Origin of the sequence: Sunxiuqinia elliptica, assembly GCF_900113005.1 — a bacterium.
GTDB classification, from domain to species: Bacteria; Bacteroidota; Bacteroidia; order Bacteroidales; family Prolixibacteraceae; genus Sunxiuqinia; species Sunxiuqinia elliptica.
Genome location: NZ_FONW01000003.1, coordinates 1 through 57,671, shown reverse-complemented (window position 1 = coordinate 57,671; position 57,671 = coordinate 1). Strand labels below are relative to the sequence as shown.

The 57,671-nt window shown below is 42.7% G+C and carries 39 protein-coding genes (1 of these 39 running past the window's edge); 6 read left to right on the top strand and 33 right to left on the bottom strand.

Going from position 1 to position 57,671, the window contains the following annotated elements; all coding sequences use genetic code 11:
- From BM156_RS08695 to BM156_RS08680, 4 genes are all read left to right on the top strand, one after another.
- Positions 1-267, top strand: the end of a protein-coding gene (locus tag BM156_RS08695) for a tetratricopeptide repeat protein (RefSeq protein WP_139218242.1). Its footprint begins 561 nt before the window's first position; only the last 267 of its 828 coding nucleotides appear in the window; its start codon lies beyond the left edge, outside the window; it ends in the stop codon at positions 265-267.
- 52 nt (positions 268-319) lie between these two features.
- Positions 320-2,131 (top strand): BatD family protein, encoded by a 1,812-nt coding sequence (locus BM156_RS08690; RefSeq protein WP_093919474.1) that lies wholly within the window; start codon positions 320-322, stop codon positions 2,129-2,131.
- Positions 2,132-2,142: 11 nt separating this feature from the next.
- Complete coding sequence (locus tag BM156_RS08685) at positions 2,143-2,892, top strand: tetratricopeptide repeat protein (protein WP_093919473.1); 750 nt, start codon at positions 2,143-2,145, stop codon at positions 2,890-2,892.
- Positions 2,893-2,982: 90 nt separating this feature from the next.
- Complete coding sequence (locus BM156_RS08680) at positions 2,983-3,852, top strand: enoyl-ACP reductase FabI (protein ID WP_093919472.1); 870 nt, start codon at positions 2,983-2,985, stop codon at positions 3,850-3,852.
- Positions 3,853-3,908: 56 nt separating this feature from the next.
- Here the strand turns inward: BM156_RS08680 and BM156_RS08675 are convergent, their stop codons facing one another.
- The 23 genes from BM156_RS08675 to BM156_RS08565 form a co-directional block, all read right to left on the bottom strand.
- A complete protein-coding gene (locus BM156_RS08675; RefSeq protein ID WP_093919471.1) occupies positions 3,909-4,385 on the bottom strand; it encodes a hypothetical protein in 477 nt (158 codons plus the stop codon).
- A gap of 210 nt (positions 4,386-4,595) precedes the next feature.
- Complete coding sequence (locus BM156_RS08670) at positions 4,596-6,200, bottom strand: RagB/SusD family nutrient uptake outer membrane protein (RefSeq protein ID WP_093919679.1); 1,605 nt, start codon at positions 6,198-6,200, stop codon at positions 4,596-4,598.
- Between the two features lie 19 nt (positions 6,201-6,219).
- Complete coding sequence (locus BM156_RS08665; RefSeq protein WP_212733466.1) at positions 6,220-9,429, bottom strand: TonB-dependent receptor; 3,210 nt, start codon at positions 9,427-9,429, stop codon at positions 6,220-6,222.
- Between the two features lie 146 nt (positions 9,430-9,575).
- Positions 9,576-10,808 (bottom strand): FecR family protein, encoded by a 1,233-nt coding sequence (locus BM156_RS08660; protein ID WP_093919470.1) that lies wholly within the window; start codon positions 10,806-10,808, stop codon positions 9,576-9,578.
- Positions 10,809-10,890: 82 nt separating this feature from the next.
- Positions 10,891-11,481 (bottom strand): RNA polymerase sigma factor, encoded by a 591-nt coding sequence (locus BM156_RS08655; RefSeq protein ID WP_093919469.1) that lies wholly within the window; start codon positions 11,479-11,481, stop codon positions 10,891-10,893.
- 93 nt (positions 11,482-11,574) lie between these two features.
- Positions 11,575-13,167, bottom strand: a complete 1,593-nt coding sequence (locus BM156_RS08650) for a beta-N-acetylhexosaminidase (RefSeq protein WP_212733465.1) — start codon at positions 13,165-13,167, stop codon at positions 11,575-11,577.
- Between the two features lie 78 nt (positions 13,168-13,245).
- Positions 13,246-14,361, bottom strand: a complete 1,116-nt coding sequence (locus tag BM156_RS08645; RefSeq protein ID WP_093919468.1) for an acyltransferase family protein — start codon at positions 14,359-14,361, stop codon at positions 13,246-13,248.
- A 38-nt stretch (positions 14,362-14,399) separates the two neighbouring features.
- Complete coding sequence (locus tag BM156_RS08640) at positions 14,400-15,467, bottom strand: dihydrodipicolinate synthase family protein (RefSeq protein WP_093919467.1); 1,068 nt, start codon at positions 15,465-15,467, stop codon at positions 14,400-14,402.
- Between the two features lie 11 nt (positions 15,468-15,478).
- Entirely contained in the window at positions 15,479-16,516 is a 1,038-nt protein-coding gene (locus tag BM156_RS08635; protein WP_093919466.1) for an NAD-dependent epimerase/dehydratase family protein, read from the bottom strand.
- An 83-nt stretch (positions 16,517-16,599) separates the two neighbouring features.
- Complete coding sequence (locus BM156_RS08630; protein WP_093919465.1) at positions 16,600-17,763, bottom strand: M20 family metallopeptidase; 1,164 nt, start codon at positions 17,761-17,763, stop codon at positions 16,600-16,602.
- Complete coding sequence (locus BM156_RS08625; protein WP_093919464.1) at positions 17,753-18,976, bottom strand: Nramp family divalent metal transporter; 1,224 nt, start codon at positions 18,974-18,976, stop codon at positions 17,753-17,755. The genes BM156_RS08630 and BM156_RS08625 overlap by 11 nt, the downstream gene beginning before the upstream one ends.
- Positions 18,977-18,985: 9 nt before the next feature.
- Positions 18,986-20,581 carry a Gfo/Idh/MocA family protein gene (locus BM156_RS08620; protein ID WP_093919463.1) on the bottom strand — a complete coding sequence of 532 codons (1,596 nt, stop codon included), beginning with the start codon at positions 20,579-20,581 and terminating at the stop codon, positions 18,986-18,988.
- A 10-nt stretch (positions 20,582-20,591) separates the two neighbouring features.
- Positions 20,592-21,086, bottom strand: a complete 495-nt coding sequence (locus tag BM156_RS08615; protein WP_093919462.1) for a DoxX family membrane protein — start codon at positions 21,084-21,086, stop codon at positions 20,592-20,594.
- Positions 21,087-21,098: 12 nt separating this feature from the next.
- Positions 21,099-24,218 carry a DUF5107 domain-containing protein gene (locus BM156_RS08610; protein ID WP_093919461.1) on the bottom strand — a complete coding sequence of 1,040 codons (3,120 nt, stop codon included), beginning with the start codon at positions 24,216-24,218 and terminating at the stop codon, positions 21,099-21,101.
- 3 nt (positions 24,219-24,221) lie between these two features.
- Positions 24,222-25,388 carry a M14 family zinc carboxypeptidase gene (locus BM156_RS08605; protein WP_170846909.1) on the bottom strand — a complete coding sequence of 389 codons (1,167 nt, stop codon included), beginning with the start codon at positions 25,386-25,388 and terminating at the stop codon, positions 24,222-24,224.
- Between the two features lie 43 nt (positions 25,389-25,431).
- The gene (locus tag BM156_RS08600) at positions 25,432-27,864 is read right to left on the bottom strand and encodes a WD40/YVTN/BNR-like repeat-containing protein (RefSeq protein WP_093919459.1); all 2,433 of its coding nucleotides are present in this window, start codon (positions 27,862-27,864) and stop codon (positions 25,432-25,434) included.
- A gap of 12 nt (positions 27,865-27,876) precedes the next feature.
- A complete protein-coding gene (locus BM156_RS08595) occupies positions 27,877-30,291 on the bottom strand; it encodes a sialidase family protein (protein ID WP_139218241.1) in 2,415 nt (804 codons plus the stop codon).
- A gap of 103 nt (positions 30,292-30,394) precedes the next feature.
- Positions 30,395-31,840 carry a RagB/SusD family nutrient uptake outer membrane protein gene (locus BM156_RS08590; RefSeq protein ID WP_170846908.1) on the bottom strand — a complete coding sequence of 482 codons (1,446 nt, stop codon included), beginning with the start codon at positions 31,838-31,840 and terminating at the stop codon, positions 30,395-30,397.
- A gap of 13 nt (positions 31,841-31,853) precedes the next feature.
- A complete protein-coding gene (locus BM156_RS08585) occupies positions 31,854-35,219 on the bottom strand; it encodes a TonB-dependent receptor (RefSeq protein ID WP_170846907.1) in 3,366 nt (1,121 codons plus the stop codon).
- Positions 35,220-35,389: 170 nt separating this feature from the next.
- Positions 35,390-36,349, bottom strand: coding sequence for a FecR family protein (locus tag BM156_RS08580; RefSeq protein ID WP_093919455.1), 960 nt, complete (start codon positions 36,347-36,349; stop codon positions 35,390-35,392).
- Positions 36,350-36,455: 106 nt separating this feature from the next.
- Positions 36,456-36,989: an RNA polymerase sigma-70 factor gene (locus BM156_RS08575; protein ID WP_262987306.1), complete on the bottom strand. Its 534-nt coding sequence runs from the start codon at positions 36,987-36,989 to the stop codon at positions 36,456-36,458.
- A gap of 141 nt (positions 36,990-37,130) precedes the next feature.
- The gene (locus tag BM156_RS08570; RefSeq protein WP_093919453.1) at positions 37,131-39,875 is read right to left on the bottom strand and encodes a family 78 glycoside hydrolase catalytic domain; all 2,745 of its coding nucleotides are present in this window, start codon (positions 39,873-39,875) and stop codon (positions 37,131-37,133) included.
- Between the two features lie 75 nt (positions 39,876-39,950).
- Positions 39,951-41,426 (bottom strand): hypothetical protein, encoded by a 1,476-nt coding sequence (locus BM156_RS08565; protein ID WP_093919452.1) that lies wholly within the window; start codon positions 41,424-41,426, stop codon positions 39,951-39,953.
- A 249-nt stretch (positions 41,427-41,675) separates the two neighbouring features.
- Here BM156_RS08565 and rbsK point away from each other — a divergent pair, with 249 nt between their 5' ends.
- Complete coding sequence (rbsK, locus tag BM156_RS08560; protein ID WP_093919451.1) at positions 41,676-42,596, top strand: ribokinase; 921 nt, start codon at positions 41,676-41,678, stop codon at positions 42,594-42,596.
- 45 nt (positions 42,597-42,641) lie between these two features.
- On the top strand, positions 42,642-43,637 hold the full coding sequence (locus tag BM156_RS08555) for a GRP family sugar transporter (protein ID WP_093919450.1): 996 nt from the start codon (positions 42,642-42,644) through the stop codon (positions 43,635-43,637).
- 112 nt (positions 43,638-43,749) lie between these two features.
- Here BM156_RS08555 and BM156_RS08550 read toward each other — a convergent pair whose 3' ends face one another.
- From BM156_RS08550 to BM156_RS08505, 10 genes are all read right to left on the bottom strand, one after another.
- Entirely contained in the window at positions 43,750-44,901 is a 1,152-nt protein-coding gene (locus tag BM156_RS08550; protein ID WP_093919449.1) for an acyloxyacyl hydrolase, read from the bottom strand.
- 183 nt (positions 44,902-45,084) lie between these two features.
- Complete coding sequence (locus BM156_RS08545) at positions 45,085-46,143, bottom strand: alpha-L-fucosidase (protein WP_093919448.1); 1,059 nt, start codon at positions 46,141-46,143, stop codon at positions 45,085-45,087.
- An 11-nt stretch (positions 46,144-46,154) separates the two neighbouring features.
- Positions 46,155-48,548: a glycoside hydrolase family 95 protein gene (locus BM156_RS08540; RefSeq protein ID WP_212733464.1), complete on the bottom strand. Its 2,394-nt coding sequence runs from the start codon at positions 48,546-48,548 to the stop codon at positions 46,155-46,157.
- 221 nt (positions 48,549-48,769) lie between these two features.
- Positions 48,770-49,471 carry a DUF6994 family protein gene (locus BM156_RS08535; protein WP_093919446.1) on the bottom strand — a complete coding sequence of 234 codons (702 nt, stop codon included), beginning with the start codon at positions 49,469-49,471 and terminating at the stop codon, positions 48,770-48,772.
- A 162-nt stretch (positions 49,472-49,633) separates the two neighbouring features.
- Positions 49,634-50,518, bottom strand: coding sequence for a hypothetical protein (locus tag BM156_RS08530; RefSeq protein WP_093919445.1), 885 nt, complete (start codon positions 50,516-50,518; stop codon positions 49,634-49,636).
- Between the two features lie 337 nt (positions 50,519-50,855).
- Positions 50,856-51,242, bottom strand: a complete 387-nt coding sequence (locus BM156_RS20685) for a hypothetical protein (protein ID WP_170846906.1) — start codon at positions 51,240-51,242, stop codon at positions 50,856-50,858.
- A gap of 791 nt (positions 51,243-52,033) precedes the next feature.
- Positions 52,034-52,219: a hypothetical protein gene (locus BM156_RS20765; RefSeq protein ID WP_093919443.1), complete on the bottom strand. Its 186-nt coding sequence runs from the start codon at positions 52,217-52,219 to the stop codon at positions 52,034-52,036.
- Positions 52,182-54,239: an SGNH/GDSL hydrolase family protein gene (locus BM156_RS08515; RefSeq protein ID WP_093919442.1), complete on the bottom strand. Its 2,058-nt coding sequence runs from the start codon at positions 54,237-54,239 to the stop codon at positions 52,182-52,184. The genes BM156_RS20765 and BM156_RS08515 overlap by 38 nt, the downstream gene beginning before the upstream one ends.
- A 10-nt stretch (positions 54,240-54,249) precedes the next feature.
- The gene (locus BM156_RS20760; RefSeq protein ID WP_212733463.1) at positions 54,250-56,628 is read right to left on the bottom strand and encodes an alpha-L-fucosidase; all 2,379 of its coding nucleotides are present in this window, start codon (positions 56,626-56,628) and stop codon (positions 54,250-54,252) included.
- A gap of 63 nt (positions 56,629-56,691) precedes the next feature.
- Positions 56,692-57,671: alpha-L-fucosidase (locus tag BM156_RS08505; RefSeq protein WP_170846905.1), on the bottom strand; the 980-nt coding region annotated here is incomplete at its 5' end.

The window sequence follows — 57,671 nt, the reverse complement described above, 5'->3', positions numbered from 1 at the left end:
GACCAGAATAAAAACCAAGATCAAAATAAAGATCAACAAAACAAGGATCAGCAAGACCAGAATAAGCAACAGCAGAATCAGGACAAACAACAACAAAATCAAGATAAACAACAACAGCAGCAACAACCACAACAGCAAAAAATATCTAAGGAAAATGCGGAACGGTTATTGCAAGCTCTGCAAAATGACGAAGAAAAAATTCAGGAGAAAGTGAAGAAAGCCAAGGCTGCAAAAGCCCAACAGCGAAAAACAGACAAAGACTGGTAGTTGATTATTTCTTACTTTTGCAAAAATTTTAATCAAAGCATAAATCAGCACAATGATTAAAAAAATATTAGTTACACTCATGCTTCTCATTCCGGCATTTTATGCCGGAGCCGACAGTGTTCGGTTTAACATGTCGGGCCCCAATGTGGTGACCGTAGGCGAACAGTTTCGTTTATCCTTTACCTTAAACGAGCGCGGTTCGGACCTACAAATGCCCGAAATACCAAATTTCGATATTCTGATGGGACCATCCACCTCGCAAAGTTCCAGCATTCAGATTATCAATGGAAAAACCACCCAGACAGTTAGTTTTTCCTACATTTTTATTTTACGAGCCAAAGAGGAAGGAACGTTTACTATTCGCCCGGCATCCATAAAAGTAGATGGAAAGATTTACGAGTCCAACGAACTGAAGATTCAGGTTGTAAAAGGGCAAAAGCCAGTGACCTCACAAGGAGGCCAACAAGAGCAAGCGGCGGCGGCCAGCGGCTCAATCAATAAGGAAGACCTTTTTGTTAGGGTTGAGCTTGACAAACGGCGGGTATTTAAAAGCGAACAGATTTTGGCGACCGTTAAAATTTATGTGGCTCCGAATGTCCCAATAACCAGTTTTAACGATGTAAAGCTCCCTTCCTACGCAGGGTTCTGGACCCAAGAAATCGACATTCCGAATCAAATTAGTTTTACGCGCGAGGTTTATAACAACAAGATTTACCAGGTGGGCATCTTAAAAAAGACCCTTCTTTTTCCACAACAGACAGGCAAGATCACCATCGATCCATTCGAAATTACTTGCCTTGTAAGGCAGCGGGTCCGCCAGCAACGAAGCTTCTTCGATGATTTCTTCGACAATTATCGTACGATTGAAGCTAAAGTCGTTAGCGATCCGGTGAATATTCAGGTGAAAGATTTGCCGAATCCTCCTGCCAGTTTCTCTGGAGCTGTTGGAAATTTGAAATTCTCAGCCTCGCTAGATAAAGAACAGCTGAAATCAAACGAAGCAGCAACCTTGAAAGTTACTATTTCGGGGAATGGCAACCTCCGCTTGATCGATGCGCCAAAGGTTGAATTTCCGGCAGACTTTGAGGTTTATGATCCGAAGACCAATGAAAGCCTGAATGCAACCAGCAACGGACTAACAGGCAGCAAAACTTTTGAATACCTTTTCATTCCACGTTTTGCCAGTGAATACACCATTCCGGCCATTCAATTTGCCAGTTTTGATCCGGCTTCAGGAAAATACAAATATGATCAGTCAAAAGCCTTCAACCTGCAAGTTGAAAAAGGCAGTGATGATCAAAGTACGACCGTTACCAGCGCCTATTCGAAAGAAGATGTCCGGTTTATTGGGAAGGACATTCGCTTCATCAAACAAGGACAGTATAAGCTAAAACCAAAAGAATCTTCGTTCTTTGGTAGTTTAAGCTTTTATTTGATCTACCTGGGAGCTTTATTGGTATTTGCTATTGTAGCTTTAGTGTATCGCAAAAAGCTGAAGGAAAACGCCAACATTCAATTGATTAGAAATAAGAAAGCAAACAAAGTTGCCCGCAAACGTCTGAAGGCTGCCGCAGGACACTTGAAGCAAAACCAAGACGAAGCATTCTACGAAGCCGTTTTGAAAGCTTTCTGGGGTTACCTTAGCGATAAGTTGAGCATCCCGGTAGCCGACCTGAATCGTGAAAATGCAACTGAATCGCTTAAAAAGCGTCAGGTTTCTTCTGATACGATTAATGAATTTATTCAAATTGTGGATACCTGTGAATTTGCCCGTTACGCCCCAAGTGCTGTTGGAGGAACCAAAGATGAACTTTTCCAACAAGCTGCCAGCCTAATGGGAAAACTTGAAAAACAAATTCGTTAATACCTGAGACAATGAAAATAATCTTTCAAATTCTAATTATATCACTTTGGGCTGTTTCAGCAACCGCACAGGATAGTTTGCTGGAAAAAGCCAATGCCCATTACTCAAATCAAGAATATCAGGAAGCAATTGCTGCTTATCAGGAAATACTAAACAGCAACCAGGAATCAGCTGAGGTGTATTATAACTTGGGCAATGCCTTGTATAAAGATGGGCAGGTAACACAAGCCATTATTCAATACGAACGGGCAAAATTACTCGCCCCAAATGATGAAGATGTCCAGTTTAACCTGGAATTGGCCAACCAACATGTTGTTGATGCGATTGATCCCTTACCACAAGTCTTCTTTGTGCGTTGGTGGCATAATTTAGCCAATAAAAAATCGGCTGATGGATGGGCTAAAATTAGCGTCGGAGCGTTTATTCTCTTGCTAGTTTTGGCTGGAGTATTTGTTTTTACTAGGACTGTAGCCATAAAACGGTTCTCATTTTGGTTTGGAATATTAATTCTAGCCATTTCCATTTTTAGTTTTAACTTTGCCGCCCGGCAGAAAAATCGGATGACAAACCACAACTTTGCGATCATTACCCAGCCAAGTGTTACGGTAAAAAGTTCGCCATCGGAAAGTGGAACCGACTTATTCCTGATTCATGAAGGATTAAAAGTCGAAATAAAAGACAGCTTGGGAAGCTGGAGAGAAATCCGATTAGCTGATGGCAACCAGGGATGGTTGCCTGTCAACAGCATCGAAAAGATCTAGAAAATGCCGGCAGAAGCCGGTTTTTTTATTGTTTGAAAAATTTTTACAACCATTTTAAACGAGAGTTGTTTTACTCATAAATTTAAAATCATGGCTTATAATTTACTTAAAGGTAAAAAAGGAATCATTTTCGGAGCTCTAAATGCAGACTCTATTGCATGGAAAGTTGCCGAAAGGGCTCATGAAGAAGGAGCAAGCTTTACATTAACCAATACTGCCATTGCCTTGCGCATGGGAGACACAGCAAAACTTGCTGAAAAATGTGGTGCAGAGCTCATTGCAGCTGATGCCACCAATGTTGAAGACCTGGAAAACCTGGTTAAAAAATCAATGGAAGTGTTAGGAGGTAAAATCGATTTCATCCTTCACTCAATTGGCATGTCGCCAAACGTTCGGAAAGGACGTCACTACAGTGATTTGGACTACAACTTCCTAAGCAAAACACTGGATATTTCAGCTGTTTCATTCCACAAAGTATTGCAAGTATCCCGTCAGTTGGATGCCATTAACGAATGGGGTTCAGTTGTTGCCTTATCCTACGTTGCTGCCCAGCGTACATTCTACGGCTACAACGACATGGCTGATGCCAAAGCTTTACTGGAGTCAATTGCCCGTAGCTTCGGATACATTTATGGTCGTGAGCGTCGTGTTCGAATCAATACCGTTTCTCAATCTCCTACGGTAACTACTGCAGGAAGTGGAGTAAAAGGAATTGGCAAGTTGCTTGATTTCGGAGAACGTATGTCTCCACTGGGTAATGCTTCAGGCGATGAATGTGCTGATTACTGTATCACGCTCTTCTCAGACTTAACCCGCAAAGTAACCATGCAAAACCTTTTCCACGACGGCGGATTCTCTTCTATGGGAATGAGTTTACGTGCATTGGAACAGTATGAAAAAGGTTTGGGTTGCGATTGCGAATGTGGTGATGCTGAAAACAGCGACCATCAATACGATTAAATACTTCAACAAAACCATACAAAAAAAACGGAGTTGGGCAACTAGCTTCGTTTTTTTTATGCCTTTAAGAAAGTGATATCATCTTCGTAGTCAAACTGAATATCTTCGTGCATTTTGGCTAAAAGCTTTTCAATTTTAGCCACCTGCCTTGCATAGAGGTTCCGCAACACCAGGCTTTTTGACAAAGGGATTTTAGAGGTTCTCACCTTCCTGCAAAAGTAGATTAGTAGATCAATCTCCGTCGTTTTAACTGCTGAATAACGAATATACTTGTTTGTGTCGCGTAAAATCTTGCGCAAACTCTTTTTGACCAAATAAATACTTCGAAAATTGATTGCAGCAAATCCGGCATCTATTTCTTCCTGGACTCCATGAATATAAGCCTGCTCATCGCCAGCTTCAAATAGTAAGTAGGTCAGCAATTCTTTATTTTCCTTTTTAAAACGTGCCAAACGAAGACATAACTCCTGCAATTGCTCAGGCGTGTATATTTTCAGCTCATCACGGATTTCTTTTACTGAAGCGGCTTTCATAGACAAATATTAAACGATCAACAACATGAATCAGCCCTAAAAGTAAGGCTTATTTCAAGGATTGCCGAATCCATAAGCCCAAACTTATTGACAATAAAAAATCCCCGCCAATAGAATGACGGGGATATGAAAAAAAATAGCAATTACTCTAATTCAAAACGGGAAAATAATATTCAATTTCTATTAGCTAAATCTCTCGATCAAGCAATTTTAGTAGCCAGGATTTTGTTTCAGCCCCGGATTTACCCGCAAACTATTTTCGTGGAACGGCCACAGGTAATTGTTTGATTTAAATGAGCGATCTTCGATTTTTAAAGATTCTAATTGTCCATTTACTTCACGCGTGTGTCCGAGTGCTGGCTGGTTCAAAGTTTGTTCTGCAATTCGCCACCGAATAAGATCATTGTAACGCAGTCCCTCTCCCGCTAATTCAATTCGGCGTTCATTACGAATTAAGTCAATCCACTGCTGTTGCGTATAAGAATCGTACTCTGGCAAAGTAACATCAGCAACGGTCATGTCTAAACCAGCACGTTCTCTAATTTGATTGATACAGCTTTTAGCAAGAGCATCTACCTGGTTCTGCATGATCTTGGCTTCTGCATATGTCAGCAATACTTCTGCATAACGTAAAAATGCAAACTCCATATTTCCTGTTCCTCCAGACTTAAATGCATCTGCTTCCGAAACAAATTTGCGGAACCAATAACCGGAGCTACTTGCCCGTTGGTTCTCATAAAACATCGGATTATTTGAATTGTAGATGTCAATCGCTTCGCCATAAAACTCATCTCCGTGTCCCATGATACTAACAGCGTAACGAGGATCCCGGTTTAAAGTGGGATCAAGCTCATACTCCTTTTTCGTGTGCAAAGGACATTGAGCAATTGGCCGCCCTTGTAGCGTCCAATACGAATCGACCAAAGCTTTTAAAGGCACCAAGTAGGACTGACCTCCTCCTGTGCGGTAGTGAGGGCCCATATCCCGGAAAGTATAAGTTGATCTATTCCCATTACTCTCCCGGTCTAAATGCATGATAAACTCGTTATTATCAGAACAAGCTTCATATTGAAACAAGTCAGAATAAACCGGATGTAACGCATAATTACCACTATCCATGATCTCCTTAGCCAATTTCGCAGCTAAATCATACCGCTCGTTGTACAGTGCATAACGCATGGTTATTGCTTTTAACGAATACCTATTGAACATGTATTTATCCGTGGTATATTCTTCTGCTGGTAATCTGGAGGCAATCTGCTCAGCCAAAGGAAACAATTGTTCCAAAATCTCTTCTTTTTCTGTTGCAGGTTGCTTGGCATCCGTCAAATCAGCAGGCTGCAAATGAAAAGGTACATTTCCCCAGCGGAAAGTTAAACGAAAGTAGTGCCACACACGCAATGCTTCAAGTACACTCTTGTATTTCTGCCGAACAGCTTCATCTTCGACATAAGGGATATCAGCATTATCAATAAACGTATTCAATCGTCCCAAGTGTTTCATCTGCAATTCATAGTAATACAAAAATGCGTCTGTGTTACTATTAAAATTACCATTAGCAATGCGTTGATGATTGTCGCCCTCAAGTCGACTATAGGCATTGTCAGACTTCCCTTCGTCCATATAAAACATGGTTCGCCTATTTGATGTAAGAGTAAAGACATCTAAGTAACTACTATAAATTACCCGCCTTAAATCTTCTTCGTCGTTAAAAAATTCAACAAACGAAGTTGCTGTAGGATCCTCTTTTAAAAGAAATTCGTCGCAACTTACCAAAGTTAGTGCCGCGAAAATAAGATATATCGTCTTTTTCATTTTTAAATCCGTTTGCTTATTAAAAAATTGTTGCTTTAACACCAAAACTATAGGTTGCCATTCGAGGGTAATTTCCATTTCCTCCATTGCGCTCAGGTTCCAAACCGTCCCAACTAGTGAGAGTAATCGCATCTTGGGCATTTATATAAAAACGTACATTCCGAATACTCTTGCCTACCTTAGGAATAGAATATCCCAACTGAATTGTTTTAAACCTAAAGAAGGATGCATCGCTAAGCCACACGTCACTCAATACTGCATTTGTACTGGAGCCCGTCCATACACGAGGGAAACGACTATTGGGCGTCTCAGGCGTCCAACGATTATCCATATAGTACTGTCGTGGAGCTCCTAAACTATTACTGGATCCATCCATTAACACAGGGTATCCTTCCTGTCCATTCAAGCGCCCAGTTCGTTTTCCAACCCCTTGTCCTAAAATCGAGAAATCCCAACGTTTATAGCGTAAGTCAATATTAATCGAATAATTATAGTGAGGGAAAGGATCTCCTAAATTGACTTTATCTTTATCGTTAATAATTCCATCTCCATTTTGATCGACATACTTGATATCACCAGGAAGGGTATTGGGTAGTTTTGCCTCTGTCGCTTCAATCTCTTCCGGGCTATTAAAGTATCCATCACTTTCATAACCATAGTAGTTATCCACTGAAATACCTCGATACCAAATTTTATCATCGTTATTCTTAAAAATCAAGGTGTCCGATTCTGTGTAACCAGCTTTCAACACCTTATTGCTATTATCAAAAACCATAGCACCTACACTGTAGGAAAAATCATTAATTTGATCAGACCACCTTGCAGACAACTCCCAACCTTTATTCTCCACTTCTCCAATATTAACAGAGGAAGTTAAATAGTATGATCCCGTAAGTGGAGGAACCGGAAAATCTGAGTAAATTAGATCATAAGAATGCTTTTTGTAAGCATCAAAAGTCAGGTTCAACTTTTTCTTTAAAATCGTTAGATCTACACCAATGTTTGTTTGCTTTTGTTTTTCCCAAGTAAAATCTGGATTAGGAACACGCATGGTCCACCCCCATCTATTGACAATTTCTTGCCACAAATAGGGTGACACATTCTCATTTCCAATTAATCCATAAGAAGCTCTTATTTTGAGTTGATCTACAATATCACTTGTTTTTAGAAACTCCATAAAACTTTCGTTATGGACATTCCATCCTAACGATGCCGAAGGGAAAAATCCCCATTGGTTTCCAGGAGCAAACTTACTACTACCATCCGTTCTAAATGTGGTTTCCAGTAGGTAACGATTATCGAATGAATAATTCAATTTTGTAAAGAAAGATGATTTTGAGATCTCCCGATAATCTGTATAGATGTAATTCATCATCTCCGATCCCAATACGAGATATATTTTGTCTTTCTTCTGACGCAGATCATTCTCATAGTTCACTAGTCCCCTGGCAGTTACCTGGCTGACACTTACTCCTTGAGAAGCACCTACTTCATTATCCCAAACATCAACAGGCTTACCGTCACCATCGTAAAACTTAAATGTTTCGCGCTTATGTTTATCGGCCGACTTGTTAATCATATACGAAACATTTCCAGAGATATGAAGATTTTTATTGATGTAATAACGAGGACGCAAGTTTATGGTACTTCTGTCGTGTAGGTAATTTTTTGTTCCTCCGTGGGTAATTGATGCTACCGGGTTCCTGTTATTGTGTAAGATATAATGATCCTCAAGATCGGAATCATAAAAAATATCTAACGTTGGATTCATTCTCCAAGCTACTTTGTAAAGGCCATGTCCATCGTCGTTGGCATACAATCGGTTTACTTGTAGCCTGTGGGCGTAAAAATCGGCAAGAAGGACAAACCGATCAGCAATATTAATATTGGTATTGAAACGCGCACTAAACTTATTGGTTCCTTCAATATCATTCAATCCATTTTCTTCAACATAGCCTAGCATCAAGTTAAACGTACCAACACCACCTCCACCTGAAATATTAGCTGCTGTGTTATGAGAATAAGCAGTGCGTTGCATGATCTCATCCAACCAGTCGGTATTTGTATATTCCCCTTTGTCTGCTAACACTATTTCTTCTTCTGTGAATAGCTTTGTTTGACCCTGCAATTCCTTTGCCTCATTGTTCAACCGCATGTAATCTGCTGAATTGACAAAATCTGGTAAATCAATAGGTTGTTGAATGGCTATCCAGCTGTGCAAGTCCACTTTAAACTCTCCAGTAGAGCCACGCTTGGTTTCAATGATGATAACGCCGTTTGCTCCTCTTGAGCCATACATTGATGCCGATGCAGCATCTTTTAATATATTAATGCTTTTAATCTGATTTGGGTCAATATCTGTTAAAGATTGTTCGATGCCATCAACAATGACCAATGGATCTGCATCTTGAAGCGTGCTCAACCCGCGAATAGATATCGTTCCGGGAACACTTCCTGGCAGATTACTTCCTTGTAAAAGCGTTGCTCCAGCTACCGTTCCACTAAATGCTTCCTGTAATTTAAAAATCGGACGATTTTCAACTCTCTCCATATCTACGGTTTGAACAGATGAAGCCAAGTGCTTACGCTCAATTTCGTTGTACCCCATAACAACGACCTCGCCAACACTGATATTATCATCAACCAAGACGACATCAATGCGCTCCTTTCCTTTCGTGCTAACTTCATAATCTTTGAAGCCCATACTACTAAAAATTAGCGTAACATCGCCATTTACAGACAACCGGTATTGCCCATTTTCGTTAGTCGCTGTACCAATAGTCGCACCTTTTATAACCACGTTCACAAAAGGAATTGGCTCTCCTTTGGTATTCACAACCATTCCCGATATTTCTTTCCGTTCTGTTGGCACATTGGGTTCATCCAAACCATCTCCATACAGCATCGAAAAGTCTCTATTTTTCTCCGCCTTTAAAACAAGTATTTGTCGATCAAAAACCTTATAGATGTTTCCTGTCTCCGCAAACAACTGAGCTAAAATTGACTCAACAGTTTCATCTTCAACACTAACATTTACTTTTCGATTAACATCGACACAGTTTTCATCATAAAATAGAATAAACTCACTATTCCGCTCTATTTCCTGAAAAACAGATAGGACAGTCGTTTCATTCAATTTTAAATTGAACTTTGTTTGTTGCGAATAGCTAGTATTACTAGCCGTGGCAGTAGCTACTGCCACTAAAATAAACACACACAGCATCTTCATCCTTAAGAAGATTTTAGACATACCTTCCCTAAGAGAAAGCATCTCAAAACGTTTTTTTTTCATAACTTTGTTACACGTTTAAAAATTACTATTTATTAGTAGTTTACTTATAAAGCCGAGGAGTTGAGGGACTTCTCGGCTTTTTGCTATTTATTAATCAATGGTATTTTATTATATTTTTTAGTCACATAAATAATATCTTTTTCGGTTCTGAATTCGACTGCAGACATGTTTGTAATATAGCTCAATACTTCATCCAACGATTCACTCATATCCAATTTTCCAGTTAATAATTCGTTAGACATAAAACTCTCGTCATAACGAAACTGGACATTGTAATAACGCTCCAGTCGTTTGAAAACATGGAACAAATTATCTTGCGAAAAGCTAAACCATCCATTCACCCAGCCAATTGCGTTCTCCACTTTGGAATCTTCCCAAACGACACTATTCCTTTTGTCTTTATTAAATATGGCTTTTTGATTGGGCTCCAGATAAATGTCTTTCTTAAATGCGGCTAACTTGCTTTTTTCCTTGATGGCTACTTTCCCTTCAATTAAAACAGTTTCAATGGTCTCGTCAGAATTGTATGCCGACACATTAAAGCGGGTTCCGAGGACACGTACCTGAAGTTTGTTAACATTCACGAGAAAAGCTTTTTGGGGATTATGAGCCACTTCAAAATAAGCTTCTCCTTCGAGGTAAACGGTTCTGGAATCTTCGGCAAATTTAGCAGGAAAGGCAAACCGGCTTCCCGCATTCAACCACACTTTGGTCCCATCATCCAATACCAACTCTGTCCGCTTTCCATAAGGGACCACCACTTCATTGAGCTTTTCTTCGACGAGTTCAAGCTGGCTTTGTTTTAAATTGATGATTGAGTCGTTATTAATCTTAATGGATTCATCCTTTAACGCAATTGTTGAATGGTCTCTTTCAAGATCAACTTCATTACCATTCGACAAAATAAGTTTCGACTGAGCCGAATGCATGTCAATTTCAGAACCGGAAAAATGGTACGCAGAAGAGTCATAAAAAAAGAAGAACGAAACGCCTCCACCAAGAGCAAGCAACAGAACCAAGACTGCCGCATACTTCAATAGTCGAGTAAGCTGAATTCGTTTACCATGCTGCTGATTAAGTTCGCCTTCTCTAATCTTCTTCCAAATACGATTTACTTCCTGTTTTTCCAGCTCTTGATGAGAATCATCCAATAGTTGAACCAGCTTTTTAGCTGTCTTCACCTTCAGCTCAAAGTCCGGATACTCATTGACAAATTGCCTCCAACGACTTTCATTTTCGCCTTTGTTTACCCAACGGATAAACCTCAAATCCTGAGCAAGCTCCTCTGCAGTATATTTTAAGTATTTCTTTTCCACAAGTCTCTTAGTATTCCATCAAACATTAGTATAAAGGAGGCAAGTACGACTTTGTGGACAGAAAAATGAAAATATTTTATAATTAAATTTCAAATAACTGAAAATGAATAACAAAGAAATTGAAGTCAGTTTTTGACAGACATTGCTTTAACGATTGTAAAGCACGAAAAGTCATTTTACGAGCTGAATCATATTTTAAACTCATCAACTCACAAATTTGGGAATAATCAAAATTGCAGGTGAAGCGATAAAACAAAATTTCCCGTTGTTTCGGTGTCAAGGCTTTTAATCCTTTCTGAACGATTTTTTCCCGATGTGTCAGGTGCTCTTTTCGAATCAGCTCTTCCTCGTAGGAGTAAGTGATTGTCAACTCTGAAGAAGACGTTCGATCCTCGATCTTCTCAACCAAGGTGTTCTTCTTTAGTTCCGCAAGAATACGCCTGCGAAATGCCTTGATTAAATAAAACTGGATGTTATCTAATTCGCTTAAATTATGTCGGGTTCGAATTAAATCCAAAAATAATTCCTGTATAGTATCTTTAATCAACTCACTGTCAGAGGTGATTTTCTTGCCATACCGATACAAGATTTGAACATGGCGATTATAAATATGAGAGGTTGCTTCAGAATTACCTTTTTTAAATTCACCCCAAATATTCTTATCCATTTTCATGCAGTCACACTTTTTTTGGAATTCTACAAATATATAATACTTTTCCTGAGGGGTGAAAGCATTTTGTGACTGGTATGACCGATTTTTTGACTTCTAATTTCTTTCTCCGCTAACTCCTGTAAGTATTCTTCGTCTTTTTAATAATCTCTCGTAAAGCAAGCGTACCCGTTTTATTTTCACCTGATTTTCCTGCTCAATTTCAGAGGGGTATAGCAAATCCTCGTTCAACTCACGAAAACGTCTGCTAATCACTGCGTCTTTCGCGATAATTGCATCCAAATGGGTCAAGATACCGGGAACCATTTCTACAGTGAAATCAACTTCGTTAACCTTCTCCTCCACAACCCTAAAAGCCAGGTAATTTTCACGAATAGCCTTCATTAGCCTGAAGTGTTCAAACTCTTCCTTATTTTTGGTTGGCATCAATTCTGCCAGTACTTTTTGATTATCTTTTGAAGAATTCCACAAAGCTTCTACTGAAACATCTTCTGCCCCTTCTACTTTTCCATCAATAATCATGTAAGGCTTTCCTTTTATAGCTTTCCAAAACCGGAGTGCTTGCTCTTTTGTAAAACCAAATCGCTCGCTACTGTAGGCTATCATGAACTGATCTACATCCAAGCTCTCGTCCTGGGTTAAAGCCTGCGCATAAGCAGCCATTAAAACCCGAAAGCCGGAAATTGGATAAACATTACGAACGGCGATCAAATCAGCAATCGTTTTCTCATCTTCAAAAACCGCTGAGTAAATTCCGGAAGTCGACCAGGAAGTCATTACAATGCCCTTGTAGCCATTCTTTCTACACAAAGGAATGAAATCACGTATATTCTGAAAATGGTATTCCCAGCGGGTCAGGTAAAAATTGTCGGGATGACTTCTTAAGGCAGGTGCACCCCATACTTCAAAGCCTTTCTCTATAATTTTAGTTGGATCGCCAAAGCGATCATAAGCCCATCCATAGTTCCAGACTATAAAGACTGTTTCTTTGGGCAGTTGGGCTAATTCTTCAGGATATTCATTCGCAATATCAGCCCACAAAACCGGAATCTTTCCTAATGAAACAATAATCTCGCATAGCATCTTTAAATGATCCGACAGCAGTTTTGCTTTTCCCTCCTCTTCTATATGCTGACTACATAAATTGCAATGTCCGAAAAGATATGCCTCATCTCCTCCAATATGAAAGTATTTTGAAGGATGTAAGCTTGCCATTTCAGTAAACAACTCAGTGAATAAAACCCGATTTAACTCGGTCTTCATCGGACAAATCTGAGATATATCCTTTGAATCTTCCCGCTGCCCGGCATAGCGGTTATGCCGCAGAATATATTCAAGGTGTCCCAGACTCTGCTGCATTGGAACCACATCAATATTCAAATCCTTACAGTAAGCTACAAAATCCCGTATTTCATCTTTCGTATAAGCATATCTATTGGGAATCAAGGGATGTGAATCAAAAGGGAAAGTCCCCTCCCACTCCATAATCAATGTATTAATACCGAAATCTGCCAGTTCATTGGCAAAAGCTTTCAATGCCTCAGGCTTCATTACCTGAATACGCAGATCTAAATGAAATCCTTTGATTTTAAAATCAGACATTTCTCTATTCTCTGCAAATATTCTCAAACAACTCATTGTCAATACCAAGACAATACCTACAATGAACAACGACTTTATTTTTTTCATCAGTAATAAGTTTAAAACATAAAGGAAGCTTCCTAATGGCGCCCAATACTTCACTCTATGCCAATGACATCTTCATTTTTAAAGCTTTATATAGATTTTTCGTTGATAAAGGCCCCAAAGAATGGACCAATAGAATAGCATGATTAGAGCTGAGTAGAGTAAAGAGCCGTTTAAGTTGCCAGCAAATGGAGCAAAAAGCTGGCTAAAAATGTAGTACTTCAATGAAACAAGACCTCCATCCAAGGGGATTTTTATTAAGTAAGTCATGGCACTTCCCCAAAGCTCAGCAAAAACGTAAGCAAACAAAGGATTTACACCAAAGGCCATCACTGGACTAATCCAACCTCGCTTGTTGTTCACGTCAATAATCCAGACAAGAAACGCCAAAGTAATTAAAGCAGCTCCGGTTGAGAAAAGAACATAAGAACTTGTCCAAAGAATTTTATTGATTGGAAATACATAATCCCAAATTTTTGCCAATAAAATGGCTGGAACTCCCCAAATAAACATCTTTAAGACCAACTCTTTTCGGTCGATATTTAAACTCACAATCCGGCCAAGCAAATAGCCCCAAATAACATGCACTATGGCAGGTATAGAGCCAAACAATCCGGAAGCATCAACCAGGTGTCCGCTTCGGAGGTGATTCTGCCCCAGCAATGCAGCGTCAATTTGACTGACAATCGTATGCTCCGCAGAATACGGATCAGTTCCTCCAAAGTACCAAAGTACCCACCAATACCCTACAAGAATACCTCCTGAGACCAGGAATAGTTGTTTCGAACTGAGCAACAGACATATAAAAGCTCCAATACCGTAACAAATAGCAATTCGTTGCAAAACACCAGTAATCCGTAGCATCGTGAAATTAATTTCTCCGGTACTCATTAGTTGTTTCGACAAGTTGAGAAAAATACCGGTAAGAAATATCAAGATGGTACGCCGAACAATTTTCTTGACTAAAGAAGGTGTAAGTTTTTGTTCTTGTTTTTGGAATGCAAACCACATGGCGACTCCAACAATAAAAAGAAAGAAAGGGAAAATCAAGTCAGTTAAAGTACAACCGTGCCAAGCAGAATGACTCATTTGTCCATACCTGAAGTCCCAGCTTCCCGGCTGGTTCACCATGATCATAGCGGCAATGGTTATTCCCCGAAACACATCGAGAGCAATTACTCTTTCGATTTTTTCCATATATTCTTGTCTAGTTATAAGAGTGATTTATTCAATTTCTAGCTCAACCATTTATCTCTGTTTTGAGCAACAAACTCATCATCATTCAGATGGGGATAAGCCGCATAAATCCGGTCAATTTCAGCCTTCTGCTCTGGAGTAAGCACCTCCCGCTCATCAAGCGTCCAGACGCCTTCCAGTAGTCCCTGACGACGCAAAACCTCGTGAAGGCCTACGATACATCCTGCAAAATTATGGGCAACATCAAAGAACGCAGCATTCGTATCGGTTACCTGATGAGCCAGCACCAAAGCTTCTTTGACATGACGATCCAGTTTCCCGGACTGAACGCGTTCCAGTAAGTTTACAGCAGCACGAGTCCACACGGCCCAGTGTCCCAGTAGTCCACCCACAACACGCTTGGAATGTATTATTGAGTTCACCGGAATTTGATACTCCGACAATAAATCCACCACAATATTATCGTCATTCCCGGTGTAAAGAGCAATCTGATCAGCACGACCAGATTCAACTACACCACGAACCACGTCCAGCGTATGATAGCGATTGAACGGAGCCATTTTAATTGCGATCACATTCTCAATCCGGGCAAATTCACACCAAAATCCAACATCCAGTTTTCGTCCACCAACTGCCGGTTGCAGGTAGAAACCAATTACGGGTATAACTTCAGCTACAGCCTGGCAATGCGCTAGAATAGCGGTATTGGAATCTTCAGCAAAGGCCGCCATACTTAACAGAACGGCATGAAACCCATTTTTAAGTGCCAGGCGGGCTTCGGCTACAGCCTGCTCAGTTCGCCCAATAACCCCGGCAATCCGGATAACTGGCTTTTGCGCTCGGTGCTGAAAATTATCAAATTCCTCCCGAGCTATCTCCAGAACTGGCTCAAAGAGGCCAATTTTGGGCAGGCGAATTTCAAACTGGGTCGTATGAACTGCTACGGCCACTCCTCCTGCTTCGGCATCCAGGTAGTACCTCATCAAAGCACGTTGACGACGTTCATCCAGTTTCCGTGATTTATTCAAAGCCAATGGGAGTGCCGGTATAACCACTCCTTGTCGAAAGCGGGTTAGGACATCTTTAGGTATTTTGCTATAATTCATCGTATTGTTGTTTAGTAATTGCCATCTCTGTTTTCAAAATGGGTTGGCTTCCCCAAGACTCTATGCTTTCCTGCAACCCATTGGGCTGTCCAGAAAATCAGTTTGTCAATACCTACTTCCGGTTTACCAAATCGTTTGAAGGATTCTTCTGCATTGCCCAACAAAGCGGTCTCTGTTTCAACTCCTGTCAGTCTTACTTTCTTGTTCATCAATTCGCCAAATTTCAAAGCAGTTTCGCGAACGGAGAGTAATTTAGGGCCTGTTATATTCAAGGCTTTTGCAGGACTCTCACAATATTCAATAGCCCGTAAGATCATGGCATTGGCATCTCCCTGCCAAATCACATTTACATAGCCCATGGTAATATCAATCGGTTTTTCTTCAAATACTTTGGTGGCGATATCTACCAAAACACCATAACGCATTTCAACGGCATAGAACAGCCGGATCAGCGAAACAGGAGTAAGGTTCTTCAGGCTACCAAATTCAAAAAGCCGCTCGCGTCCTAAGCACGACTGAGCATATTCTCCAATAGGTTGTGGCAAATCCGTTTCTTTTGATCCCCCACTTTGGTAATGGACGTGCGGATAGACACAACCTGTGGAGAAAGCTACGATTCTTGAGTTTTTGTACTTATCAGCCACCAAACCCGGCAAGTATGCATTCATAGCCCAGGTTGCCGATTCATTCCCGGTTGTGCCAAATTTTGTCCCGGCCAGGTAGTAAACATTTTCCACATCCGGAAGGCTCCTGACAAAATCCAGATCCAACAAATCGCCTTTCAAGGTTTCAATGCCACTCTCCTCCAACAACGGCCGTTGCGACTCCTCACTAAAGCGGGAAACTCCGATAATTCGTTTCTCGATTCCTGCCTGCAAACAAGCCTCTCTGGCCATCCGAGCCATGGAAACTCCCATCTTTCCAGCCACTCCCAGAAAGATCAAATCGCCATCCAGCTTTTTGATCATTTCAACGACTTCCCTGGATGGTCTGGAAAGAGCCTTCTCCAACTCATCTTCATTTTGATAATAATCCGGGTACTTTTTCATAAGTTTAAATTGAATGTCATTTTATGGAACTTGCATGGGCGATTTAACCAGCCTCTTTTGTAACCCTATAACCATGCCCCGTTTCATTGATTTAATTCTCCATTTCTGATTATAATTTCCTGGTAAATGGCTACTGCCTGCACTAGTTTGTCTATACTACAATACTCATTCGTTTGATGGGCTTGTTCGGGTTCTCCGGGCCCCAGGATAATTGTTGAAGCGCCCTCATAAAGTTGTTGAAGAACAGAGCCATCAGTTAGATAGGGCAATGCCTTTGCACCACTGATTCCCTTGACTTTTGAACGACAGACAGCATTTACCAGCTCCACAAAAGGATCTTGCTCATTCGTACGAACAGCTGGAAGATCAACCAGGACATCCAATTGAATAGCTGATCCCAACTCCTGCTGTAACCGATCCAGAATCTCACTATGCCGTACCTTTCCAGTTGAACGAATGTCGATGGAAAATTCAGCATAGTCTGGCACCGAGTTGATATTCATTCCCCCGCTCATTCGACCAACATTTAGGGTTGTCAGGCCCAGCAAAGGATCCGACTCAACATCAAATGTCATCTCTTCAATCTTTTGAATTGCCCGGGCAACTTTATAAATCGCATTATCACCTAGCTCTGACATGGACGAATGGGCTGTTTTCCCCTGGGCTGATGCATTCAGATACAAACCACCTTTATGTCCAATGGTCGGGAAATTCGCTGTTGGCTCCCCAACGATAATAGCGCTGGCCTTTACCGGGCTTGTTATCGTTTTTGCTAACTGAACAGCGCCCTGGCACCCCAGTTCTTCTCCAGCGGTAAGCAGAAGCCGAACTCCTCCCAGCGGTTTAGTCTCCCTAAAGGAGTTAATGGCAGCGCAAATCATAGCAGCAACACCTCCTTTCATATCGCTTGCTCCACGACCATAAATCTTGTCTCCTTCGATCACCCCTAAAAAAGGATCATACTTCCAGCTTCCTTTTCCAACCGGGACAACATCCAAATGACCGGACAGAACAATTGGGGCATAACCTGCAGATAGTCCTTTTTCGGCCACAACATGCAGCCGGTTATCTGAAAAAACAGGGTATTCAACCTGAAACCCATGGGCAGAAAGTAAATTTCCGATGTAACGGGCTGCTTCGGCTTCATTGCCGGGAGGATTAACCGTGTTAAAGCGAATCAGCTCCTGGCTTAATTGAACCACATCAGGTAGTTTCCTGCTCCCTGATTTCTGAGTATTATAAGACATTGAAAAACTGTTCTAATTTCTGATACATAAAATAGATCATTACCATAATACAGATCAGACCGATAATGGCAATTGCATTCTGAAGCAGCGTATTGCGGTGTGCTCCCATAAGTTTTCGCTGGTTTGCCACCAACAGTAAGCCAATTGCAATAGCTGGAACAGCCATCATTGAAGAGGCCTGCGCCATCACCAGAGCATAAATAACATTTCCGCGAAAGAAAATTGCCACAAACATGCCCAGTAAAAGAATGATCGCGGTAAAGATCTTCGGCATTTTTTCATTCATGGAACGACCGAGTCCCAAGCTATCAGACAGTAAGCCTCCGCCAATTACAGCATTGACCATGAGTGAGGAAAAGGCCGCAGCACATAGTCCCAAACTGAAAATGATTTTGGATACGCCTCCAAATAAGGCATCCATTTGCTGAGCCATATCTGCGGCCGAGCTAACCACAATGCCTCGTGGCTTCAACGCTGTAGCTGATGTAATAATGATAGTTGCGGAGATGGTAGATAGAAAAGCAATTCCTGCAAAAGTATCTTTCAATCCACGGGACAGTTGTTCTTTTTTCCAGCCTTTATCCTGGGCCAGGTAGGCTTGGTAGATCGCTGCGGACAAGGCAAATGATGTTGCCATTAAAGCCACGATTACTTCAACCTGCCCAATCGAAAAAGCCCGTGGAATAAATCCCATGCCAACCGAAACAAGGTTCGGCTTAGTCAAAATAAGATTCACCATAAAGGCAACAATCATAATCATTACAATCGCCATCATCAGTTTCTCCAGAACTTTATACAGGTTTTTAGCCCAAAACAGCAACAAGAGCGCCAATGGGGTAAAAATCAATGGCCATACCCGCTCATCAATGCCGGTAATTCCCTGCATTCCAATTCCGATCCCCAGGTTATTTCCAAATTGAAAGCTCGAAGTAGATAAAAAAGTAGACAGGCCAATCAATACGGCAAACCAACGTCCGTAGCTTAGCGAAATAACCTCCAAAACTGATTTTTCACTTACCACACCCAAACGTGTTCCCATGGAAGCATAAACCATCATAAAAACAGCAGCCAGTACTATCACCCACAAAAAAGAATAACCATGCTCGGAACCAATCCGTGAGGCAACGGTAATGCTCCCCGGGCCCAAAACAACGGAAGCCATTATAAAACCAGGGCCAATAACTTTTAGCAGATCAATTAGTTTTGTTCGCATAAAAATCTTTTAAATGATTTTTCGGGAAATCGGATCCCACTCAACCGTCCGCTTTTCAAGGTATGACCGATGTGCCATTACAATTGTGATTCCCTCTTCAAAAGCCCTTTCAATGTTTGCAGTGGGCGTTTCCCCCGAGCGAATGCAGTCCAGCCATTCTTTTAAATGCAAATGAGTCACATCCACCAGTTTCCCATCAATATAGGTATCCGTGAGGCCGCGCGAAGAATAATACTTTTCAGTGGCCGAAGTCACCGCATCGACATTCCCTGAGTTGGGATTTAAAGTAAGCAAGGGTTCTGAAGGGCTAATCGTTCCATTTTCCAGCTGCTTTTTAAAACGTGTTGAGTTGGAATCAACCGTAATATTGATCGCATTTCCCAGTTCCATTGAAGCCTCATTCCCCATAAAAACACGCCCTCGATTACGGCTACTCGCCAGTGTCGCACTGTACAACATGGTCAATTCATGGTTTGGATATTCAAAGACACAATGAAGCAAATCCGGGATTTCCCGATTATCTTTCCAATAGTAAATTCCGCCTGATGTACTCACAGACCTTGGAATACCTATTCCCAGCAATTGGTTTACAGCATCATACTCATGCGTAAACAGCTGGCCAATCATCCCCATGTCATAGTCGAACCACTTGGTCCAGTTATAAAAACGATCAATGGAAAACGGGACTTTTGGTTTTCCGCCAAGCCATTGCCCCCAGTCGATTGACTGCTCGTCTCCCGGTTTCGCTTGTCCCTTATCATCCAAGTGCCTGATCCAGGCGCCGCTTGCCGTATTTCTGTTTGATGTTGTTTCAATCAAGCTAATTTTTCCGAGGATATTCTTTTGAATGATTTCTTTGGCTTGCTGAAAAATAAAATTCTGAGGAATTTGATGCCCCAACTGATAGGTGATCTTACTCGCTTTAATGACTTTGTATAATTCGTTTATTTCATCTTCGGATTGAGCAGGACTCTTCTCGCAATAAACATGTTTTCCGGCTTTTGCCGCTGCAATCGCCATTGGAGCATGGTGATGATCTGGCGTAGCGATAATAACGGCGTCAATCTCTTTTACCGCCAGCATCTCATGATAATGGCGATAGCGTTTAACCGGAAGCGTTACATCATTAGCCGAAGAATTTATCCTATTACCAGCTGCTTCCAGTCCTCTTTCTGCATGAAGGTCGAACACATCACAAATACCGACAATGGCAATGTTTAGAGACTCCTGCCCAAGCCAGCGATCCAATGCACCGTTTTTTTGCTTCAGTTCCATATCCTCCGGATGCATAAATCCTAAGGCATTCACCAGTTGATTAGCCCGATTGCCAAAGCCTACAATTCCAATCCGGATTAATTCTCCCTTTTCTCTTGCAGTATGCCTGGAAATCGGAGACAAACGAATCTTCCCTAATCCTAATTCGTCAGCAATGGCATGCTGTTGTTGTTTGTCGAACGACCGTTTTTGCAAAACTCCAAGCCCCATCAGGCCTAAAACAGGAATCCCAGCAAACGCTTTTAGCAATGTTCTTCGTTGAATTGCGCTTTTCCTTGGGACTTCCTCTCCCTGATGATTGTAGTTATCTTGCTTTTTATTAGTAGCCATCTTGTGTCTTTTAATTACTGAAATTCTTTCGAAAGTTTACCCTTAATACATCTAATCCAATAAATTGACTCGTTGGAAACACTGCTAGCAAAAATAAGGTAACAGCTTCGATCAACGTCTTACTCACGACCAGATAATTACCTTCATTCGGAATTGAATATTCCAGGCCAATCAGCGGCGGATTATTCAAATAGTAAACCAGCAACAAACCTGCTCCAACAAAAGCGGCTGTTCGGGCATATAAGCCCACAATCAGGCCAATACCAATTGCGATTAGGCCCCAGGTATTCAGCAAGTCAGCCACAGCAAGCACCCGACTATTTCCAATAATCCATTCAGCCATTCCTTGCAACACCCATTTCGACTCACTCAAAAATCCGGCAGAGGACCAATTGGGACTTAGTAATTTGGATAATCCCTCATAAAACAAATGCCATCCAATTAAAAAGCGAAGACTAACCAAGACTGACAATTGCGTTTTCGTCCATATTTTGTGTCGTTCCATATCGTTTTCCTTCTAGTTCAAGTTAGTCAACTGCATGAGTAAGCGATAGTCTGTCGTTTGATTTTCAAGCGAAGAGGCAGAAGACCTTTTTCCCCGGTAGATTTGATCGACCCAAGTCATTATTTCACTTTCGGGGTATTTGGCCAGTCCATGTTTCAATAAAGTCTCTGCTGCTTCAGAATCTCCATGGACATGAAAAGCCCAAACGGTAACCAAATCATTTACGGCCGGCTTATGCCCTCCATCTTTCTCTAAGAACAGGTGATTTTGCATAAGATCATCGATAATTTGCCTGGCCTCAGTGGTCCGTCCTAAGCCATCATAACACAAGTAAAGCATCCACTTTTCCATGCGCTCATCAATTTCAGAAGAATAAGGTTTCCCCACTCCCAAGTTTTCAGGCCACTCCAGAGCCTTATTAACCGTCTCTAAGGCTTTCTTATATTGATATTTCTTTAGCTGATCGAAGGCAAGCATCAGCTGTGCTTCCCGATAAAGCTCCCGTCCTTCTGTTGCACCTTCGTTGGGTAAAATCTGCGCTTGCTGCAAAGAAGAAGCAGCCTTTTTAAATTCGCCATTTCGAATTAAGCATTTGGCATACAAGAGTTCCAAAGGATCATTCTCAGGAAAACGAGACAAATAATCGCGAGCAATAGTTAAAGCTTCTGCAAAATCATGGCTTTCTAAATATGCTTCAATTAACCATTTACCATAGCGCCATTGATTGCGATCTAACTGCATCGCGTATTTCAAATCGTCCAGAGTAACTTCCTTTTTGTTTTTCTGAATTTCAGACTGCAGTTTAAAACGAGCAGCGTAAAATGGTGCATATTCGGGCTCGCTTCCACAATCATCAAAAAGAGAACTCGCCAAGTTCAAATTGTTTTTACTCCAATGAATCAGTCCCAAGTGATATTTCAACATCCAATGATCCGATCTCTTGCGCAGTTGCTCTATCACCTCAGCCGTTTCGCCCCGGAAAGGGAAGCTTAGTTCCAAGTTTAGCTGATCAAATACCACCGGTTGATTCGTTAGATAAGCCAGCCAATAGGCTTGCTCCACCGAATGCGGGGCCAGTTGCAGCACTTGAATGGCTTCATTATTCAAGCCCAATCGCCAATAAAAAACAGCCAGTTCCAGATATGTTTGATCTGGCATTTCAGACCGCACAAGAACTGTGAAGTTTTGTTTTGCCTCCTCCGTTGTGTTCCACAGAAAATGTTCAAATCGAGCAAAATGATTTAATGGATCCAAAGAGTCAATTTTTTCAAGCACAAGCCTTGACTTTTGCCTCTCCCCCTGTAACCGGTAAGCAATTGTTTGCAATTTATAAGCATCCACTGCTTTAACATTGAACTCAAGTGCCTTCTCAGCGTGAGCCACCGCTTGGGACAAATCTCCTTCTTTTAAATACAATGAAGCCAAAGCAATATTGGCAGCACCGCGAAAACCCATATCCATGGCAGCCAGGTCAAATCCATCTTTTGCGTCAGTTATATTTCCTAGTCGATGATTGATCAAACCATAGTAATAGTTCGCTCCTGGATCATAGGTATCTATTCGAAGAGCTTTTATCACCGTTTGCAAAGCATCCTCATAAAGCATCTTTCGGTATTGTAACGAGGCCATTTCAACCAAAGCCGGCAGATAGTTCGGATTGGTCAATAAACATTTCTCGATGAATGGCTCTCCTGCGGCATAATCCCGTTGACTGATCTTCTCTTTCCCTTGAAGAAAAAGCCCATAAGTCGACTCCCAATCAAAATCAGCCGGAGCCTCCATCGGTCGATTCAGTTGATTGTGTTTGGGATTTGCATTGTATACCAGCTTTTGTTTTCCCAATATGACCCTTAAAGAATCCAGACTTCCGTTGAATACTATCGAATCAGCCCAGAGCTCCATTGGCTGGAGGGTTAAGTCAGCCGTATAAACTGTTCGACTTCCATTCGTGACTTTAAGCTCTTCGGCCAATGCTTGCAAAGGATAAAACCAAAGCTTTAACCAACCTTCATCCTGCTTCACATTGAGAACACCATAAGGATTAGCTTCTGCAATTCCCTGCGTTCCTGATGTTGGGAACCAATACTCAGTCCAGGATTCAGAAGCATGCGGAAAGAAACTTCGGTGTTTGAATGGCGTTTGCGTACTTTTTGCGTCAGCCTGGTTGAATAGCCGGCCACTTTGGATTTCCACATACTGACCATCATTATCTGTTAAAAGGTCTTCCCAAATCATGCCCTCTTGCGAAAGTCCCCAAATCCATACTTTACGCCCTGGTTTCTCTCCGTAGGTAGAATAACGAACAGACCCAAAATTCTCATCATGCCAGTAGCCGCCAAAAAAATTCGATCGTTCTCCGACAATATGATACGACTTATAAGTCCCAAAATTGTTGTTCTCGTAAAATGAAAGATCTTTCCCCGTGGCCTGATCCAACGGCCAGCTTGCAGCAACCCCATCGTGCCCAAGATGATGCGTGCCTGGGAAAATGAATTGAAGATTGCCGGCAGCTTTGATGGCCGCATTCATCCAGGTGTAATAAGGTTGCTCTAGTTCTGAAGAGTTGTACCAAAACGAACGCGTGGTAAAATAAGCCTTATCATTTGGAAGGTTTATTTCCAATCGCCAACTGGTATGCGTCAACAAATCCAAAACTCCAATGATGCAACTTACACTTCCATCATCCTTTTTTAGGATTCGATAATCCACCGGCGTTGCACAATTGGGAGTATGTCCCATAATTCCATAGTTTGCTTCAATTCCCCCACTTGTCCATGGGCCACGCATGGCAACATCCCGAAATTTGACGACCTGATTATCATACAGAAATGGTTTTCCTGTACTCTTGTCAATTGCAGTCCATATTTTACCACCGATTTCGGGTAAAATCTGAACTTTCAAAAATTCATTTTCAAGCTCAACAACTTTCCATTCCATCTGTCGAGGTTCATTGGTATAACCATCGTACCGGTAATAGGGGTAAAACTTTCCCATGTTTGGAATCGGATCCGGATCAGAAAACGGATAGCTTGTAAAAACTTTCTGATACTCACGAACAAGTGTATTAGACTGTGAAAATCCCCAACTGGAGATCAACAACAAACCAAGCGCAGTTAGTAATAATTGCTTCATAATCTATTCTTCAAGGGTCCAGTACAAACGGTCGTTCAGTGCATAATCCAACATTTCATCATACAACAGTAGCTGGATATCCAGAATGTCTTCATAAGTTACAAAAGGCTCCGGAATGCGGTCTGAGACCGTCCCATCGTTATTTTCATAAGCAAAAGCCATGGTCCCTGAAAGATTATGCAACGCACAAACCAAATTAAAACTGTCATGCGGCGGAAACTCATCATCTTCCTTGCGAGGAACGCGTAACAATGAATCCGGCATATAGGATAACTGAGCCTCTTTGTAGCGGTTGTTCAGCCTTTTTTCGAGATCGTAAACCCGTTCCTTCATGTACCAAGCTGAATACATCGGATTATAAATGGCCGGAGGAGTTTCATGTGAATGAACTGTAACAGTCATGTCAGGAGCTTCCTTTCTGGTGATCTCTAAAATTGCTTTCGTCTCAGCAGTCATAGGGTGAAAGAATTCATCGTGCATAATATTGACCCCTGCATCATTGAAATAGGACCCTAAAATGCCCACATCACCCACCATGGGATGATTGGATTTGGCTCCTGGCCATCCCCACATGGAACCGTCTTTTCGCGTTCCCTGCCCATACTTGGTGACCATATCCTCGTGTAAACCCAAGAAACTATCATATGGACATCTTCTTCGCCCATCCGGATTAGCGCAAGGGATAATAATCACCCGGCATTGCTCAATCTTTTGTTGCAGTTCTGACCAATCCTGGCCTCGGTAATCTTTTCCGGTTTCAGCAATATGAATTAGATTGACCAAGCCAACAATTCCCTCAACTTCCTGACCGTGCACGGGGCCAATAATAAAAACGACAGGTTTTGTGTCCGGTCCTTTTTGCGCATAATATGCTGGATTTCGAGCTGCCACTGCCGAATTATAATTCGCCTGAGAATGAAATTCTTCTTTTTCACCATAATACACCGCATAAACAGGCAAACCTCCGGGGGAAATAGCAACTGCTTCAACCTTTCCTTTTTCAACCAAGGCAAGTTCTTCATCAATATGCTCTAGTTTTGATTTGAAGAAGAAAGGTAAATCCGTGTTGTTCGGGGGATCTCCTTCAGCTATTTGAACTTGTGCATTGGCTATTTCTATCGAAAAAGTAAAGCACAGAATAATAAGTAGTTTAGTTATTACAGATTTCATTTTATCTAAGTTTAAGTGAATACATTTTATGATTTCTTCTCGTTCAATAGGCAAGTTTTGGTGTTTTGATATCTTCAATCGTTTGCCGGATTCCATTTGCGGGGCCATGCCAAACACCACCTCCAAATGTGATAATGAATATTTTATTCGGATCATTGGGATCAATCTCCACTCTTTTCCCCCACTTGAAATTGTATCCCTTTATTCGGGTCCAGCTTCTGCCCCCATCAACTGAGCGATAGGCAGAACCATTGAACCCGCAGGCATAATAGGTTTTGTTTCGGGGATCATAACTGAGGTCATGAATGTGCTGATCTTCAACCAAAACATTCGACCATGTTTTTCCTTCGTCTTGCGAAAGGTAAATTCCTCCTCCCTCGTCCGGGGAGAACTTTCCATCGCTTTTTCGTCCCCAGGCAGACAGCAGAAAGTGCGTGGAATCGAAAGCATCCATAATCAAAGAAGTTGGCGCATTGACACCAGAAGGCATTTTCACTTCTTGCCAGGTTTCAGCATTGTCATCCGAACGATAAAGGACACCGTCATCCTCATTCCCAATGCTTCCATCCTCGCTGCGTCTGCTCTGGATTAAAAACAGAACGCCATCCTGCTTTCGCCTTTCAATCCTCCAGGCAAGTGGTTCATTTCCTCTTATTCCCTTATTCCTCAGCTGCCAACTCTGTCCGCCATCAACCGATTTGTAAACACCTTTTCCAAAGGCACAGGCATATAAAATTCGCTGATCCGGATCACTATCCTCATCAATTACAATATTCGTAAAAGCAGCTTCTCTAAGTTGATTGCTTACAGGAGTCCATGTACGACCTGCATTTTCAGAGAATAAAATCCCTCCCTTAAAATTCTCGATTCCTCCAGTTCTCCACATTTTAGGCCTTGGAAGATCATGCGTTCCACTCATAACCGCCCAAACTCTTCCAGCTATGTCCGGATCAAACACCAGCCAGTAAGTGCTGTTTATCCAACTTGCAGGAATCCCATTATTTCGAGTTGCACTCTCCCAACTCTCACCACCATCAAAACTTTTCATCAATCCGGTATCGGTGTTCAGCAGAAAAACATGCTTCCGATCGAAAGGGTCAAACACGATTCCGTAACCGGTAGTCACTTGTAAACCCTTGGAACGCCATCCCCCATTTTCCAATTTATTGCTATAAACTTGTTGCCAGCTTTTACCTCCATCAGTTGTTTTAATTGTTCGTCCAAAGTCTGTTGTGTAGACAATATTGGGATTTGTAGGAGCAATGCCAATGGCAAAAGGATTTTCGCCCCAGCCCGGGCCAAAGCGTTCATTCAACCAGCCCCCATGAAAATTTGCAGCAGGAAAGCTTTTCCCATTTGAGAATTGGTCAATCCAGGATAACTCCCAGGTTTGACCATAATCCTGGCTTTTAGCGACTCCAACTGCTTCTGTTTGTTTATCGATCGTCAAGTTGTTAAAGGACACATAGACAACCTCCGGATTATCGCGACATGTTGATATGCTTCTCCACTCCGGGGCAGCTGCTCCTTCTTCATGCAAACGAAGAAGCCCCCCCTGACGGTTTTCCCATGTTTCCCCACCATCTTCGCTGTAAAAAATTCCTAAAAGCTCCTTGGTTGCATTAAAATAGCCTTTACCCGAAATAGCATAAATGATGAATTTATCCTCCTTCGAATTGAATCCAGCAGAATAATTGGTTACATAGTTTACGCCTGATGGACCTGAATTTCTTTTCCAGATCCCATTTTTTCGAACAAACACGGAGTTTTTCCCCGTAACGAATATTGTACGGTCATTTATTGGAGATAATGGGCGAATGAAAACATTTTGGATGCCATCTTCTAAATCCCGCTCTTTCTTCCAATGCAATCCTCCATCATTCGAAATAAACAGGGCTGTCAAACCATCACTCTTAAAAACAGCAAACAACTTTTCAGAGTTAGCCGGATCAACAGCCAGAGCAAGAACGCTGCTTTCCGTCCTATCCTTGGTAACAATCTTTTCCTGGGCGTGATCTCCTTTGGAAACAAGGCCAACAACCTCCTCTGGCGATGGGCATACAAGGCTCCAGCTAATTCCTTTATCAATACTTTTGAATAAACCGATGGAATTTGCGTAGATCGTATTTGAATCAACCGGATCAAACACAAAAAAGTTAACCGCCCCACGAAGATTGAACATTCGCCATGATTGGCCTCCATTGTAGGTTATAAAAGAACCAGTCATATCACAACTCACCAAGGCAATCTTAGGGTCATGGGGACTTACTGTAGGACAAAACATTGCCCCACCTCCGCCAGGACCAACATAATCCCAATCACCATCTGCGCCTTCTCCTAAATTCCTCTGGCCACTAGACAATGAATAACACGAGCTTATCTCGTAAAAACAGATAGGAATCAAGGCAATCAAAAAAAGCACTCGAAGGATTTTCTGATAGCCCCGCACTTGAATTATTTGATGATCTTTTGCCATTGTAACTAACTCCTATTCTGTTGCTGATAGACCATGCCAAACACTCGATCCAAAAGTGGTAATGTAGATTTTATCCAAGTCATTCTCATCAATAACAACACGATGTCCCCAGTGAAAATCGTAACCTTTAATCTTTTTCCAACTCTGTCCGTAATCATCACTTCGGTATGCGGCCTGATTGAACGTGCAACAATAAAGACGCCCTGGATGATATGGATCAACGGTTACATCATAGACATATAGATCATTGTCTAAAAGTTGTTCCCAAGTTTTACCGCCATCAGCAGAAGTCCACACCCCTCCAGCCATATCGATCAACTCATTTCCGCCGGTTTCCCGGGCCACATCGGCTCCAATCAAATCACTTAGAAAAATATCGGACCAACAAGCCAGATAAAGTCGATCCGGGTTTAAAGGATCAACAGCAATTCCATTTGCAAATATGGCTTGCTCCGTTACACGAAGTTGCTCCCAGGTTTCAGCTCCATTCACCGATTTGTATACTGCTCCCTGACTATAAGCTCGTCTTAGCTTTCCATCGCTATGCTTTGGCGTGGGACAGACAACCAGGAACAAATCACCGTTCTCTGACAGGCTTAATTCGAAAGAGCCCGTTGGGTTCTCAATTCCCTGGTTCATTATGGTCCAACTATGTCCATCATCGGTTGATTTATACACTCCTTTGCTGTAAACACTTGCGTAAAGCGTCCGATGATTTGGGCGAGAAAAAGGATCCAGTAATATGGAAGTCACCGGAGAGTCACTCCCCATCCCCTCAATCAGTGGTTCCCAAGAACCACCACCGTCAACCGAGAGGCAAACTCCTCCTTGTGCATGTTCTTTCCATTTCGGCGAGCGAGTCATTTTCCCTCGGGGAAAATCATGCATCGAAGACCATGCGGACCAAACTTTTCCCCGTACTGAAGGATCGAATACCATCCAATAGCAAGTATTGACCCAACGACCAGGAACGCCCGCAACTGATCGCTTCCAGCTTTCACCCTCATTATAAGAATGATGAAATCCTATATCGGTGAAACTAAGTGCCAAATGACTGCTATCCCAAGGATCAAAATGAACCCCATACGAAGTGGTAACGTCCATTCCGCGGCTTGTGTAGGTTTTATCCTCATGAGGCTGGCTATACACTTCCTTCCAGCTCTTACCGCCATCCATCGTCTTCATTGTACGGTACCAATCTGTTACAATCGCAACATTGCCATCCTTTGGGTAAACCCCAACATCAATCAATCGAATATATTCTCCACCAAAAGCTTCTTTCACCCATGCATCGTTCAGGTTTTCAGCGTCCAGACCATCTTTTATTCCATATTGACCGGAGCCACCTCCTCCTTTCCAAACCCAATTCCAATGTTCTCCGGCATCAGCAGATGCTATGGCTCCATACCAAAATTTTCGGGTTCCATTTTCCTCTTCACTCAAATAACGATTTGCGATCAAATAAACTTTAGCAGCATCATTCTCGGCACAAGCAATTTGACTATAGCTTGGCACTTCCCCACCTTCCTCATTGGTAATCAAAGGAGAATCAATTCGATTCCAGCTAACACCAAAGTCCTCCGTGAAAAACACGTCTGTTGGAGCAAATTCGTTTTGAGTTGATTCACGCTGATGAAGTGAGTAGAATACGACCTTACCATCTTCGGCCTTTACACCTCCAGTTACAGATGCAATGGGGCTCATCCCCTCAGGAAGCACATTAGATGTCAATGACTTATCGTTTCGGTTAAATACAAATAGCGACTTATGAGTAAAAAGATAAACTTCATCTCCTGTTTGAGAAGCATAGCTATAAATCAGTGGCGCATCCAAAGGAATTTCATGCCAGCTTTTTCCTGCGTTAAACGAACAAATAAATCGATCTCCTTTTCCGAGGTAAATATTTTCGGGTCTAACCGGATCAATCCGAATCATTTGGATTCGACTATTATCGGCATTATCCGTTTCCGACAATTTGGTTCTTAAGTGATAATTAGCATGATCACCCAAGAAATATTCCTCAACGACATCTTCTCTAGGAGGAAATATTTGTTCCCAGGTATTTCCTCCATCTTTAGACCGAATTAGTTTATTCGATCCCAGGTAAATTGTCTCACGATTAGTTGGGTCATAGGCATAAGCTGTTGCCCCATTAGGCACATTCACTTGGGAGTATGACTCTCCCCCATCCTCCGTGAGATAAGAACCTGTCATGTCACACCGCACAATAAACTCATCAGCAGTATGGTATGAGAAAGTAGGAATAAAGGTTGAACCTCCACCTCCAGGACCTATTCTTACCCAAGAATCCTCATTTTCCGTAAGCGTCTGATTTGTATTGGTACAAGTTGCCAAGCACAAAAATGCCAATATAAGCCCTGGCCCACAGAGCATTGTAATTCGGCGTGTCACAAAAAATCTAATCATGGTATAACCAATAAAGGCAGGGATATATGCCAAGCCGACACACGGCTCAGCATATATTTGCAGTGTTTGTTAGGAGTCCAGCCAGACTTCCCAAACTCAAAAATTAATTGCTGTATCCTGGATTTTGCTCCAGTAGTTCATTCAGATTCAGATCGATTTCCGGAATCGGAAACAAGTAATCATCCTCGCTAAAATTGGCTAAGTAATCAGGACGAGCAGTTACCTGATCCAAAATTCGCTTACGACAGATATCAAACCAGCGATCTGCATTTTCGAACACCAACTCCCAACTCCGTTCCTGAATAACAGCGGCATCAAAATCGGCTTGGCTCATCGCCGTGGATAGCTTCGGATGAAGTGGGTTCTCCTCATAATTGTTTGCTCGATCAATTACCTGGTTGATTGCGTCAACAGCCTTGTCCGTAGGACCTCCGTTAGCCATATTTGCAGCTTCTGCGTAAATCAAAAGCACATCAGCATACCTTATCACCGGCCAGTTCATTGTTGACGAATAACCGTTGAAATCATCCTCAGACAGGTAAAAGAAAAACTTCTTACAAAAGGGTGTTTGCTCAGCAAAATCGGTATAAGGAACACCTTCCCATTCTAAAAGAAGATAGGCATCTTTGCGCACTTGATCGGGCCAGCCATGCTCAAAAGTAGTATCAATAGCTGCATCACCCCAGCCGCCATCAGCATAAACTGAAGGAGCCCAAATTTGTGGATCGGTAGCAATATCATCATAAGTTGAATTGTAACTCCACATCATCTCCGGGCCATATTTATTTTCAAGCTTAAATACATCGGTTATGCCTGGGACCAATGAGTAGTTTCCCGATTCGATAACTTGCAAAGCTACATCTGCAGCTTTCTGATAGTTTGATGATTCATTCAATGGATAAGTTGCCATAGTCAGGTATACCTTTGCCAGTATTCCTTGTGCTGCTCCTTTGGTTGGTTTTCCAGGTTCTCCAGTCCAGCTCTCCGGCAGTTTTGATGATGCAAAAATCAAATCGCTAACGATCAAATTATACACATCGGCAATGGATGATCTTGGTAAAGGATTGGCAATTGGGTCAGGTGTTTCATCTGTAATTAGTGGTACACCTCCAAACATGCGAACCAGCATAAAGTAATTATGAGCCCTTAAGAACAAACCTTGGGCTAACAACAAATCCTTCGCTTCATCAGTTGCCCCTTTTACATTACCCGCTTTAATGGAGGCAATCGCATTGTTAATGTTGTGCAAGGCACCGTAATGCATCCGCCACAAGCCATCGCCATTATCCAAGCCAATATTTAAGTTTCCTCCAGCAAGTTGGTCATCATGGCGAAACGGACCATAGCCATATCCATAGCCTCCCCAATATCTCCATAAATAATTAAGCGATGCCGCATAAGCAGCCTCAATCTGCGACGTTGAGTTTCCAAAGCTTTGAGGCGAAACAAAACTTTGCGGATCTTCATCCAGGCTTTTACAAGAAACCTGGAACAGCAGCAAAGCAATTAGCCAATAATACAAGTAACTATGATATCTATTTTTTTTCATGGTTTTTTCTGTTTTAGAATGAAACATCGATTCCGAAAGTGAATGTTTTTGCCGTTGGATAGTTGCTTAAATCAACTCCAATTTGGGCATCATTACTGTTGTATGAGCTCACTTCAGGGTCATAACCTGAGTAATTGGTAAAGGTGATTAAGTTGGTTGCACTCACATAAGCTTTCAAATGACCAATCCCCCATTCTTTCAATAAGAAAGAAGGAATATTGTAGGTAAGTGTGATATTCTTCAAACGTATGTAGGAACCATCTTCTACCCAACGACTCAAACGTTGATCATCACCACGCCCCAATTGTATTGTGCTGGTAAGGGCTGCATCCAAACGTGTTCGCTCATCGATAAAAGCAGGCACATCCGTATCCTGATTCTCTGGTGTCCATCGGTCTAACAGCCGAACGCTGGTTCCTTCATCTCCTCCTTCAAGTCGGATTCTTCCCTGATTGAAAATATCATTTCCTTTAGAACCTTGAATTAAAGCCGTTAACTCGAAACCTTTATAAGAGAAACGGTTTGTAAAACCGAATATGAAATCGGGAATTGAGTTTCCAATAACCTTTATATCACTCGGAGTTATTTTACCATCTTTATCGACATCGGTATACTTAATATCCCCTGGAAGTTGGCCGTACTTAGCCGCTTCTGCTTCTTCGCTCTGGGGCCAAGTTCCAACCGTTTCGTAGCCATACATTTGTCCAAAAGGTTCGCCAACTCTTAGCTGCATAAAGCCATTTCGAAGACCATACCCACCGTAAGTCGTTCTGAATTCCAAACGATCATTCTCGCCTAAATCCAGAACCTCATTGCGGTTCCATGAAATATTAACTCCTGTATTCCATTTGAAGGCACCAACCAAGGGGTCTCCAGTCAAGGCAATCTCAAAGCCTTTATTCTCAACCGATCCGACATTATCAATCACACTCCTCAAACCCGTGTAGCTCGGAAGTGTCCGATTAAGCAAAAGGTCTTCAGTTGTCTTTTTGTACCAGTCAACTGTCGCATTTATCCGACTATCCAAAAGACCAATATCAATTCCCAGGTTTAACTGTTCGGTGCTTTCCCATTTCAAGTTGAGATTATGAGCACTGGCAATACGAAATCCCAAATTCGTTGAGTTTCCCCCATTGTAAGGATAGTTAAAACCGGATTCCATTGAAGCAATTGTTTGGTATGGACTGATTGCCTGATTACCTGTAATTCCCCAACTTCCTCTTAGTTTCAGGTTTGAAAAAAAGCTCCAATCCTTGATAAAGGACTCTTCAGAAGCTCGCCACGCCAATGAAACCGATGGAAAATAGCCCCACTTATTGTTGTCGCCAAAAACCGAGGAACCATCAGCTCGGTAGGTGGCTGTCAGTAAATACTTGTTGGCATAAGCATAGTTAATTCTACCTAAAAAAGAATTAATTACCCGTTCCTCCAAGTGGGAGTATTTCTCCGAAATTTGATCAGCTCCTCCTAAATCATTAATTCCAGTTTGGTCAACGGTGAATTTAGATGCGACCAATCCAAAATCTTCCAACTTTTCAAATTGCTGTTCACCAACGCCAACAATCGTTAAATCGTGAACCCCATTCCACTTATTTGAATAAGTCAAGATATTCGAGTTTTGATAGCGGGAGAACAAGCTAGAATGAAGTGTACCATAGCCTAGTTTTCCACCAACTGGCTTTCCTTCCCATGTTAAGCTGTTGTAATAACTTTTGTTATTGATATTTCGCACGGTAGCACCCCCTGTAACCTTCAACTTCAACCCGTTAATAATCTCATACTCCAAGTACGTATTAAGGTTGTTTCGAACGGTGTTATTTTTCATGTCAGGCTCTACTGCTGCCGCCAAGGGATTCCAGGTATCAAAAGCACCATACTCAACCGGGTGGCGATTGTAGTTGCCGTTCTCATCATACGGAGGTGTTGTGGGATCCCAACGCGGAGCAATATTTACCGCTTGCCCTAAAAAGCTAAGAGCTGATCCTCCCCCATAAGGAGGTGAACTTCCCGTTTCTTTGGCACCATCCCAATTCAATCCGAAGTGCAACTTTTCACTGATTTCGGCACTCAAGTTCACCCGTAAGTTGAAACGTTTGTATTCCGAATTCAAGAGAATACCTTCCTGATCAAGATAAGCTCCAGAAACCATGTAAGTCATGTTTTCCGTTCCTCCACCCAAGGACAGCTGATGATTTTGAATGGGTGCAACCCGGTATATTTCATTCTGCCAATCCGTTCCTCCGCTACGCTCGAATCCGCTAATTTCTTCGTCTGTAAAAATTGGAGTTGGCGTTCCCGAGGCATTTTGAGTTGCTCGCCAGGCATTCCGAGTACGTGCATAATCCGCAGCTCCCATCAAATCCAGCTTATCTCTTATTGCCTGAATCCCATAGCTATAACTGTAACTAATTACTGGCTTTCCCTTTTTCCCACTTTTAGTCGTGATCAGGATAACTCCATTAGCTCCTCTAGCTCCATAAATTGCAGTAGCCGAAGCATCTTTCAAAATCTCCAACGACTCAATATCATTCGGATTTAAGGCATTCAAGTTACCTCCTTGTAAGTCATCAATTACAACCAAGGCATTATTGCCACCATTGATTGAGTTCATCCCCCGAACACGAATTGTTGTTTCAGCTCCCGGTGCTCCAGCAGTATTCAGAACCAACACCCCCGAAGCCCGTCCTTGCAATGCCTGGTCAACTCGCTGCATCGGCATCTGGGCTAAATCTTCACCCTTTACCGAGCTGACCGACCCCGTGATATCACTTTTTCTCAATGTTCCATAACCTACTGCAACAACTTCTTCCAAGCCAATCGCTTTTTCGCGCATCTCTACCTGAATAACCGAACGGCCTTCCACTGCAACTTCCATTGTTTCCATCCCTACAAATGAGAAAATAAGGATTCCATTTGTTGGTACATCCGCCAATGTAAAACTCCCTTCGCTATCTGTAATTGTTCCTTGTGTACTCCCCTTCAGCAAAACGGTTAATCCCGGAAGAGGTAAGCCCGAGGAATCCGTGACTGTCCCCTTAACCGTCAATCTCTGTTCGGTTTGATCAAAGGACCATTGAACATCAGATCGTGAAATAATAACAACATTGTCAACAATTTTGTAGTGAATATCACTTGAATCAAAAACCTGATTTAAAATATCTTCCACACTTGCATCAGCGACCTTAATATCAACTTTCCGAGAAATATCCAGATCGTCATTACTGTAAAAAAAATGTAAATCACTTTGCAGCTTGATCTCATCAAAAACCTCCTTTATGGTAACATTCCGATAATTCAAATTAAACCGGCCTTGTTGCGAATAGGTCTTTCCTGAAGCAGCAAAAATTCCTATTAAAAAAAGCAAGATCGTTAGTTTCATACACAACAATAATTTAGGCGAAAAATACCGCCACCGCATTCGCGGATAAAATTGTTTTTTTTTCATAAGTTTGTGATTGAGTGTTAAACTTGCTAATACCCGTTCTGCTAAAACTGGTATTAGGATTTGTAAGACCGAAGGATGTTACCAGCATTCTCCGGTCTTTCTTTTTATTTTGCTTTAATCATGATTTGGTCATCTTTTCGTTCAAATTTTACTCGATTAATTTCTTCAATAATGTTTAAGGTGTAATCCAGCGACCTTTCTTTATCAATTACTCCAGAAAAGCGATAAGCTTTAATCGAATCGCTTTCAAAAACAAATTTTATGTCGTACCAACGCTCCAACAACAGCACCAAGTCGGATAGTGATTCATTATTGAAATGATGTTTTCCCAAGTGCCAAGAGGTATATTCCGACGTATTAACTCTTGCTTTGCTAATTGCTCCAGACTCCTTTGTTAATTGCACCCGCTCACCAGGACTTAAGACCAATGCTCGGCTTCCCTCTAAAAAGTGCACTTCGCCTTCAATCAAAACGGTTTCAATCGTATTTTCCTCGGTATAGGCTCGTACATTAAATCTGGTTCCGGCAACCTTGATCTGGGCAAGTCCTGTTTCAACTAAAAAGGGAAGCTTTGCATTTTTAGTAACATCAAATAAAGCTTCGCCTTCTAAATAGACTGTTCGTTCTGATCGGTTAAATGATTGAGCATATCTGATCGTAGAGCCAGCATTCAGCCAGACATTCGTTCCATCAAACAACGTGAAATTTGTAATCTGACCATTAGGAGAGCTAATCGTAGCATAGCTGTTATTGCTGAACTGAGCGTACCTCCCTAACCAATAGGTAGCACCTGACAACAACAAAGACAAAATCAAAATACTGGCATACCGCAAATACGTCCTTCGGCTATTTCGGGGCTTTAAATCCCGATGCAAGCTATTCCAAGCCTGATCAACATTTTTTAAACCCAACACGGTATTAACCTTTCCGCGCACTTCAAAAATCCGATGCACAGCCTTCTTGTCTTGTACATCATCTCCCTGAATGAACTGACTTCCATCTTCTTTTTTTTCATGAAGAGTTGCAGCCCATTCCTCCCACTTATTTTGTTCTTTCTGTTCCATCGTATTGGTAAGACACAGAAAATCAAAAAGAGGGTGAAAACAATATGATTTTTTTTTGATCTCCGGTAAGACAATCGGTCGATGAACCGACCTAAGATACCGCAAGCTAATGCATTAATTGGCGGAAAGGAAGAATAAATAAATTCAAGAAATACGACTTTAACTTTTCTCTCAATATCTTATAAGCAATGCCCATCTGCGTTTTTATCGTATTTTTTGAAAGGTTAAGACGCTCGGCAATCTCATTATAAGTCAAATCATCCTGATAGGCCAGTAAGAAAATCTTTTTACATTGCGGAGGAAGCATTTCAATTGATCGGGCAATGCGAACCGCCAGCTCTTCATCAGCATAAACAGATTGTTCTTCGTCAACAGCTAGTTCTTTTGCTGCATCCGTTAGCTGGTCAAACTGTCTGGAACGCTCCAAGTAGTTGAGACTACGATTTCGAACTGCTCGTAACAAGTATTGCTTTAAGTTACTCTCAATCGTCAGTTCATTTCGCTTTTGCCATAAGCCCATAAAAGTCTCTTGAACGATATCTTCAGCAATTTGCTGATCCTTCAAATAGCGTAGAGCAACCAAACAAGCCAAATGGTAGTTCATTCTGAAAAAGTGCTCAAATGATGAAACACTTTGCAAAATCAAATTTCTATGTTCTCCACTTTTCAAAAAAAAGAGCTGTAATTAATCCTTATTAAGCCTATTAGCACAAGCCACCAATTGATAACAAAAATAAGAGAAGCTTGTTTTAATCCAATTTAAATGTTGCAGAAACATCCCCTACTCAGACAAAAAATGATAGGTTCCACTACCAATAGCGTAAATACGAGCATCTTCCTTTTCATAAAGAAAGCGGACAGACTCAGCCCGATCTAAAGCTTGCTGGCTTTCGGTAATTTTGTTAGCGTCCATTAACGGAACATGTACTTCTGCCTGACATCCTACTGGAACAGTTAATGTTATTTGCAACTTCTGATCCTGCTTTTTCCAGTCAATTCCACAACGGCCATAGCTGGTTTTATTGTAATAACTCACGTAATCAAGTTCTTCAATCAGCTGAGGACGAAAAACGATTTTCCGGTAACCGGCAGAACCTTCAGCCAAACGCATGCCTGCCAAATCTCGGTACAACCAGACCAAGCCTCCACCAAACATCGGATGATTATGTGAGCCATCCTCGTTCCAGTTTTCCCTGGTTGTTGTTGCTCCCAGCTCCAGCCAATGCCCATAACTTGGTTCTTCCCGCTTGTTCATCGCCTGGTAGGCCAACTCATGAAGGCCATTTGCTGATAGCACTTCAAAAAAGAAACGAGTCCCAAAAATCCCCGTATCCAGATGCCCATTGTGCTCTAGAACATCCTGCGTTAAACGATGAATGACTTGTTCCCGTTGCTCTTCAGGAACACCCATTTTAAGGGCAAAAATATTTCCACCAGCTTTCCCATACGAATGTTTCAGAGGATCGTAAAACCGCTTGAAAAATGCCTGTTTAGTTGCTTCAGCAATCCCTTGATACAAACGAGAGTCATCTTCTTCTCCCAAAACTGCTGCAGTTTTACTCAAGATATCGGCACAATACCAAAGATAGAAAGTATGAACCATGTCATCTGGAGGTAAATCTCCCGGAGCGACCCAGTCTCCCAGGTTAAACCATTTCAATATTTTGCCATCCTTCCCCGTGCGTTTCGAAAACATAATTCCATCATCATCAACCCAAGTCTGCATATAGCGTAGATAGGCTTTCATTGGTTCATAGGTATTCTGCAATAGATCAACCGATCCATAGTGCCTGTAAAACTCCCAAGGCATCACACAAATAGCGGCGCCCCAGGCAACACCTCCTCCACACCCCGGTTGCCACGGCGCTCCGTTGGGAACATAGCCCGTTTCCGGATTCTGCGCATCAACCATATCCTGAATCCATTTGTGATAGAAATTTCGTGCATCATAATTGTGCAAAACGGTAACACAGGCCACTTGTCCGTCGCCCGTATAAGCTGAACGCTCCCGATGAGGACAGTCGCTCGCCACGCCACCATGCATATTATCGGTTTGGCTTCTCCGCCAGATGGTGTTTATCTCTTCAAACATTGAATTAGAACATTCAAAAGTAGCCGACGCTTCAATTGCTGTATGAACCACCTCTGCTCTTATCTGATCTGCTGTTAATTCTCCGGGCCAATTGATAATCTCAACAGCACTAAAAACAAACCAGTTAAAGCGCGCGGCATAGGACTCCTGTCCTTCCCCCCTGAGGGTGTACGTATTATCACCCGAATATTCGTTACTGAAGTAGTTGATCGTTATTTTATGACCTGCCGGGCCCTCCACTCCTGTTAAGCACAGCCAACCACTCACTTCAATCCCAAAATCTACCCAATAATGTCCGTCTTTTTCCTTTCGAATCGTCACCGGTTTTAGCTCTTCCATAATACGATCCGGTCGGGCTGTATGAGCCACCAACCTTCCATCAGGAGCTTTTCGCAACGCAACAGGCTTCCACCGGGCATCATTAAAGTCCACGGTGTTCCAACCTGCTTGCTCCAAACGGGCATCATAATGCTCCCCGTAATAAACCATATCCATGAGAATCGGGCTTTTCGAAGCTTTCCAGCTTTCATCCGATACAATGACATCTTCCGAGCCATCTTCGTAAACAACATGGATTTGGGCAATAAACCGAGGCGTTCCGTAGCCCAAAGCCCAATATTTTGCCGGATTATAAAAGCCATTTCCCACAATAGCCCCTGCAACATTATTTCCTTGTTGCAATATGTCTTTTACATCATAGGCGAGATACATCACCCGGTAATCACGAAAGTGATCTTCTAAAGGAATATTTTCATGAATTAGCCCCGGACGCTTGCCATAATTGGTTTGATTGGGTACCAAAACATCATTCCCAACCTTCTGTCCATTCAGGTAAAACTCAAAATAGCCCAGGCCCGTAACAAAAGCCACGGCTTGTTTTATCTTTTTATTTAGGGCGAATGACTTACGCAGCAGAGGAGCCGGAGGTGGGAGTTCTGCAGGTAGTTTAACTCCCGGATTCGATGGCTTAGGCAGCGGCTCTTCACCTTGCCAGGGAGCTCCAATCCATTTTGCGTTCCACTCATTGGGATCTAGAATTCCCATTCGCCAAAAGGCTGGTTCACTCCATTCTGAAACCGTCCCATTTTTATCCCACACACGTACTTGCCACCAACATTCAGCTCGCGAACTCAGCGATTTTCCAGCGTACTCTATTCGGTTTGATTCCTCGCTTTTCACCTTTCCCGATTGCCATAAATCAGGCTCCTTTAGTAAATCGACGGAGCTAGCAACCCGAATTTCCCAAGCAGTTTGTTTTTGTCCCCGCTCCCCTTCTTCAGCCTGATTGATCCAAGCCAAGCGAGGCTGCAGAACATCCACAACCGCAGGATTATCGAGGTATTCACAAGTCAATTCTGTTGGGGAAATGGCTGCCTTCACATCAATTACTGCACACAAAAGCATCGCCAAGCAAAGAAAGTGGTTCAGTTTCATTGGTCCATTAGGTTTTAGTTTCGATTACAAAATACTTTATTTTATTAAGAATCAAGTCAATTTCGATTGACCTTTTCAAACCTGTCGAGCAAGCCACCCATCCATATCAAGCGAAACCATATACAACCATTCATTCGCATTCCGCTTCAAAATCGAAAGCTCGTGCTGGCAACTTTCAATTGTTGCTCTCCGTTTGCTCGGATCATTCGTCAACAGCAATTTCTTTATTGTTTTCAGCATCAACGCTTCGCTCTTTCTGAGCCCCGATTTGTTTTTCAAATTACGTTCAAAAGAGCGAATTTCGTAACTCAAGTACTCAAAATCGCCCATGTCATAACGAATCATCACCATCAATAGACGAACCGCATTATAACTGGGGAGCTGAACCATGGTCCGCCCCAGATTCATCAAAGGAGCCAGTTCTTTAATGGCTTCACGAAACAAACCGTTCTTATAGCAAACAAAAGCTGACTGCAGCTGCAGTTCGGCATAAGAAGCAACTGACAGTCCAGCCTTCAATTCCGTTAGGATGGATTGATTTTCTTGCAGATGAGTCCAAGCCTTTGCGTATTGTTTTTGGTCGGTTAACAAATAGCTTTCAAAAAGAAACCGAAGATGAGCAACAGCTAACTTCGCTCTCGAATCTTCCTGAACAACTGCTTTTGCCTTATCGATAAAATGCGGGATATCCTTGAAGCGACCAAACAACCTCAAGTTATTCAAAATACCGCGAAGATGCTCCATGTATAAAATCGGAGGCGAGTTCCAATACCGCTTATGCGATTCAAACAAGTCATTCAATTCAAAATAAACCTTTAAACTTGACCTTGGATTGGCCGTCATCCAGAAATAGGATGACTGAAAAAGCAAATGCACCTTACGCGCTTCGTACGAATCTTTAAGCAAGCCCACATTCGCTTGTAATTCGTTAAATGCTAAATCATTTAATTTCTCTTTCTCCCACTCAGTACGAGTTGGTCCTTGATTGAACTGGCGATGACGAATAAGGTGATACAGCGAGTAATGATTGTCAATCGCCCTTTGCTTTTTAACAGCCAACTCCAGTTTTCCCATTCTTCGAACCAATTCTTCCTCCGAATAATCCCAAAATTCAAACTGATTGAGCAACTGCAACTCCAAGCGATCAAACAAAGCGCAGAGGTCAAACTTCTCATAGGATTCAGCTTTGGTTCGGCATTTTGCAATCAGCTTGAAGCATTCATCATGCAGTCCCCGACCAACCAAAACCTTACATTCCCGATAGCTGTCCAGCAACTGATTCTCAACATCCTGCTCAGCTTCATAAGCAATCAACTTCTGCACAACATAGCGATACAGGTAATGACAGGTCAAATCAAATGAAGCTTTGGGACGAAGTTTCAGAAAAGCCTCTCTAACTTCCTCTCCACCGCCTTGCTGACTTTGCAACAACCGATAGAGTATTTGATAGTCTTTTTCATCGGCCCCTTTTGACCGAGCTAGATTTAAAACGCGCTTTTCAGCTTTGGTTAGTGAATTAACCAGTAAAACCAAGGTATCTACTTTTGCCATTGCAATAAAACAGGATTAAAATAATAATTTTAAAGCTCGAACAATAACACATAAACAAACTATGAATGAATCACAAAGAAATATAAACAAACATAATAGAGTAATTTAAAAACCTAAAATTATAAAAACTATTGATTCTTTTCCATTCAGAATCAACTTAACTTAGTTCACTCAAAACTGAATCAAACGATAGAATAAAAAATCGCGTGTTTCTGACCAATCAGAATAACATGGCAATAATCTAAACCGATGAAAAAAATCTTAGTTGTTGGAAGCTCCAATACCGACATGGTAATCAAAACCCGCAAATTCCCGGATCCCGGAGAAACAATTTTAGGAGGACGCTTTTTCATGAATCCCGGTGGTAAAGGTGCAAATCAAGCTGTAGCTGCCCGAAGATTAGGAGGCATCGTTTCCTTCGTGGGTAAAATTGGGAACGATATTTTTGGCAAGCAAGCCATGCAACTTCTGGAAGATGAAGGCATCCGCATTAACTTTGTTGCAACAGATTCGGACCATCCCAGTGGCGTTGCCATGATTACGGTAGATGCTGAAGGAGAAAACTCAATTGTCGTTGCACCCGGCTCCAATGGCACCCTTTCGCCAAAAGATGTTGATCAGGCAGCAACTGAGCTTAATGATGCAGACCTGGTCTTGCTTCAGCTGGAAACGCCGCTTGACACGGTGTCTTACATCGCTGAAAAAGCAAACTCATTGGGTAAAAAAGTCGTACTGAACCCGGCTCCAGCTCCAGCCAGCCCGCTGCCTGATGCGCTCTACAAAAACCTTTTTATCATTACGCCAAACGAGACAGAGGCTGAGCTTCTTACCGGGATCCGGGCGACCGATAAAAGCAGAGCACAATTAGCAGCAGAAGCATTAAGAGCTAAAGGCGTTAACATTGTCATTATTACGATGGGAGCTTCAGGCGCATTTTTACTAAGTCCAACGCATTCAGAAATGATCCCTGCCCCCGTTGTTAAAGCGGTGGATACCACAGCTGCTGGCGATACATTCAACGGAGCTTTAGTAGTTGCCATTTCAGAAGGATTGGAACTTCCGGAAGCTGTTCGCTTTGCATGTCAGGCAGCCTCTTTGAGTGTCACCAAAATTGGGGCACAATCTTCAATTCCCTATCGCAAGGAAGTTGAGACAACCGACTTTCACTGAATAGAACATCAAACAACCTAACAATAATTCAAAAAAACGTAGACCATGTATATTGTTGAAACCTATCCGATTGCCGTTATCCTCTGTTTTGTGACAATGATTTGCTGGGGATCGTGGGCAAACACACAAAAACTTGCTGAAAAATCCTGGCGTTTCGAACTGTTTTACTGGGATTATGTACTGGGGATTGTAATCATGTCTCTGTTGTTTGGACTTACACTCGGAAGTAGTGGTGAACTTGGCCGGAGCTTTATTCCCGACCTGTTGCAAGCCGAAAGCAAACACATTGGGAATGCCTTGCTTGGCGGTATCATTTTCAATGCCGCAAACATCCTGGTCGCCGCAGCCATTTCCATCGCAGGAATGTCTGTTGCATTCCCTGTAGGTATTGGAATTGCCCTTGTCCTTGGAGTAATCATCAACTACGTGGCCACCCCAAAAGGCGATCCTCTTTGGTTGTTCGTTGGTGTGGGCTTAGTGATGCTTGCCATTGTTTTGGATGCACTGGCTTACAAACGAAAAGCTTCGCAAGCTATGAAAATCCCAACGAAAGGGATTGCTCTTTCAGTGGTTGGAGGAATTCTAATGGCTCTTTTTTACCGTTTTGTTGCCAGTTCCATGGCGACCAGCTTCGAACATCCTGAAGCAGGGTTACTAACCCCCTATACTGCTGTTTTCATCTTTTCGATAGGCGTTCTTTTGAGTAACCTTTTCTTCAATACGGTACTGATGAAAAAGCCTTTTGAAGGTTCGCCAGTAAGTTATTCAACCTATTTCAAAGGAAGTTTAAAAGAACACTTCACCGGTATTCTGGGAGGTATTATTTGGTGTATTGGGATGGCCTTTAGCATTCTGGCTGCAGGAAAAGCCGGTTTTGCCATTTCGTACGGACTCGGACAAGGAGCAACCTTAGTTGCTGCTTTGTGGGGCGTTTTTATCTGGAAAGAATTTAAAGGAGCTGAAAATACCAAAGGGCTGCTGACGGCCATGTTTTTACTCTTTGTTGCAGGTATCGCCCTCATCATTCTGGCAGGATTGTAAGTTAAAGCCAGAGCACTCAAAAAGACTCTCTTCTCAAATAAACAATAGCCGAATTTTTCCGGGACAACTTAATTAAGCGGTCTCCGGGAAATTCGGTATTTTTTAAAAGAATCTACCAGCTAAAAGGCGTTAAAACAACACCGGTTTCAATCCAATCGGCACTTGCTCCTCTGCGGGTTTTCAAGCCCAATTGCAACTTCACATGTTGGGTCCAGTCAAATCGCAAAGCAGGACGCAAAAACAACGGATCTTTCCCCCGATCATCTCCCAAGTAAGTTCCTGCTTCCAGAAGGATAGCCAACCGCCAAAAGTGATAGGCAGCACCTCCATGAACACCCCACAAATTACGGTCTGCTGATTCGGGATACTTGGGTTTCAAGCTTTCATCTCTAAAAAAGTCGAATCCGGCCAAGAAAGAAATCATTGTGTTGTAACGATATTCGTAGTCTAACACAAAAGAGTAAGCAGCATATCGATTTACCTCGGCAATACCATCCTCAGCATAGTTTTGCACCGTTCCTATGGCTGCATAAAATGACAGGCTATTCAGGTCAATCAACTCGTTGGCCTGTTTACTAATGCGTTTTCTACGCGCTTCAACAATATTTTTAGGATGCGGCCCGGGATCAACCTGCTGTTGCAGGCGATTGTAATGATAACGCAGCCCCAAATTAAAGCCCAGCATGTTCAAGCCCCAATTCGGTACAAAAGTCCTTCCATTGGAGAAATGCGTAATATCCATCCCATAAGTCAAGTCCAGCTCGCGGGTAAGCTGGTAAGCAAAGCCAGCATTCATGTTAAAATAGACCGCAAAACGTGAGCCAATAGCATCATTCTGAGGGTTTGTTGCTTCGTTGTAGGGTTCCAGGTTATAGGTTAATCCAAAAGCCGGACTGATCTCAAAAACATTACGGCGATGAGGTTTACTGGTTTGAAAAGTCATCCATCCGAATACGGCATTCGGATTTCCAAAGACGTCAGCATTCCCAATATTTCCACTGTAAAGGCCGATTCCATACATCGGCTGCCCGTAGTTAGCCGACCATTCCGAATCATCATCCGACTGCCATCCCAGTCGTAATTCTCCGGAAGAATAGCCATACTTAAGGAACTCGCCCAAAGTTTCGCCTCCATACAAATGCGAACCACTGTGTCCTCTCATTTCAATCATTCTAAACTTATTGGACTGCCCCAGCAAAGTTCCTACTGACAACAGCAAAACTAGCATGAGCATCCCAAGCTTCTGATTAACATTCAATCTCATTCTTCGGTACTGTTTCGTTCAATATTTATAGAACCGGCTAATCCTTAAATGGTCCTTTCTTAAATCAAAGATATGGGTTTTCAGTTTTTGGATTTATACCTCATTTCAATAAAAATCCCCATGCAAGCAGATTTCTTCTGACAATGCATGGGGACTTTCTTATTCTTAAACCCAAAGAGAATACTATTCCGGCAACTGGATGTGTTTTTTTAGTTCCAGCAATAACGCCACATCTTGATCTCTTAGCCGCCCTTCGCGATTAGGCGGACAATTTAAGATCAGAATGTTATCCTGCGCTGTTGCTTGCTCGTAGAGCTTAACCAACTCATTAATCGATTTAAACGTGGTATCTGTTGTGTTGTAAAACCAGCGCTGACTAATGCATACCGTAGATTCCCATGGCATGTAATACTTTTTGCCATCATGCGTAAATACCTTCGGGTCATTGGCAACCGGCAAGTACGGATCACCCAAGCGGAAGTCACTGGGGAAATAGCGAATGGGGTATCCTTCTTTTTGATCCTTTGGATATACGGGGTGATGATCCGGATTTTCGGGCAGCCCAATTGTCCAGTTGATTCCTACCTGACAGTGTGGCTCGCGCGATTTGATGGTTTCATAAATCCGTGCAACGGGCCAGCGGTCATTTTCTTTCAGCCAACCTCCATCAAACCAAAACTCAACAATCTCCGTGATCGGCTTGGTCATATCCATCAACTCGTTTAGCTGATCAATCATGTAGTTATTGTATGCTTCGTCCAGCGTGGCATCTTTCACATCGCCGTTCCGGTTTCGATCCCACAACGAATAGTATAAGCCCAGGCCAATGTCGTATTTCTTACACGCTTTGGCTACAGCTTCAACAACATTGGTGGTGTTCCCCGAATTCGCCACATCGTACTCGGTATATTCGCTATCCCAAAGGCAAAAGCCATCATGGTGCTTCGTAATCAGGATCACATATTTCATTCCGGCATCTTTGGCCGTTTTAATCCATTGGTCCGCATCAATGGCTGTTGGTTGATACGATTCAACAGGCTTCGATCCATCAGTCCATTCCATGTCATGAAACGTATTTATGCCAAAATGGATGAACATGCCATACTTTCGCTCAATTTGCTCAAGTTGGTGTTTGTTGGGTTTTTCAGAAGAAACAGGCCATAAGCTTTTCTGTGATTTCTGGCCCATGCTGGTTGTTGCGACAACCAGAACAATGCAAAGTGTAAACAAGATTCGTTTCATCGTCAGGTAGATTAATTCATTAGTTGCATGTTTGAATCGAATGGATAGCTTTGGCCTTTCTCCGTTTGCTCCAGCTCAATCAGCTTATTTCCATATTTCAGTTTTACCGGCAGTCCATTCAGCGATGTTATTGTTGCCTGAATCAATTGACCGTTTTGCCAGTCAATATCCACGATGAAGCCACCCCGTGCTTTTAATCCTTCAACTTTACCAGTTGCCCAGGTAGAAGGTAAGGCTGGCAGCAAGTCGATATACCCCGCATGACTTTGAAGTAGCATTTCGGCAATACCGGCCGTTGAACCAAAATTGGCATCCATTTGGAACGGTGGATGCTGCCCGAATAAGTTTGGAGAAGTACTCTTGGCCAATACCGTGTTCAAGCTCTCCTTGGCTTTGTCGCCATCATGCAGACGTGCATATTGATTAATCAGCCAGGCTGCACTCCAGCCCGTGTGGCCTCCTCCATTGGCTATGCGATGATCCAAGGACTTACGGGCTGCTTCCATCAACTCGGGAGCGCTTTCAAAATTAATCTGAGCACCCGGATGCATGGCAAACAAATGCGAAATATGGCGATGCCCGGGCTCTACCTCCGGAAACTCTTCGGCCCACTCCATCAATCGACCATCCGAACCAACTTTTGATCCGGCCAGTTTTGCTTGTGCTTTTGCGACTGTCCCTACCAGTTCCTTTTCAATGCCTAAAATCTGTGAAGCATGAACGTAATCGGCAAACAACTGCCAGATCACTTGTTGGTCGTGCGTTGGCCCCATGCTAATTTGGCTGCGGCTTCCATCGGGGGCAATAAACGTATTCTCCGGTGAAACAGCCGGACCTGATACCAGTTTCCCGGTTTCTTGATCTTCAACCAGCCAATCCAGGTAAAACAAAACAGAACCTTCAAGTACAGGATACATGCGCTTTAAGAAAGCCTCATCGCCCGTAAAAGCGTAATGCTCAAAAATATGGGTACTGATCCAGGCACCACCACCAGAGTGTAAGCCCCAACTGGCACTTTCGCCCGGCGAGGTATAGCCCCAAACATTCGCAACCGGGTGTACCACCCAGCCATTCATACCATATTGTGTGTAAGCCGTTTTCTCTCCTGGCTCCGAGATCATTTCAATAAAGTCAAACAAGGGCAGATGCATTTCCGAAAGGTTGGTCACCTCTACCGGCCAGTAATTCATTTGCACATTCACATCGGTGTGGTAATCGCCATTCCAGGGCGTTTGAATTTTGTTGGCCCAAAGACCTTGCAAGTTGGCCGGTAAGGTTCCGGGGCGCGAGGACGCAATCATCAGGTAACGACCATATTGAAACAACAACTCAGCCAGGTGTGGATCACTTTTTGTTTCCTTGAAGGCCGCCAATCGCTCATCCGTTGGAATAGCGGTCAGTTCTTCTGGTGTAATGTCCAAACTCACCCGGTTAAAATAGCTTTGATATTCATTCAGGTGGGCTTGTTTCAAATCCTGATAACTCTTTTCAGAAGCGGCTTGAAGTCGCTTGCTCGTTAAGGCTGCATAGTCGCGCCCTTTGAACAGGGGATAATCCAACACATAATCCGTTGATGCGGCTAACAAAAGTGTTACTTCGTCGGCATCCTTCACCGTCAAACCCGCATCGTTCAATCGAACCGTTCCGCCATCGGCAATGGCTTTTAAGCGAGCCATGTAGTGCAGGTTTTCGCCTCCCTTACCATCACTAAGCGCTCCGCTCATGATCAGCTCATCGCCTTCGGCATAGGTCTTGAAACGCTCTGTACGATCCAGTTCACAACTAAAAGAAAGCTGTCCGGGTTTGTCTGCCGTTAAGCGAACGACCATCACCTGATCAGGTTGACTAACAAAAACTTCTCTTTGAAAAGTCACCCCATCCTGAACGTAAGTCACGCGGGCGATCGCATCCGCTAAATCCAGCTCCCGATAATAGTTATCGTAGGGCATCTTTTTGTCAAAGTCGATGCGTAAATCGCCCAGTGTCTGGAAACATCCAAAGGGGACTTCTGCCCCATTGCCATGCCCGGTTCCTTTTCCTTTACAGATTTGGGTCTGATTGGTTAATGCTGTCGCCTCTTTGTACTTTCCATCATTCAAAAGGCGACGAATCTCACCGAGGTATTTACCTGCCTCCGGGTTGTCATTTTCATCCACACTTCCCGACCACATGCTCTCTTCGCTTAGCTGAATCCGCTCCTGGTGAACATCACCAAAAACCATGGCGCCCAGGGAGCCATTTCCCAACGGTAAGGCACTTAACCACTGAGGATCATCTTTCCATCCATTGGGATCATCGGCAACCGTAGCATCTGCCGGTTGATCATACCAAATTTTAACAGGCTCTTTCTGCGGCTTCGTACAAGAAACACAGAGCACTAAAACGAGTAGTGTAAAAAGGTTCATTGAGTTTTTCATAAGTAGTAGTAATAATAATCGATTGTTTGATTTTCAGATTCTAGACATTTATCGTGTATGGGTTTTGATTCAATTACCTGGCATTCGTAATCAAATCGGTTCAATAGGCCCCTAAAATTAACTCCTTGTTTTTCTAAAACAATAAAAAGAGGCTCTAAAAAGCCATAGAGATTAAGCTAACAGGAATTGACAGTCATAATCTTGGCTTTTTATTCCTCTTCATAGGAGCTTTCCAAGATTCTCTTGTTTCGACTATCCATCAAATCTATAGTTTGGGTTTTATATCTTTTATATTCGTCAACGGTTTGAGGTAATGCTGGACGATTAAAATTGTCAAATGGCAACGAAAAATTTATTTGATCCTTATTGCGAACAAAATCCTGTAACATAAAGAAATCGACGTAACCGCAGAAGTCAACAAACAAATCAAAAAAATCTTTGTATCTCATGAGTGTGTCATAAAGTGGACTTTTCTCTTCTTCATAAAAGCGTCTTATACACTCCAAAGTAAGATCAAACCTGTCGCAAATTTTCCTGTTCACTCCCCTCGCTTGATTGATAGTAAACCCATTCTTACTATGAGCAGGAAAGACTATATGCCCACCAATAGTCCTAACTTTATATTTTAATTCTGCCCTCTCCAAGTCATCCAACCAACCATCAAATCTACCTTTATATTTTCCGTCAAAATGCGGACACATTCTATCACTCGACAAATTATCACATAAATTATTTTTTATAAGTAATCTCCCAGCACTGCGGCCCAGGATTTCCAAATCAAGAGTTTTTCCACAAGGCAACATTTTACTCCATAGTAAACTATGAGCTTCATACAATTTTTGACTGTCGGTATCGGGGTCACCACACTTACTGTCTTGTCGAAAATCAAAAGCTATATCAATTTTATTCATATTAAAAACTTGCTGTTTGCTTTGGTTGTGACTTTGCTACACCTTCCCTAATGGTTGCATATATTATTTAGTGGGGTTCGGAGAGTGTTCCTGTCCGAAGGACACAGAACAGCGAAACGAGAATCTGCACTTGGCGTCCCCCCGGCCTCCATATGTACACTGTTATCTTTTCATTCTTTTTTTCTTTTCAGGAACACCATCAGCAGGTGTAACTTCCGATACAATACTCGCATCAAGAAAATGTTCTTTCATTAAATGTCTTACTGGTCTTCTAGTCCGTTTACTTTCTTCAAATATTTCAGCAATTTCTTCTCCCGACATTGTTTTTCCCTCGGGCATTTGAATCATTGTTCCAAAATTCAAAGAAGCATCTTCTTCATTCTCGGGAACAGTGCAATATTCTTCAATTATTTCTAGCATTTCAGAATTTTCCAATATATCAGTCATACCTGGTGCTTGCGAATTCAGAAACAAAACGTTGTCTTGTTTAAGTAATTCAATATTGAATAAATCCTCTTTGGAAAAAGGTATATGAAAGTCATTAAATCTAATAAAAGGTAATCCATCAACTAACATTTGAAGATGAAAGTGAGGAAAGTCTGCATTCTGAGAACCTTTATGACCTTCAAGGTCTGACTGTCCATATGTTAATGTCCACTCAATATTTTTATACTTAATCGTTGTTTCAAGCAATTTCGATTCTGTTGTCTCACATTTTAGGTCATTAATGTTTCTAAATGGTTTTTCTATATGTGCCAACCACCTAAAATAACTTTCTAACTTAAAAAATCCGATATATTCAAATAAGTAATCTTTGAAATGCTTTTTCTTTATGTCTGAGGGTTTTAAAAACCAATGAAAACAAGTTTCAGAAGGATTAAAATAATCCAATTTCATTCCGCATAGAAAGCAGCATCCTTTAGAGTATGCATCTGAAAATTCAAGATACATTTCTTTGTTTTCAGCCTCTTGTTTCTTATTCCCTTCTTCGATTTGCTCTGGAGTAAGACTGTTCATAAAATCATCTATTCCTTCAAATTTACTCATCTGGTGATTCTGTGTTTTTCAATGAATGCGAACTTTTTATCTGATCATCTATCTACCATGTATTTGGGCTTATTGAATAGATCACTTTAAATATAGAAAATATAGTTCGGTATCCTTGATTTTAGATAACATATTAACCATCGGCTTTTAGATTTACCCCAGCTTGCTCCTCCTTACCGCTTGGCTTAAATAAGGGGGCTGTTCGTTTCAGTTTGTCACGCATTTCACTAGGTTGTTTAACCAAGCGCAAATCCTTTCTCTCCGGCATTTTTCATTCCACAACCCACTTGCCCCGTCAACTGCGCCTTTCAGAAAAACGCCCCACGCTAAAAGTATGCTAATGTACTGACATATAGAGCTCCCCATCGGTCGCTGGCAAACTTTCGTACGCCAACATTTTGTTGCCAGCCATCGTCGGCAAGCTTTTGTTTGCCAACAATTTGTTGCCGGGCACCACTGGCAGGCTTTCGTTCGTCAACAATTTGTTGCCGGGCACCGCTGGCAGGCTTTTGTTTGTCAACATTTTGCTGCCGGTCACCGCTGGCAAGCTTTCGAACCGAAACAGGGGTATGCCATGCATCGTTGGGAAGCTATTGTTTAGAAACATTCTGATGCCAGTCATCGTCGGCAAGCCTTTGCTCAGAAACATTTGGTTGCCAGTCATCATCGGCAAGCCTTTGTTCGTGAACATTTGGTTGCCGGGCATCGCTGGCAAGCCTTCCAAACAACCACCTCCCTTTCGCCTTGAGTGAAAGTACTCCTCCTGACCAGGAGGGAAAAGGGCATTCAACAATTTACCGCGAATGCATGGATTCAACGTCCAATGATCAGAACATGGAGAAAAGATTGGCCTACGAGGGTTTTGAACCAGAAAACAAGGGAAGGAATTTGCGCAGGCACTCGCTAAGAAAACCCTGTTTGACGACCAGCGGGAGGAGTTGGTTTTCGGGGAGTGACTGCTCCGTAGTTTTCCTTCAAAAGCATCGTTAGCCTTGATCTTTTCGTCCTTTTTGGATCAAAGCCAAAAGGACAAGTTGGTTTAATGGAGATCAAACCTTTTCCAACGTTTGAAACTTTGAAAAAGGTGGTTCTTCCAAGGGGTGAGAACTTCAGAGATTTGAGAAAAGTCGGATGCCCTGTTGCTGGCAAAAATAATTTTGCTGATCTGCGATAAAGCCTGTGCTTGGGTTTCCTTCCCTTTCTCAAGGGAAGGTGGTTCCGATCATCGGAACCGGAAGGGTTAAGCACGAATCGAATCTTACACTCATATGAAAATAAAGCAAACCACCTCGACACCGATCAATCGGTGCCACTCCTCCTCGAATAGGAGGAGAAATGGGTGAGTGATTGAGAAATTGGGATTAAAAAGAACGATGGGAAACAGATCCTGAACCAAGCTCAGGAAGACGCTAAATCCGACGAAGGCACGAGTTCGAATTAGAATTATTGGAAAAAGGAACGGCCTACGAGGGTTTTGAACCAGAAAACAAAGGAAGGAGTTTGCGTAGGTACTCGCTAAGAAAACCCTGTTTGACGACCAGCGGGAGGAGTTGGTTTTCGGGGAGTGACTGATCCGTAGTTTTCCTTCAAAAGCATCGTCATGCCTTGATCTTTTCGTTCTTTTGGATCAAGCCAAAAGGACAAGTTGCCCAACAGAACCACCTTAATCGCTGCAATAGAAATACCTGATTCGGCATGCATTCCCCGTGCTTTGCTTGTTCTTTTCTGCGGAGACTCGGATTCTCAGCACATGCTTTCCGTCATCCAGCCCGGTTGCCAAGGTGTAATACCAAGGAAGGTGTAAATGCGCACTCCAACGCGTAAATAAGTCCAGTTGCTGCCAGCTGCCGCCATCAATGCGGTATTCGATCGTCCCTGCATCGGGACCTGCCGCAACGGCTATTCCAACGGTATTCCCTTCAAAGTTCCACTTCAAGATACCTGATGGTTTTTCGCAAACCAACATGGGTACGTTGACATAGTTTGCCCGGGTTCCTTTGTTGTCCTTGGGCTTCCAGCTGGGCACAAACAGCCAGCCTTTCCCTTCCTGCTTCTTTTCAACAGCAACAAGCTTTCCATTGCCATAGTTATCCGAGTCAATCGGATCGGGCATCGAGTAACTGGTGAGCTTGTCATCTTCGGCCACAAAGCCACTCCAGGCTCGATCCAGCAGTTGCTTCATTGATCGATAATAAACCTGCTGTCCAAATGGCGAAGGATGCAGGTTTTTAAAATCTTCTTCCCAGGAAAACTCACCGGCATCAATCCTGTCGGTTACTTCTTTGGCCAGGTTTATGGTAGAAATTCCGTAATGGGCAGCCACTTTTTCGTGATTCTGAATTACTTTAGGCACTTCTCCCTGGCGGTAAGTCTCCATCTTATCGGGATCCACAAAATGCATGATCACCAAATCAATCGCCGGATTGCTCTTTTTTAAATGACGAACAATACCTTCCATTGCTCTTACTTGCTCCTCATCGCTTCGCCCATTGGAGGCATCATTCACAGCAGCCTCTTCAAACAGCAAGTCAACCGGCCCGTTGGCCAACACATCGCGCTCCAGTCGAAAGGCAGCCGGCGTAGTCCCCATGGAAGGGATGCCCGCTGCAATAAACTCAAAATCCGTATCGGGAAAACGCGTTTGCAGATAGTTGCAAATGCTATCGCGCCAACCACCATTGTAGGTGATTGAACCACCCAAAAACGCCACCCGTCCTTTCTTTTCCCGCTCAAACTTAATCTGACTGTTCTTCAATCCGCTTCGAAGCCGATGATACTGGGTAGCATCCAGTACTTTGGCGGGCAACTCGGTATGCTGAAGGATAAATTGTGCCCCCAACTCCGGTGTTTCAATTGGGAAATGATGCCCAAACAGTTTCTGTTCACCCCGGGTACAAGGAATGATCGTTGCCGGTCCCCCCAACTTCACATACCGATCAATAAGCAGGAAGGTATTTTCTTTAGGAGGAACAACTTCATCTTTCAAGCCGATCATATGCATAACAGGCACTTTAGCCAGAGCAAGCTGCTCCAGGTTGTCCATAGGATTGTTCGCATAGTTCAAGGCCTCTTCATCCGATGCAAAGCCATACTCCTGCTTTAAGCGTTCCCAATCGGCAGCACTCCCCTGCCCTTTACCAAATCTACCGGGCCAACTCTTAAAGTCGCAAACCGGAGCTTCGGCATAAATGCAACTCACTTTCTCCGGGTTCTGCTTAGCCCAATTGTAAATGAACAGACCGCCCCGGCTAACGCCTTCCAACGCAACTTTTCGGGACAACTGATGCTGATTCACCAAATACTCATAGAATTGATTCCAGCTGTCAACAGCCGCCGGACTGCCATATTGGTTGTTTGTATTAATGTAAGCAATGTAAAATCCTTCGCTGAGCAAGATACTGTCCATTTCTGTATGCCAATCCGGGAAGCGTGCTCGCCACACCCAGGGATTTCCGGGCAAAGCAACTTTTGGAACGACGATCCGGGCAGAAAGACCACCTCCATCAGCACTTCGACCAGGCAGTCCAACCTTTTGCTCCTCCGGAAAGAAAACAAAATCATAACGGTCAAAGCCTTTCCACTGGCTTTTTGCCCCTTCCCAGTCAACTGTTGGCATGCTCAATTGCTTACCAGCTTGTCTATCCGGTAAGCAATCGTCAGCATAAGAAATAAAGCAACTAATCACCAAACTGATGATTAGTGCGAATGAGTATCGTTTCATCGACGTGTTTTTAGTCAACCTGATAAACAGCGAAGTTCTTAATCGAAGGAAGCTCTTCGAATTGCTCAATCGTTAAGCGAATTTTAGAGCATTCAACGGGTTCAAACTGTTGAATTCGTTTTTGACCAATCGACTGTCCTTCACAAAGTTTAGTCCATTTTCCCTTCACCAAACCTTCTACTTTGTAGCGGCGTACCCGCTCTCCCAAAGCAATCTCTTCCTGAATAATCACATGATTTATTGGTTGGGCCTTAGATAATTTCAACACAAGTTTTTTGCCCTCTCCTTTCGTTTGAGCCACAGGCGTTTCAAAACGACGCTTGATTTCATCTCCCCATTCTTTCAGTCGTTGAACATCCGGCTCGGGAAGCACGCCATCAGGGTCTGGAGTCAATCCCATAATCAATGTGGAGTTTCGTCCAACAGACTTGTAGTACATCTCCATTAGGTTCTCCACTGGGAAGATATGTGCTTCATCTCCTGGCTCCCAAAACCATTCATGCCGCCCGTTGTAGCCTCTCAAAGGGGCATCAGACATGGCTGGCATCCAATAAGCTCCATTTGGATCGCCCTCTTTCAATAACTGGAAGTTGTTTTTCCCAATCGATTGATGAGCCGACTCTCCTGCTCCGGTAGAGTAATACGGGAAAGTTGACCAACAAGGATAGGCAACCGTTCCTGATTCAGAACCTCCCCAGCGCGCTTCGGCCAACTGCTTATTGTGATAGAACAAGCAGTTGGGTTGATACTGCTGAACGATGGGTAAAACATCCGGCGAACCATTGGCAGGATGATCAGCACCTCCATCAAACCAAATTTCAAACAACTCGCCATAGTTGGTGCAAATCTCTTTAACCATGCCTTCTACCATTTGGTTGTACCACTTCTGCCGGTTCTCACGGAAAGCTCCTTCACCATTGACTTTAAAGTCGTGTACACCAACAAACGAGTTCCAGCGAATCCCCAGGTAAATCCCTGGCTTGATTCCGTACTTACGGCACGAATTCACAAAGTCGCGAACCAAATCGCCCTTTCCATCCTGAAACTTCAGGGCTTTCATACAATAAGGATTCACATCCGATTGGTAAAGCGCAAAGCCAGTTTCGTGTGTGGCTGTCAGAATAGCAAAGGTAAAACCAGCATCCTTAATCGCTTTTATCCACTGATCGGTATCTAAATTCTTTGGATTGAAAACCTGGTAATCGGTGACCGGATCAATCCGGTTACCACCTTGTCCGTATTTCTTGCCATCAAACACATGCAAGTCGTAATGAAAAACGGCTCCTAACTCAGCTTCCTGCCACGCTTGCTGACGCTTATTGGGAACCGGACGTTTCTGCTGTTTTACCGGAACAAATGCGATGTAGGCCTCATCACCCTTCTTTACGGCCAACGAAAGCACCTGAGGTTCATCATCCTCCAGATAAACAAACGGACGTTCCAAACGATCAGGAACCAGCAAATTGCCATCATTCATCTCCAATTTCTTCGGAGTCAGAACATATTCCGTTGCCTTCTTCCAGTTCACTCCATCCGGAGAACTAACCATTCCGATAAAAGAATGTGCATGAAACACTCCATAAAAATAATCGCGTTTGGCATCGTACCACACCGACATGTCTTCGGTGTCGAGGTAATCAATCACCGGCTTTTCCTGAATGACAAACGGCCCAACAGGCGAATCAGAAATGGCCATTGCCTGATTGCGAATAAAACGGGTTTCATTGGGTTTATCCCCTTTGACAATCAAGTAGTATTTAGCGTCTTTTCCTTGGGTAATTGCCGGATTTACCGTTAAAGTGGTAATTGGTCCTGAAGGCTCAATCAAGGGTTGGTCCATTCGTTTCCATGGACCATTTATTGAGTTTGCAACAGCCACTCCTGTGCGTTGGTTAGGACGCAGGTACTTTTTCCAGTTTGGGTGACTGTACCCAACACGGGCCATTTCTACCAAATCCTCATCGGTGTAATCCTCGTCGCCCATGTTCGTTGCTACATAGTAGAGATAGTATTTGCCATCAAACTTTTTGATTTTGGGATTGTGCACCGTAATGGCATCCCAATGGCCTTTTCCCCGGCTTTGCAGCACCGTTTCCTTATATTTCCAAGGCCCAGTTGGCGAGTCGGCAACAGCATGTGCCACCTCCGAGTGAGTCAGCCAGCTCAAAAACGTGTACTTTTTAGGCCAACGCGAATAAAACAGGTGATACTTACCATCTTCTCCCTTAATGATGGAGGAACACCAGTTGTAGTAGCCCTCTGTTTTAAACAAGTTATCCTCAGAGAGCTTCTCCAGCCGGTCCTTAAAGAACAACTTGTCCGGGTGCGATTGAGCAAATCCTGCCACTACAAGCATCAAGCCAATTAGTAATAAATTAATCTTTTTCATTCGTAGTAATTGAGTCGTAATTGTATTTTAAATTTCAATCTTTAGTAAAATAATTTCATCTGGTTATAAAACTCCTTCTAATTTGAACACCGTCGCATACTTATTGGGGCGTTTACCTGGAACCGAGAGAATAAGCTGTTCTTGTCCCTGTCGAAATTTAATCGAATCTTTTCCTCCAATCATCTTGATCGAAGTTATCTTTCCAGGTTTCTGGGTTGAATTCAACCCCAAAGATGGAAGAACAATATCGCCCTTTGCAGGATTCAACACAATCACATACAAGGCCTTGTTATTGGTTACATATCGTACTTCGTCATGCCCATAAGCTGGGCTTGCTGCGGTTCTCTCATTGAAATGAGCCGATTTCTTTTGTTCTTGCAAGGCTGCCAGATCCGTTTCATCGGTACCATCATCCGCAAGCTTCAAATACGAATTAAGGTTATCGCCATAAATCAGCCAAGGCTTACTCGCATAAATGGCTTCACTGTTCAGGTTAACCCAAGCGCCAATATCATCCAACATCACCTTTTGTTCTGCCGGAATGGTTCCATCAGCCAAGAGTTCGACATTAAGCAACAAGTTTCCGTTTTTACTCATGTAATCGGCCAGCAATTCAATTATGGTTCTGGCGTTTTGCTTGTACTCCATCCGGTCTGTATCTTCTTTGTAGAACCAGGTACGAAGCGTAGTAATTCCCTGCCAGGGGTAAGGCAAAACTTCACTGGCTCCTCCCCGCTCAATATCCTTAACAGTTGACGGCTCGTTCGAGAATTTTCCGGCAATAACAGCGTCAATTGTTCCGTTTTGCTGAAGCTTGTGATTAAAGAAATTCTGGCAAACCTGCTTGCCATACTCTTTGTAAGGGAATCCATAACCATCAAACCAAAGCATGTCAACATCGTATTTTGTTACCAATTCGGTGTGACGAAGCACCCAGTTTTGCTTGACGCTTTCGATATACTCAGGAGTTCTTTGCCCTGGTGGTAATCCATACAGATCAGCTGGATTCAGGCCTTCCCACCACTTTCCTTTTCCATCTTCAA

Bases quoted from the DNA above. Each gene is read 5' to 3' on its own strand.
- BM156_RS08555 (WP_093919450.1), top strand. From the start codon at position 42,642: ATGTATATTGTTGAAACCTATCCGATTGCCGTTATCCTCTGTTTTGTG.
- BM156_RS08635 (WP_093919466.1), bottom strand. From the start codon at position 16,516: ATGAAAAAGTACCCGGATTATTATCAAAATGAAGATGAGTTGGAGAAG.
- BM156_RS08625 (WP_093919464.1), bottom strand. From the start codon at position 18,976: ATGCGAACAAAACTAATTGATCTGCTAAAAGTTATTGGCCCTGGTTTT.
- BM156_RS08630 (WP_093919465.1), bottom strand. From the start codon at position 17,763: ATGTCTTATAATACTCAGAAATCAGGGAGCAGGAAACTACCTGATGTG.
- BM156_RS08585 (WP_170846907.1), bottom strand. From the start codon at position 35,219: ATGAAACTAACGATCTTGCTTTTTTTAATAGGAATTTTTGCTGCTTCA.
- BM156_RS08680 (WP_093919472.1), top strand. From the start codon at position 2,983: ATGGCTTATAATTTACTTAAAGGTAAAAAAGGAATCATTTTCGGAGCT.
- BM156_RS08675 (WP_093919471.1), bottom strand. From the start codon at position 4,385: ATGAAAGCCGCTTCAGTAAAAGAAATCCGTGATGAGCTGAAAATATAC.
- BM156_RS08615 (WP_093919462.1), bottom strand. From the start codon at position 21,086: ATGGAACGACACAAAATATGGACGAAAACGCAATTGTCAGTCTTGGTT.
- BM156_RS08655 (WP_093919469.1), bottom strand. From the start codon at position 11,481: ATGAAAATGGATAAGAATATTTGGGGTGAATTTAAAAAAGGTAATTCT.
- BM156_RS08535 (WP_093919446.1), bottom strand. From the start codon at position 49,471: ATGAATAAAATTGATATAGCTTTTGATTTTCGACAAGACAGTAAGTGT.
- BM156_RS08515 (WP_093919442.1), bottom strand. From the start codon at position 54,239: ATGAAACGATACTCATTCGCACTAATCATCAGTTTGGTGATTAGTTGC.
- BM156_RS08685 (WP_093919473.1), top strand. From the start codon at position 2,143: ATGAAAATAATCTTTCAAATTCTAATTATATCACTTTGGGCTGTTTCA.
- BM156_RS08580 (WP_093919455.1), bottom strand. From the start codon at position 36,349: ATGGAACAGAAAGAACAAAATAAGTGGGAGGAATGGGCTGCAACTCTT.
- BM156_RS08570 (WP_093919453.1), bottom strand. From the start codon at position 39,875: ATGAAACTGAACCACTTTCTTTGCTTGGCGATGCTTTTGTGTGCAGTA.
- BM156_RS20765 (WP_093919443.1), bottom strand. From the start codon at position 52,219: ATGCATGCCGAATCAGGTATTTCTATTGCAGCGATTAAGGTGGTTCTG.
- BM156_RS08530 (WP_093919445.1), bottom strand. From the start codon at position 50,518: ATGAGTAAATTTGAAGGAATAGATGATTTTATGAACAGTCTTACTCCA.
- BM156_RS08540 (WP_212733464.1), bottom strand. From the start codon at position 48,548: ATGAACCTTTTTACACTACTCGTTTTAGTGCTCTGTGTTTCTTGTACG.
- rbsK (WP_093919451.1), top strand. From the start codon at position 41,676: ATGAAAAAAATCTTAGTTGTTGGAAGCTCCAATACCGACATGGTAATC.
- BM156_RS08665 (WP_212733466.1), bottom strand. From the start codon at position 9,429: ATGAAGATGCTGTGTGTGTTTATTTTAGTGGCAGTAGCTACTGCCACG.
- BM156_RS20760 (WP_212733463.1), bottom strand. From the start codon at position 56,628: ATGAAAAAGATTAATTTATTACTAATTGGCTTGATGCTTGTAGTGGCA.
- BM156_RS08620 (WP_093919463.1), bottom strand. From the start codon at position 20,581: ATGGCTACTAATAAAAAGCAAGATAACTACAATCATCAGGGAGAGGAA.
- BM156_RS08690 (WP_093919474.1), top strand. From the start codon at position 320: ATGATTAAAAAAATATTAGTTACACTCATGCTTCTCATTCCGGCATTT.
- BM156_RS08590 (WP_170846908.1), bottom strand. From the start codon at position 31,840: ATGAAAAAAAATAGATATCATAGTTACTTGTATTATTGGCTAATTGCT.
- BM156_RS08670 (WP_093919679.1), bottom strand. From the start codon at position 6,200: ATGAAAAAGACGATATATCTTATTTTCGCGGCACTAACTTTGGTAAGT.
- BM156_RS08595 (WP_139218241.1), bottom strand. From the start codon at position 30,291: ATGATTAGATTTTTTGTGACACGCCGAATTACAATGCTCTGTGGGCCA.
- BM156_RS08610 (WP_093919461.1), bottom strand. From the start codon at position 24,218: ATGAAGCAATTATTACTAACTGCGCTTGGTTTGTTGTTGATCTCCAGT.
- BM156_RS08645 (WP_093919468.1), bottom strand. From the start codon at position 14,361: ATGGAAAAAATCGAAAGAGTAATTGCTCTCGATGTGTTTCGGGGAATA.
- BM156_RS08565 (WP_093919452.1), bottom strand. From the start codon at position 41,426: ATGGCAAAAGTAGATACCTTGGTTTTACTGGTTAATTCACTAACCAAA.
- BM156_RS08545 (WP_093919448.1), bottom strand. From the start codon at position 46,143: ATGAAACGAATCTTGTTTACACTTTGCATTGTTCTGGTTGTCGCAACA.
- BM156_RS08640 (WP_093919467.1), bottom strand. From the start codon at position 15,467: ATGAATTATAGCAAAATACCTAAAGATGTCCTAACCCGCTTTCGACAA.
- BM156_RS08605 (WP_170846909.1), bottom strand. From the start codon at position 25,388: ATGAAATCTGTAATAACTAAACTACTTATTATTCTGTGCTTTACTTTT.
- BM156_RS08600 (WP_093919459.1), bottom strand. From the start codon at position 27,864: ATGGCAAAAGATCATCAAATAATTCAAGTGCGGGGCTATCAGAAAATC.
- BM156_RS08550 (WP_093919449.1), bottom strand. From the start codon at position 44,901: ATGAGATTGAATGTTAATCAGAAGCTTGGGATGCTCATGCTAGTTTTG.
- BM156_RS08650 (WP_212733465.1), bottom strand. From the start codon at position 13,167: ATGAAAAAAATAAAGTCGTTGTTCATTGTAGGTATTGTCTTGGTATTG.